This window comes from Hominimerdicola aceti (assembly GCF_025567495.1).
Classification (GTDB): domain Bacteria; phylum Bacillota; class Clostridia; order Oscillospirales; family Ruminococcaceae; genus Hominimerdicola; species Hominimerdicola aceti.
The window spans coordinates 1-57,082 of record NZ_JAOQJZ010000005.1; the positions used below are offsets into that span (position 1 = coordinate 1).

The window sequence follows — 57,082 nt, forward strand, 5'->3', positions numbered from 1 at the left end:
GCTGCACGTTTAAGTCGAACAAACAACCGTCCTATGCGTCCCCTCAAATGGTTTTCGCCTATCGAATTTCTTAATAATAGTGTCCAATATGATTGACAAACCTACAGGATCGTGGCTCTTGTGAGATGTGAGAAATAACAAAACCAGTGTAAGCCCACAGCAGGCTTTCACTGGTTTTGTTTATCATTTATAAAAAGTTTAACAATATTTTATACGCTGTTTTTATGTGCGAATTTTTTCTGCAATGTTCTGAAAAGCGTCAAAAATCTCTTCTCCCGAACGTCCCAAGGCTCTTATGGCTATGCCACGTTCCGTGTGGGTGGCGCAAAGCCGTGCGCTGTCAGGGTCGCCTGTGTAGTCGGCTTGGTAAATGCTTTCCGGCATTGTCTTGTCAGGGGTATAGATATACATAAATCCCGTGTGGGTGAAGCCCTCGAAAAAGCCTTTTTGTCGTATGGGCAGTGCAGAGGGGTCGATAAGAGTGTTGTCGATAAAATCCGCCCTGCCGTCAATTGCTATCTCGGTGCGTGAGCGAAAGCGCTTCAAGCCGAACTCCTCTCCCATTGCAGTTCTGCCACAGCAGTATATCTCAGAGAAAATAAGCTCAGAGCTTTCTGTGATGTTCACCTTGCCCATAGAGATATGCTCACAGCCTGTGAAGGTCATAATAGGGTGGGGCATATAGCAAAGCCTTGCGTTTTTGCGCACAACAAGCTTTATGCTCTGTTTTGATACGCCGCCGTTTGTGTTGAAAAGCTTTTGATAGCCCTGATCTGTGAAAATGACCTTGCAGTTTTCCCCTACAAAAAGCTTTATCTCGTTTTCGTCACCTGCCAATACTCCTGCTGAGCCGCACATTGAGATATATTTCGCCCAGCCTTTATGGTCATAAAATGGTGAATACACCTTGAAAGGGGGAGCGAAATATAAGTCCTCAGTAACGGTTTTTTGTCCGTCAAAGGCTGTTGACAGGCTTAGTCTGCCGTTCATTTCAGATCCTCAAAAAGCACTGATTTTTTTATCCAGTCTATGACCTGAGAAACGCCCTCACGGCTCATGAGATTTGTGAAAAGAAACGGTCTGTCGCCCCTCATGCGCTTTGAGTCGGAAGCCATTACTTCAAGGGAAGCTCCAACAAGTGGCGCAAGGTCTGTCTTGTTGATAACAAGCAGGTCGGAACGTGTCACGCCAGGACCGCCTTTTCTTGGTATCTTTTCACCCTGTGCAACGTCGATAACATAGATAGAAGCGTCTGCAAGGTCAGGGGAGAATGTGGCGGAAAGATTGTCGCCGCCGCTTTCAATGAAAACGATCTGCGTGTCAGGGTGCTTTTTCACCATTTCGTCAACGGCTTCCAGGTTCATTGAGCAGTCTTCTCTTATGGCAGTGTGAGGACAGCCGCCAGTTTCAACGCCAACTATCCTGTCAGCAGGCAGGCATGAGTTTTTTGTAAGAAATTCTGCGTCTTCTTTGGTGTAGATATCGTTTGTTACAACGCATATGGAATATTCTTTTGACATTTCTCTTGTAAGGCGTTCGATAAGTGCGGTTTTTCCCGATCCCACAGGTCCGCCTACGCCTATTTTTACATAGCTCATTTTTGGTACTCCTTATTATATTATATAAATCATAGCTTATGACATATACTGTCTTGAATACAGCCGTTCGTGCTGCATTGCACGCAGGTCAAAGCCTGCACCGCTTATGCCGATATCGTTTATATCAGTGAAAAGGGCTTTTTCTGAAGCGGAGGATATAAGCTCAAAGCTCTCTCCGAGAATTTTCTGCCCTGCAAGCTGACTAAGAGGTACAAGCTTCACGCAGTTTGTGACTATGGCGGAGCATATGGAATAGCCGTATACCGCAAGCCCCTCTGAAAGCTCGATGCCATTGTCACGCATATAAAGCCCATAGGCGATGCACTGATGACCCTTGCATATGCCCTGCTCCGTCAGGCTTTTATAAAGTCCTGTGAAGCTTTCCCGACCATTGTTGCATATTTTGAAAAAACGCCTTGTGACCTTTTCTGAGCCGCTTCGTATCTCAAATGGTGTTTTCGCCGCAGAGTATATCTCATCAAGACGGCAAAGCTCCTTTTCGTCAGCATTGTATGCCGCTGCCGCCGCACCAAGCTCATTGTAGGGCAGCACTGAGATGTAAGAATGGAGATATTCTTCAAGCCCTTTTGGCGAAGTGATGATATCATGCTGAACGTAGGTTTCAAGCCCGTTTGAAAGCGTGAACGCACCCACTGGGAAAAGGCTGTCGCATATTTGCAGAATGTGCATAAGTCCTGCGGTATCGGTCATTTTTTATCAGCTCCGTTTAGTGTGAATGTTCGTGGTGATGATGTTCCCCATGCTCGTGGGAGTGGCTGTGTGAGTGTCCGTGAGCTTTGCAGACGATAAAATCGTCAAATCTGCCTATGATGTTCTCACACTCAAAGCCGAGGTTTTTCAGGTGCTTTTCTGTAGGCTCGTCATGTGGGATAAGCACGTTGTCGTCAGATATTTTAAGTGACAAATGCCTGTTGCCTATCTCAAAGCAAAGCCTGCCCATTTCCTGCATAGTGTGAACGTTTATCTTGATAAGGGGACAGCTTGTGAGCTTCACTGCTACGCAAAGCTTATCGTCAAGATAGATGATATCCCCGTCCTTTAGGCTTTCGTCAATGGCAATGCCTATGTCACGTCCTCCTGCGGTGGTTTTTCTTATGCGCTTTTTCTCGGCTTCAAACCAATCAAGCTCAACTGTGTCTACTTCTACAGAGGGGGTGCTTTCAGAGAGATTGCCTAATATTTTTTCTGCTATCATTTTTGTTTCCTCGCTTTAGAACATAAAGTAACGCTGTGCCAATGCAAGCTCGTCAAAAGGCTCGCAGGTAATAACTTCGCCGTCAACTGTGACAGTGTAGGTCTCAGGGTCTACTCTTATATCACCGCAGACGTTGTTGTATACCATATCAGCCTTTGAGATGTTTCGGCAGTTTTTCACAGGAAGCACCTGCCTTTTAAGACAAAGCTTCTCTTTTATGCCGTCCTCGTAGGCGTATTTTGATACGAACGTGATACAGGTGCTTGAAAGGGCAAGCCCGTGACCACCGAACATTTCTGTGTAACACACAGGCTGAGGGGTAGGGATAGAAGCGTTTGCGTCGCCCATTTTTGATGCGAAAATAAATCCGCCCTTTATTATCATGTCAGGCTTTGCACCGAAAAATGCAGGATTCCAAAGAACAAGGTCTGCCACCTTGCCAACTTCCACTGAGCCTACATATTCTGATACGCCGTGGGTTATAGCAGGGCTGATAGTGTATTTTGAAATGTAGCGTTTTATTCTGAAATTGTCGTTTCGCTGGCTGTCCTCTGGGAGTGCGCCACGCTGTTTCTTCATTTTGTCAGCGGTCTGCCATGTTCGTGTGATAACTTCGCCTACACGTCCCATTGCCTGAGAGTCGGAACTCATCATTGAGAATATTCCCATATCGTGCAAAACGTCCTCTGCGGCGATAGTTTCAGGACGTATCCTTGAATCCGCAAAAGCAATGTCCTCCGGTACGTTCTTGTCAAGGTGATGACACACCATGAGCATATCCAGATGTTCGTCAAGAGTGTTTGCGGTGTAAGGCATTGTAGGGTTCGTTGAGGAAGGGAGAACATTCGGGAACGCTGCTGCTCTGATAATGTCAGGAGCGTGTCCGCCGCCTGCTCCCTCTGTGTGATAAGTGTGGATAGTCCTGCCCTTGAAAGCATTGACGGTATCTTCAACAAATCCGCCCTCGTTAAGAGTGTCGGTGTGGATAGCCGCCTGAACGTCATACATATCCGCAACAGTAAGTGCGTGGTCGATAACGTCAGGGGTAGAGCCCCAGTCCTCGTGTATCTTCAAGCCTATACAGCCTGCCTTTATCTGCTCCTCGAGAGTTGTGATGTCGCTTGAATTTCCCTTGCAGAGATAGCCGAAATTCATTGGCAGGTCTTCGGAAGCTTCCAACATTCTGTGGATATTGAACTCGCCAGGTGTACAGGTGGTGGCATTGGTGCCGTCGGCAGGACCTGTACCACCGCCTATCATGGTGGTGATTCCGCTGTAAAGGGCTGTTCTTACCTGAGTTGGAGAGATAAAATGAATGTGCGTGTCAAGTCCGCCAGCGGTGAGGATAAGTCCCTCGCCTGCGATAGCTTCCGTGGAAGCGCCTATTATCATGTTTTTGTCAACGCCATTCATGATGTCGGGGTTGCCTGCTTTGCCTATTCCTGCTATCCTGCCGTCCTTTATGCCAACGTCAGCCTTTATGATGCCTGTGCTGTCGATGATAAGAGCGTTTGTGATAACAGTGTCAAGGCACTCCTTGTTAGTGGCTTTGCAGGATTGCCCCATGCCGTCACGGAGAGATTTTCCTCCGCCGAACTTTGCTTCGTCACCATGAACTGTCAAATCTTTTTCCACTTCTGCAATAAGAGAAGTGTCGCCCAAGCGCACCCTGTCGCCAACTGTCGGACCATACATATCGCAGTAAGCTTTTCTCGATATCTCGATCATTTCCTACACCCCCTTGAAGCCAAGCTTTTTAGCCTTTTCAAAGGCTGCCTGCTTGATGTTTTCATCGTCCATTTTTCCGTTTACAAGACCATTCAGACCATAGCCTATGCGGTCGCCGCCGATAGGTATAAGACGGACGGTCTTTTTCTCTCCCGGCTCAAATCTTACCGCTGTGCCTGCGGGGATATCAAGCCGCATACCATAAGCCGCCTTGCGGTCAAACTCCAAAGCCTTGTTTACCTCAAAAAAGTGGAAGTGGGAGCCTGTCTGGATAGGTCTGTCCCCTGTGTTTGAAACTGTAAGCTCAATGCTTTCTGTTCCCTCGTTGAGCTTGACAGTGCCTTCCTCAACGATAAATTCCCCTGGGTGAAGCTTGCTTGCACCCTTTATAGGGTTGTGTACTGTCACAAGCTTTGTGCCGTCGGGCATTGTGGATTCTATTTGTATTTCGTGTATCATTTCAGGAACGCCGTCCATGACGTCATCAGCGGTAAGAAGCTTTGTGCCGTATTGCATAAGCTCAGCGGCTGACGCTCCTGCTCTTGCTTTTTCCATTACTTCCATGCTTATGTATGCCACAGCTTCAGGGTAGTTGAGCTTTAATCCCTGTGCCTTTCGGTCACGGGCAAGCATGCCCGCATAATGGAGCATAAGCTTATCCTGCTCTCTTGGAACAAGTCGCATTATTATTCCTCCTATTTATATAGTATAGTGTATCTACTGCTTTTTCTCTGTAAGGGCTTTTCTTACTACTCCCTCAGGGTCACTTATGAGCATAGTGCCGAGCCATACGACGGTGCCGAGTGCAACAACGCAGATTCCTAAAAAGCTGTCGTTTATCATGTCTGCGGTGGCAGGGGTGAAATATCCTGCGCCCTGCTCTTTGTATTCAAAAAGTGCGTCCACGAGCCACATTATAGATGCGCCCCAGTACATATAGCACATCAGCCCCACTTTAAGCTTTCTGGCTTTTGGTGATGTGTACCATACTATGGTAATGATAACGGCTGCTATGAGTGTGATAAGAAGCGTCATACGGCGTCACCGCCCAGCTTTGCAGTCTCTTTTGGCTTACGTTTCAGTATCTTGTCAGACACCACAGTCATCACAGCCCATACCGCTGTCACAAGAACAGCCATTGATGTTCCGACAGTCGCCATTTCGTGGAATGCTACTGCCATTTCCGAAGGGTCGTTAGCCGCTGTCAGGAATGGGAAGAACGGAGATATCTCGCCATGCCACAGATGCTCAAATGCCAAAAGTCCTGAGCCGCCCCACAGAAAGCCTGAGAGCCTTGTTATCTTTTTAGAAAGAGGAAGCTTGTCCTCCGAAAGAGCTTTGACCTTTGTCTGCTCCTCTGCCTTTGCCTCGTGAGACTTTACTGCCTTTGCCACAATAGTTGTAACGATCGCTTCTGTTGCTGGTACTAAAAAACAAGCCATAATAAAACTTCCTTTCAAAATTGTTTTCTGAGTTTAACATAGTGATAATAAAAAACAACGCCCTTATAAACCGACAGGCATTGCCGTATCGGTTATAAGAGCGTCATTGCTTTGATTATCAGTATAGCACAGAGCTTTTTATTTGGCAATAGTGTTAATGAAAAATTCTTATTTTATTCAGCTTTGAATAAAAAATAGATGTGAACAAAATGAAAGTCTGACATCTGAATGTTGCATTATTGTCATTTGTGGATTTGCACAAAGAAACCATTCAAAAATGAATAGTTTCGATTTTGATATGGGCGAAATGGCGTGAATACGCTGTATAAGTGATAACAAAGCTTATTCCAAAGTGAATAATTTTCAGAAAAATTGAAAAATAGCTCTTGACAACTTGCAGGAATGGTGATATAATTCTGCACATAGAGCAATTCAGAAATGACTTGAACGGTCATGCGGATATGTTTCTCAGTGATTTTGAAAGGAAAGTGACCTCAAATGATCAACAACAATTGTCAGCCACCGAGCGCCTCAGGCTCTCCTCGTTTTTGTAATATGGGTAATTTCATGAGGCTTCCTCACGCGACCTCAGCAGAGGGATTGGATTTCGCTATCGTTGGTATCCCGTTCGATACCGCCGCTTCTTTCAGAGCAGGCGCAAGATTTGGTCCTAACGGTGTAAGAAACATCTCGGCAATGATAAAGCCTAACAATGTTGCAATGGGCGTCAACATTATGGATTCACTCAAGGGTGCAGACCTTGGCGACGTTCCTGTGATCCCTGACTATATCCACGAAACATATGCGGCTATCGAGCAGACCTTGGACGGTGTTCTTGAATGCGGTGCAGTTCCAATAAGCATTGGCGGCGACCACGCTATCACCCTTGGCGAACTTAGAGCTATCGCAAAGAAGCATGGAAAGGTAAGCCTTGTGCATTTCGATTCACACCTTGACTTGTGCGATACGGTTTTCGGTCAGAAATACAATCACGGCACACCATTCAGAAGAGCAATGGAGGAGGGTCTTATTGATCCTGAGAAGTCGGTTCAGATCGGCATGAGAGGCTCTCTTTACGATCCTGACGATTTCAAGATCGCCGCAGACCTTGGCTTCACGGTTATCCCAGGGGACAAGCTCCACACATATTCTCCTGAAGATCTTCTCAAGGTCATAAAGGAAAAGGTTGGCGACAACAAGGTGTTCCTTACATTCGATATCGACTTTGTTGACCCGGCTTATGCACCAGGTACAGGTACTCCTGAGGTGGGCGGATTTACTTCCTTTGAAACACTTCAATATATAAGAGCGCTGAAAGACCTGAACTTCACAGGCTTTGATGTAGTAGAAGTTGCTCCTCCATATGACCACTCAGAGATAACAGCTTATATGGGCGCAAATATCATTTTTGAGTTCATGTCTATCCTTGCTTATCAGAAGAAGATCGGCAAGAGAAAATAAAGATAGAAAAATAATTCACTCTCCAATAAATATAATATCAAACGCAACGGAGCGTTGACGGCGGCACTAGGGTGTCCGGCTTGTCAGCGCTCCGAATTATTTAGAAAAGTAAGTGAAAGGTTGGAATCAGTTATGAAAAGCGGAAGAAGATTTGGAATGTTAAGAAAAGTTTGTGCAGTGGCAGTGGCTTCAGTGCTTGCGGCAGGATGTCTTACAGCCTGCGGAAGCAGCAAGAACACAGGTCCACTCACACTGGATCAGATCAAGGAAAACGGTAAGCTCACAGTTGCGACAGAAGCCGCTTATGAGCCTTTTGAATACATGGACGGCGATAAGATCATAGGCTACAACGCAGATCTGTTTGCTAAGATTTGCGACGATCTGGGGGTAGAGCTTGATTATATCGACCTGCCGTTCCAAGGAATACTTGCAGGACTTGAAGCAAAGAAATATGACGTTGTTGGAGCAACACTTGGCGTAACTGCTGAACGTGCAGGCAAGTACACGATGACTTATCCTATCCAGAACGGAACTACAGTTTTCGTAAAGAGAAAGGGCGATGACAGCATCAAGTCTATCGAAGATATGTCGGGCAAAAAGGTCGGCACACAGACTTCTTGCTACAATGAGGACGATACAAAGAAATTCAACGAGAAGCTAAAGTCGGAGGGCAAGGACGGCTATGCTGAACTGCTCAAATACGACTCATTCCCTGAGGCTTTTGCAGAGCTTAAGAACGGCAAGATAGACCTTGTTGCTCAGAACTATGCAAGCTGCGCCGCAGTTGTAATGAAGAATCCTGACGACTATGAGATAGTGGCTGACGAATCAGGCAAGGCTGAAATGGTCGGTACAGACACTTGGGTATCATGGGCTGTTCGTAAGGAAGACACAGAGCTTTCTGACTATATCAACTCTGAGATACACAAGTTCAAAGAGGACGGAACTCTTGCAGAGCTCCAGAAGAAATGGTTTGGTGAAGCCGTTGACCTGCCTGAGAGCGATTATATCCCTGCCGAGTAAAAAGCACCTTTGAAAGGAGGAAATGCTCCGTCGCAAACGGCGGAGCATTATATATCAATGGAGAATTTCAACATAGTATGGCATTATAAAGACCTGCTGCTGAAAGGTCTTGGCTATACAGTATTCGTATCCGTTGCAGCGATACTTATAGCGCTTTGCGTTGGTATGCTGCTTTCGGTGATGAGAATGGGCGGCGACTCGCTTCCTTCAAGGATACTGAAAAAGATAGTCGCAGTTTATATAAGCTTTGTCCGTGGCACGCCTGTGCTGGTGCAGATATACATTATATATCAGGCGCTTGCAGTAATGGGTCTGAACCTTTCAAACCTGGCGTCAGGCATAATCGCTCTTAGCCTTAACAGCGGCGGATTTATCGCAGAAATAATCCGTGGCGGACTTACGGCTGTGCCAAAAGGTCAGACGGAGGCGGCCAGAGCCTTGGGTATGAGCGAGCCAAAGATACTAATGAGGATAGTTTTCCCGCAGGTATTCAAGGTAGCTTTGCCGCAGCTGACAAGCGAGTTCATAAACGTTATAAAGGTTTCGCCGATGCTTTCTGTATTGGCAATCGTAGAGCTTACAAGAACGGCTCAGCGTCTTGTTACGCAGACATACATAAACCTGCCTTTCTATATTGCTATCGCAGTTATGTATTTTGTTATCTGCGCAGGACTTGAAGAACTTGTAAAGCTTCAGAAGAAAAGACTTGAAAGAAGATAAGGAGGCGCAATAATATGGACGAATTTATGCACGTTGCAGAAATAGCGCTTCCGCTGCTTTTGCAGGGTCTTGGAACAACGGCGGCAATATCGGTGCTGTCTATCCTTATTGCAATGGTGTTAGGCTCGGCGGTAGGTTATATGTGCCTTTCAAAAAACAAGGCTGTTGAGCTTATCGCAAGGGCGTTTATAAAGATATTCAGATGCACCCCTTTTATGGTGCAGGTATATCTCGCATATTACGGACTCCCTGCTCTTGGTCTGAACGTTTCAGCGTTCTCAACAGGCGTTATAATTCTTGGAATGTACACAGCGGCTTATACCGCAGTTATCCTTGAAAGCGGCGTCAGCGCTATCCCAAAGGGACAGTTTGAAGCTTCATATGCAATGGGAATGTCAAGATTTAAAACAATGGTGAGAATAATTTTCCCGCAGACTTTGAAAATAATCGTTCCGTCACTGACAGGACAGTTTGTTCAGACTGTTAAGGACTCATCTATCCTTTCTATCATCACAGTTGCAGAAATGACAATGATGACAAAAGAGGCTATCGGTATAACTTTCAGTCCTCTGATAGTTTATATCTGTGCAGGCGTTCTTTACTGGGCGCTGAACCTTGTTATCGAGTTCGCATCAAGATGTATAGAAAAGCACAACAACCGTGTTGCTATCTGACGAAAAAGGAGTGTAAAATACAATGGCTGAAAGCAGAAAGCCTGTTATATCGGTTCACGATCTGGCAAAGAATTACGGGGAGCTTAAGGTCCTCAGAAAAATAGATATGGATATTTACAAGGGCGAGGTGGTAAGCGTTATCGGCCCTAGCGGCTCTGGCAAAAGCACTTTTCTCAGATGCCTGAACTATCTCGAGGAGCTGACATCAGGCGAAATAGATATAGGCGGAGTTTCCCTGAAGGGCATCGACGAGGACAAGCACAACAAAAAGCTTAACGAAAAGGCTGCAAAGGTCATAAGAAAGAATGTTGGAATGGTGTTCCAGCAGTTCAACCTTTGGCCGCACAAAACAGTGCTTGAAAACGTCATGGAGTGTCCTGTTCAGGTTAAAAAGGCTAACAAGGAAGAAACAAAGAAGAAAGCCATGGAGCTTCTTGCGAGAGTTGGAATGGACGGCAAGGCAGACGCTTATCCTACTCAGCTTTCAGGCGGTCAGCAGCAGCGTGTGGCTATTGCGAGGACCCTTGCAATGGAGCCTGAGGTCATACTCTTTGACGAGCCGACTTCCGCCCTTGACCCTGAGTTCGTTGGCGAGGTTCTGGACGTTATGAAAGACCTGGCTAAGGCAGGAATGACAATGATAGTTGTCACACACGAAATGGGCTTTGCGGCAGAGGTGGCAAACAGAGTCTGCTTTATGGACGGCGGCTATGTTATCGAGGACGGCACCCCTGAGGAAGTGTTCAAGCACCCTAAGAGCGACCGTGCAAAGCAGTTCTTCTCAAAGATACTTAATGTGTAAACTATAAAGCCGCAGAAAGGAGTGCAGACAAATGGATTATGAGCAGCTAGGGCACATTCTCGAAAGTATCCACCCAGGAGTGACTATTGCCGACAGCAGCGGAGTGTTCAGATTTGTTTCAAACTCCTATCTCAGCGGCAGAAGCGTAAAAGGCTCTGACATAATAGGTAAATTCGCAGGCTCAGAGGAAATGATGAAGATGTTTTCCCCTTGCGTGACGCAAATGGTTTTTGAAAGCCACAAGCGTGTCACAACAGTGCAAAAAGGCGTTGACAATGACGAAACTTTCGTCACGGGAATACCGGTATTCAAGGACGGAGAGCTTGAGATGATAATAAGCTATTCCTCTTGGGAGATAACAGGCTTTGACGACCTGCGGGAGCGTTACAATGTTTTGCAGTATCAGAACAAAAAGCTTCTTGATGAAATAGAGCTTATGACAGGACGTGACGGTGGACAGCGTTATATCGCCCAAAGCAGCCGTTCAAGAGACGCAAGGCGGCTTGCAGGAGTTTTCTGTGACGCAGGCTGTCCGTGTTACATCTATGGTCCCACAGGAAGCGGCAAAAGCTATCTTGCTTCCACTATATACGGCAAAAAAGGAACGCTTTACACCTATGACTGCGCACCTGTCGGGGAAGAAGTCATAGAAAAGGAGCTTCTTGGAGAGGGGTCGATGATATCGCCGCTTTCGGGCATTTACGCTGTGATAATAAAGCATATAGACAGGCTGTCGCCTAGGCTTCAAAGGGCAGTCCTTGAAAAATGCGCAAAAGCAGGCATTGTGCCTGTGGGGCTTTCTGAACATTCGGTGGAGGAGCTTAAAGGTGCTGACAAGCTGTCGGAGGAGTTTATAAGCGAGTTCGAGCCTTATCAGGTGCAGATGTATTCTCTTGGCGAGCGTGCGGAGGATCTTAAAAGCTTTATCGACTATTATCTCGGCTCGGCAAACAAGAAATACTCACGGAGCGTTGAGTTCACGCCTCGTGCCATGGGCTGTTTGTTGGGATATGATTGGAAAGAAAATATCGACGAGGTGCACAGGACTATAGAGCGTATCGTCCTTACTACCGAAAAGAAAAAGGTGGACGTTTTCGACTTGCCTGACAGGATAACAGGCGGTTCGTCTGAGGTATTTGCACAGAATGCTTCCCTAAAGGATATGCTTGAATTTTACGAAAGCGGACTTGTGATGAGAGCCTATGAGAAATACAGAACATCTGTGGCTGTGGCACAGAAGCTTGGCATAAGTCAGGCGACGGCGGTGCGGAAGATACACAAATATGCAGGCAGGGACGTTGAATGAACGAGCGTTTTGATGTTATCGTTACGATACTTGAACTTATCGGCACTGCAGCGTTTGCGGCAAGCGGTGCGCTGACAGCGATAAAAAGGCGTTTTGACCTTTTCGGCGTTATAATAATAGGAGTGACAACGGCTGTGGGCGGTGGGATAATGCGTGATATCGTCATCGGAAGTCACCCTGTGGCGGCGTTTCGTGACCCCCTTGCAATGAGTGCGACGGCTTTGATATCGGTGCTTGTGTTTGCTGCCTTGGCTGTAAAAGGCGACCTAGGTGGCAAGGCGTTGAAGCTTTATGATACTGCAATGCTCATGCTCGATACTATAGGGCTTGGCATTTTCACTGTTACAGGTATAACAGCGGCAATGAGGAGCGGCGTGTCAGACAACACTTTTTTGCTTGTGTTTTCGGGAGTTATAACAGGCGTTGGGGGCGGAGTTCTCAGGGATATTTTCGTGAACAAGAAGCCTGAGATATTTGTGGGCAACATTTATGCCTGCGCTTCTGCCATAGGTGCAGCGGCTTTTCTGCTTTGCTATGGCATGATGTCGTTCATGCCTGCCTGCATGGTGAGCCTTGCGGTGACGTTTTCCCTAAGGCTTATGTCGGTGAAATTCGGTTGGAATTTGCCAAAGATCCAGATAAAAGCCAGACAGGAGCGGAGGATAGCCGCCACGAAAGAAAATCTCATAAATAAAAAAGGAGCATAGACTATGAAAAAGTTTATTATTACCATAAGCCGTGAGTTCGGCTGCAATGCAAGAGAGGTCGCAAGAAAGGCGGCGGCTGAGCTTGGCGTGGAGTTTTATGACAAGGACCTTGTAGATATGGCGGCAGAGCGTGCAGGCATAAGCCGTGACTCGTTTCTTGACAGTGAGGAAATGCTTGACAAGAACGCTGACCGCCTGCTGAAGTCATTTGGCTACGGCTCATCAACGCAGTTTTATTCCGACAAGGCTGTAAAAGCGCAGGTGGATATCATCAGAGATCTTGCAAACAAGCGTATATCCGCCATATTCTTCGGCAGGTGTGCAGACTATGTTCTCAGAGAATATCCGAACCACATGAACGTTTTTCTCTATGCGCCTTTGGAAGCAAGGATAAAGCATATGTGTGAAACTTATGACCTTTCATGGCCGGAGGCTGACAAGCTCATAAAACGTGTTGACCGCCAGCGCCACAACTATTATAAATACGTCACAGGCAAAAATCGTGGTGACCGTGACAACAAACATCTTATGATCGACGTAAGCGAATACGGCACTGATCTCACTGCCGAGATGATATGCTTCGCTGCAAGAAAGATGTTCGAGGACTAAGCTTTCTACTGATTACCAAATCTTCATTTGTGGGGTGCTTCTGCTTTGGAGCGCCCCTCTTTTTTTACATTTGTGAATATGAACAAAATGCAGGATATAAAACTTCTTTATTCATACAACATTTTATGTAAGCTTAAAAGACAGTTTGCGTTAATAAAAAGTTTATATATAAAATATAAAATGACTGATTTTTAGTATTGCAGTTGTAGTTGCTACAGGATATATCATAGGTATATCAAAAGGAAAGCTTCGTGGAGTAAATTATTTTCGTAAGGCGAAATGAAAGTTAGAAAAGAAAATCCTGCAAAGTGCAGCTGTAAATATAGGAGGAATGTAAAGTGAAAAGGTTCAGATTTATAATCAAACGGCTGCTTTCAATGATAGTCATAATGTTTTTGGTATCCTTTCTGGTGTTCGTTGTTCTGAGAATGTCAGACGCAGACCCTCTCACAGTAATGATAGGAAACAATCAATCCACTCCTGAACTCAGGCAGGCTCTTACAGAAAAATATCACCTTGACTACCCTGTGCATATACAGTATCTCAGGTGGATAAAGGGAGTTCTTTCAGGCGACTTCGGCACAGACTATGTTGACGGTCAGGACGTAAAAGGTCTTATAATGTCAAGGCTTCCAATAACATTCGGACTTGTGATAATGAGTTCCGTCATAGGCTCAGTGATAGCTGTTATAATGGGAGTTGCAGCGGCGCTGAGAAAAGGCAGACCCTCAGACGCAGCAATTTCAGGACTTATGCTTGTGCTTTCAGGTGCGCCGTCATTTTTGGTAAGCATACTGATACTTATTTTCATGACAAAGTACGTTCCTGGATATTCGTTTATCGGAACATATACAAATTTCGGAGAGTTCTTACAGCGTATAACGATACCGAGCCTGATAATGGCGCTGACGTTCGTTGCGATGCTTGGACGTATCACACGAAGCAACATGATAAATCAGCTTCAATCCCCTTATATCGCAACAGCGGCTGCAAAGGGATTAAAGCAAAGCAACATAACCTACAAGCACGCTTTTCACAACGCTGTTATTCCTGTTATAACAGTTGCAGGATATATGATAGCAGGCTCTATAGGCTCGACAGTAATAGTTGAGCAGGTCTTTTCTCTTCCCGGTATAGGCGGTCTGCTCATATCGGCGATAGAGGAAAACAATTTTCCTATAGTTCAGATACTTGTGCTTTTCATGCTTGGAGCTTATCTTGTAATGAGTTTTGTTATCGACATACTTTATACCGTTCTTGATCCGAGAGTTGATCTTAAATAAGGTGGGATTTTTAATGAAGAAGAAAAATAAAGCAGGAACGTTTTTCACACCTGTTGTGGCGGTGACGGGAATATTCCTTGCGGTAATAGTTTTCGTATCGCTCTTTGCAAGCGTTATCGCACCGTATGACCCTCTTGCCACAGACGTGAATGCCATATATGCACCCGCCTTTTCTGAGGGACACATTTTCGGAACTGACGGACTTGGCAGAGATCTTTTTTCAAGGCTCATATGCAGTGCAAGAACTTCCATTCTGAATGCCTTTCTTATAGTTGCCATAGAGGTAGTCATAGGTGTTCCTCTTGGGCTTATCTGCGGATACTACAGAGGTCCTCTTGACAGTATCGTAATGAGGGTGTGGGACGTTATAAGCGCAATACCGCCACTTCTTCTTTCCTTTATCCTTATTGCGGTAATGGGAAAGGGCATGATGACAGGTATCATCGCCATAGGCATTTCTTATATCCCTCTTACAACAAAGACCGCAAGATCAATGATAATGACAGAGAAAAAGGCGGTGTATGTTGAAGCCTGCAAATCAATGGGCTTTTCAGACGCAAGGATAATTTTCGTGCATATCCTGCCGAACATCATCACACCTATGATATCGCAGTTCACACTTGATATCGGTACAGCTATCACATCAATGGCTACTCTGAGCTTTCTGGGACTTGGCGTTCAGGCTCCGAATGCCGACTGGGGAACGCTTCTCCGTGACGGCATGGGCAACCTTTATAATAGTTCGGCACTGCTTTTTATACCTGCAATATGCGTAATACTTGTAACAGTATCCATAAACCTTTTCAGCGACGGTGTTCAGAACTATCTCGATCCGTCATCAAGAAAGCTTCCGTCATTCAAGAAATACGAAAAGAAACACAGAATAAAGAAGCTTTCAGCAGTTAAGGCAAACGGGGAGGCGTAAAAGATGAAAAAAGGAAACGTTCTTGAAATAAAAGACCTTTCTGTAGACTTTATGACAGTTAGAGGTATCGTATACGCCGTTCAGGGCGTTGACCTTGAAGTGAAGCAAGGGGAGATACATGGTATCGTAGGCGAGAGCGGCTGCGGAAAAAGCGTAACATCAAAGTCGGTCATAAGGCTCCATAACGAGGAGACCACCAGATATGCAGGGGATATCTACATAAGAGATGACAGCGGCGAGAAAGATGTTCTTGCAATGAGCAAAAAGCAGCTCCGTGATTTCAGGGGCAGCACAGCCGCAATGATATTCCAAGACCCTATGACTTCCCTTGACCCTATTATGAAAGCAGGCGAGCAGATAGCAGAAATGCTAAGGGCGAAGAAAAACTTAAATCGCCGTGAAGCAAGAGAAAAGGTCATCGAGATGTTTGAAAAGATAGGCATAACACCTGCTGAGAAAAGATACGAGCAGTATCCGTTTGAAATGAGCGGAGGAATGTTACAGAGAATAATGATAGCAATGGCTCTTATATGCGAGCCGAAGCTTCTTATTGCAGACGAACCTACCACGGCGCTTGATGTTACTATACAGGCGCAGATACTAAAGCTTATAAAAAAGCTCCAGCAGGAAAGCGGAACGTCGGTAATATTCATCACTCACAACCTTGGTGTTGTGGCTGAGATTTGCGACAGCGTAACTGTAATGTATGCAGGAAAGGCTGTTGAGACCGCAAGCGTTGTGGATATTTTCGACCACCCTGCTCACCCATACACAAAGGCGCTCCTTGAAAGCAATCCAAGAGAGAGCGACACAGAAAAAAGAATGAAAAGCATACCTGGCAGTCCTCCGCTTCTGTATGAAAAGTTCAAGGGCTGTGCCTTTGCACCAAGATGTAAGTATGCTGACGATAAATGCAGAAGCTGCGTGCCTGTTACAGAAAATGTGTCTGAGGGACACAGCACAGCTTGCTTCAAGTGGCGGGAGGTGACATCACAATGAGCAAAGAAAAAGACAGACAGCCTTTTATAAGCGTCAGAGATCTGAAAAAGTATTTCTGCCTTGACAATTACAAGCTTGCAAAGGCAAAGACGAGATATATCCATGCCGTTGATGATGTTAGCTTTGATATCTACAAAGGCGAGATATTCGGAATAATAGGCGAGAGCGGCTCGGGCAAATCAACCATAGGAAGATGCGTTCTGAAGCTTATCGACGTTGATTCAGGCGAGATATATTTTGACGGCAAAAACATAACTCATGTGAGCCGCAAGGAACAGCAGGAGCTGCGTTCAAGAATGCAAATGGTCTTTCAAAACCCTCTTGCTTCCTTTGACCCGAAAAAGACTATACGCTTTAGCCTTGAAGAATCTGCAAAGGTGCATAAGATAAAGCCTGAGGTCTACAAGGCGAGGATAAAACAGCTTATGGAGTATATAGCGCTTCCGGAGGATTTGCTCACAAGATATCCTAAAGACCTTTCGGGCGGTCAGCTCCAAAGGCTTGCAATAGCAAGGGCGCTTATGCTGGAGCCTGATTTTATTCTTGCAGACGAGCCTGTTTCGGCACTTGACGTTTCTGTGCAGGCGCAGATATTGAATCTTATGCTCGACCTGAAAGAGGATAAAGGGCAGACGATACTTTTTATCTCCCATGATCTGAACGTTGTCCGTCACGTTTGCGACAGGATAGCGGTGGTATATCTGGGAGCGGTAATGGAAATGGGTACGGTGGAGCAGGTATATAACAGCGTTGCTCACCCTTACACTCAGGCACTTATTTCAGCAAAGCCAAAGGAACACCCTCTTGAAAATAAGAAGCATATCCTGCTGGAGGGAGATATACCGAACGCAGTGGATATCCCCGAGGGCTGTCGCTTTGCAGGCAGGTGCAGATATTTCAAAGAGGGCTTGTGCGACAACCGCACGCCAAAGCTCAAAGACATTGGAAACGGGCATTACGTTGCCTGTCATTTCCCACTAGGCATTGACCGCAGCAAGACTGCTGCGGATATGTAATAAATCTTTTGAAGAAAGGAAAGTTATCATGAAAAAATTCTCACGCAAGATCGCGGCCGCTGCTGCATTGGCAATAACAGTTTCAAGCTGTATGACAGGCTGCTTCAACAACACAGGTTCCGGTTCAGGCTCAGGTTCTTCAGGAGGAAATTCAGAGACAGTTCTCAGAGTAGGCTATACTCAGGAGCCGTCATCATTTGACCCTGCCGACTTCACTATCGTGGCAGCAACTCTCACAGGTTATGACTGCTATGACACGCTTCTTAACTTCTCACATGACGGCACAACAGTTGAGCCTGCCCTTGCAGAATCTTGGGAGCAGGTTGACGATACTACATACACATACAAGATAAGACAGGGAGTAAAGTTCTCAGACGGCAATGAAATGACAATGGACGATGTGCTTTATTCTCTTAACAGAGTAACAGAAGACAACTATTATATGAGCTATCTTTTTGCAAACGTTGACAGCTTTGAAGCCGACAACGATACTTGGACGCTGACAGTTCATCTTAAGCAGCCTGACTCATCATGGCAGTATGTTCCTGCGACATCAGCCTGCACTATAGTCGAGAAGTCTGTAACAGAGGAGCAAGGCGACAAGTACGGCACTGCTGACGGAAAGACTGTCGGCACAGGTCCTTATAAGCTTTCTTCATGGTCATCAGGAAGCGAGATAGTTCTTGAAAAGAACGAAAACTGGTGGGGCGACCCTGATACTCTCGATATCGACAAGGTAGAATATTACGTTATCGAGGACGAAAGCGCATTAGCACTTGCGGCAAAGGGCGGACAGATAGACTTTGTCGAGGGTATGTCAAACAGCGTTATGTCTGTATATCAGAGCTGTCAGAACTTCAATATCCTCTCATGCGAGGGAACGACTTCAAACTATATCGCATTCAACACAGCTTCAAAGCCGTTTGATGACGAGTGGGCAAGAAAGGCTGTTGCATATTGTATCGACCGTTCACAGATAACAACAACTATCGGCGGCGATTATGCAAAGCAGTCGGCTGTTGTTCCAATGAGCGAATCCATGATGTATATGGATAAGGATAAGTGGGATTCAACTATCGCCGAAAGCGATGTTTATACTCAGGATTATGACAAGGTAAAGGAATGTCTTGCAAAGTCAAAGTATCCTGACGGCTTTGAGTTTGATTTCTATACAACTTCACAGACGCAGAAGCAGGCTGAGCTTCTCAAGTCAATGGTAGACGCAAGTGGCGCTATCACAATGAATCTTGTGGAAGTGCCTGACAGCGATATCTTCAGCTATATGTTCGGCTACAAGACAAAGGATAACGGCGAGAGATATTACAACGCAGTCGGCACATACATGATGTCAGACTTCCTTGACCCTATGGGAATGTTAAAGACATTATATGCAGGCTCTAACGCTTGCGAGGGCGGAACGAATGAAACACTTTGGACAAGCACAGAAGCAGACGGACTTCTTGACAAAGCGGCTCAGACAACAGACGACGCTGAGAAAATGGGTTACTATACTGACGCATATAAGATATTTGCTGATGAGTGCCCTTACCTTGGACTTTACACATCATCTGATGTTTACGCAGTAAGCGACAAGTTCACATATGACCCAAGCCCGATGTTCTGGTATAACTTCAGTTACGCAGACGTTCATGTGGCAAAATAAGAAATAATATGAAAAAGGAAGTGCGATAATGTATTCATCTCTGGATACCGTGTGGGTTCTTCTCTGCACAGCTTTGATATTCTTTATGCAGGCAGGCTTTGCAATGCTGGAAACAGGCTTCACCAGAGCAAAAAATGCAGGCAACATAATAATGAAAAACCTTATGGATTACTGCATAGGCTCTGTTCTTTTCTGGGTTATCGGCTTCAGCTTTTTGTATGGCGACTCCATAGGAGGATTTATCGGAACGCCAAGCCTGTTCGCAGCAGGAAAGTTTGCAGCTGCAGGAGATCTGCCTAAGCGAGTGTTCCTAATGTTCGCGACTGTCTTTTGTTCAACTGCCACCACTATAGTTTCAGGAGCAATGGCAGGCAGAACAAAGTTCAAGGCTTATCTTACATATTCGGCTGTTATGAGCGGAATAGTTTATCCTATAACAGGTCACTGGATATGGAACAGTGCAGGCTGGCTCAAAAGTATAGGTTTCCACGATTTCGCAGGCGGAACTGCCGTTCACGTTGTTGGCGGAACTACCGCACTTATAGGTGCGCTGCTTGTGGGAGCAAGGATAGGCAAGTTTGATAAAAACGGCAAGGCGAGAGCCATACCGGGACATAATCTCACTATCGGAGCTTTGGGCATATTCATTTTGTGGATAGGCTGGTTCGGATTTAATGGTGGCTCGCTTCTCACTGCTCAGGGCGACAATGCGGCGGCAAAGCTTGGGGATATCTTTTTTAACACAAACATATCTGCGGCGGCTTGCGCAATAGCTGCAATGTTCATCACATGGGTGCGCTACGGCAAGCCTGACGTGACAATGACCCTTAACGGAGCGCTTGCAGGACTTGTGGCTTCAACCGCAGGCTGTGACACAGTTTCGGCAGGAGGAGCATTCTTTATCGGCATAACAGCAGGCTTTGTAATGGTGTTTGGTGTTGAGCTTATAACAAAGCTAAAGGCTGACGACCCTGTGGGTGCGGTAAGTGTTCACGGTTTGTGTGGAGCATGGGGAACGCTTATGACGGGCGTTTTCGCAAAGAAAAGCGGTCTTATATATTCAGGAAGCCCGAAGGATCTGCTTATACAGCTTGCAGGCGTGCTTTCAGTGGCGGCATGGACAGCGCTTATTATGGTGATAGTGTTCACAGTGATAAAGAAAACAATGGGTCTGAGAGTTAGCGAGAACACAGAGATAGTTGGCCTTGACAAGTGCGAGCATGGACTTTCAAGCAGCTATGCGGATCTTCTCAACACTGCTCAGTTCATCACCGCTGCCGCTGACGAGCCTTCAAAGGTGAGGGCTATAGACGAAGCCTCAGAGCTTAACGCTTCTGACTACAAGGCGGACGGAAAGATGCACAAGGTGGTCGTTCTTATGAACGTCGCAAAGTTCGAGTTGCTGAAAAATGCTTTGGATAAGCTTGATATAACAGGTATGACAGTTACGCAGGTGAGCGGCTGTGGAATACAAAAAGGAAGCACTGAGCTTTACAGAGGCTCTGAGCTTGAATCAAGGCTTCTGCCTAAGATAAAGGTGGAGATAGTTATAAGCACTGTTCCTCTTGGACTTCTTATCGACACTATCAGAAAGGTGCTTTATACGGGCAAGATAGGCGACGGAAAGATATTTGTTTATGACGTTGCAAACGTTGTGAAGATAAGAACAGGGGCAGAGGACGAGCAGGCTCTTGAATAAGCTGTCATAATAATTGGAATGGGGGACAAGATATGACTGATGATATGAAATACACTGTGTTTTATACAGACGAAAACGGACAGCTTGTCCCGAATGGGGAAAAGCTTCTGAGCATAACCGAGATAGCAAAGTATCGAAACATACCTACCGAACGGCTTAGATATTACGATAAGATAGGGCTTTTAAGACCTGACTATGTTGACAAGCTTACAGGGCGGAGGTTTTATTCGGCACAGCAGTGTGAAAAGCTTGGCACTATAAAAGAGCTTCGCAGGCTGAACTTATCACTGAAAGAAATAGAGGACTATTTCAGCGACAGAAACCTTGAAAAGTCCGAGCGTGTTCTCAGACAGCGTTATGAGCTTTTACAGCAGGAGATAGCGGATAAGCTTGAAATAAGCCGTGTGCTGAAAGAAAAGCTTAAATTCATCAGAGAGCTTAACAACACAGATTTCAAGCTTGATGACCCTGTTATAAAGGAGCTTCCTGAACGATATGCCCTCAAAGGGGAGAGCAACAAGTTCAGAACAAATCTCACCGGTATAGAGTTTATGAAGCTTGAGGAGGCTATAGGCGGAACTTCGCCTGTGCTTGCCACTGATAAGGTGGCAATGACCATAAAAAACTCAGTTGACCCTGACGATATGGATTCCGAGGTTTGCCCTATGGTGTTCTGCTCGGCAGATCAGGCTGACAAGGAAAGCTTCACAACAGTGGCAGGAGGAAAATACGTTTGTGCTTTTCACAGGAATTGCTACAGCTATTTCGGTGAGCTTATAATGAAAATGCGCTGTCTTGCACAGGAGCATGGCTACACCCTTGGAAGCGTCGGGGTGATGATATACCGTATAGACATAACCCTTACGGACAACAGTGATGAAACTATTGCGGAGCTTCAGTTTCCGCTTATAAAAGAAAGCAGGGAGAAATGATCATGATAGACAGAAATGAACTGCACGCCATGAAGACGGCGGCAAGATTTGATGAATTTGGCAACACGAGATTTCCTACAATGGCAAAGAGAGCCGTTGAGCTTGGATTAGAGCCTGCGGACAGCATTAAGAGCGAGGGCATGAGCTGTTTTGCAAGAACAAATCTCGGCCCTACATACACAAGCCACGAAACTTTTCTCAGAAGTCCTTTCTGCGAGGATATCCATAAGGTGTCGGAATATGACGTTGCAGTGGTGGGTATCCCATATGACAGCGGAGCGTCAAACCGCTCAGGCACAAGACTTGGCCCTGCCGGCATAAGACACGCTTCTTCGCAGATATCCCCTTTCAACCCTGACTATGGCGTTGACCTATACGAAAACATAAAGCTTTGCGACGCAGGAGATATCTACACACTTCCTGCAAATGCCGAAAAGACTTTCGACCAGATAACAAAGGGCATAGGATATATATTCTCTCAGGGAGTAACGCCTATCGTTCTTGGGGGCGACCACTCTACCACTTTCCCTACGCTCAGGGGCATTTCAAAGTATATCGACGGCAATATCGGCGTTATCCATATCGACCGCCACAGCGATTGCGACGCTATCCAAATGGACGAAAAAATGCACGGCACAGAATGGTATCATTCCACTCACCTGCCTAACCTCAGCGCAAAAAATCTTGTGCAGATAGGCATAGGTGGAAACTGCTGCAAGTCATGGTCAAAATTCACCCGTGACAGCGGCTGTACTGCGATCTCAATGGAGGATATAGATAAGTATGGTATCGACAAGGTGGCAGAGCTTGCCCTCGATATCGCATGGAAGGGCTGTAAGGCAGTGTATGTGAGCCTTGATATAGACGTTCTGGAAGCTGCTTTCTGCCCGGGTACTGGCACACCTGATTTTGGCGGTATGCTCCCGAGAGAGCTTTTAAGGCTTCTCAAGCTCGTGACAGCTCCCGGTATCTGCGGAATGGACGTTGTGGAGGTATCTCCTCCGTTTGATGTGAGCGAGATAACTTCACTTGCGGCGTCAAGATGTATAATCAATGTGCTTTGCAATCTTGCACTGAACAAGTCGCTATATAAACACTGATAATATTTGTATCTGAAAGAGGCAGCTTATGAATGATCGACAGCTAAAGGAACTTATACTGGCGGCTAAGGGTAAGCTGCCTTTTGATATTTATTTTTACAACGCAAGAATAGTTGACGTTTACAGAGAACGGATAATAGACAGCGGCTCGGTGGGGATAAAAAACGGCATTATCGCCGCAGTTTGCCCTGACTTTGAGCCTAGAGCAACAGAGTTTATTGATTGCAGAGGAATGTATTTTGCGCCTTCTTTTATCGACGCTCATATGCACGTAGAGTCCTCAAAGCTCACGCCTTTTGCATACTGCGAGGGCGCAGTGCCACACGGAACGGGCTGTGTATTCTTTGACCCTATGCAGATGTCCAATACTCTTGGTCTTAAGGGCATAAAAGCTATAAGCGAAATGCTTGGGAAAATGCCCATAGAAAGCTTTTTGCAGCTTTCTTCGCAGTATCTTTCCACTCTGAAAACGCAAGACGATATCACCAATGTTATCAAAGAGTGCAGGGCGAAAACTGTGGGTGAGATAAGCGGTGCTGTGGTCGGGAATGAGGAGATAATAAAGCTTCTCGGTGCGGCAAAAAGGGCAGGTGTAAAGGTGAACGGTCACTGTCCGTCAATGGGATTTCGTGACGTTCAGCAGGCGGCTTGCGCCGGGCTTTGTGACGACCATGAGTGCGAAAGCATAAGCGACCTTGAGCAGCGGCTGGCCTGCGGAATGGCGGTGTTGGTAAGAGAGGGAACTATAGAGCCGAACTGCCGAACTCTTTGCCAGGGGATAGTAAAAAATCATATCCCTACGGACGATATAATGTTCTGCACTGATGACAAGTCTGCGGAGGATATAAAGGAAAACGGCTGTATAGATAAAGCTCTGCGCATTGCAGTGAAATGCGGTATTTCCCCTGTGTCAGCAATAAAAATGGCAACTCTCAACGTTGCAAGGCACTATGGTGTTGACGATATCATAGGCTCGGTCGCTCCCTCAAAAAAGGCGAATTTTCTGCTTATGGATAGCCTTGAAAATGTGACAGTGAAAAAGGTCTATCACCAGGGCAGGCTTGTGGCTGAAAACGGCGAGTTTCTTTGCGGGCATGAGTTTGATATAACTCGCTATCCTGAGCTTAAAAACACTGTGATATTGCCCAGAGGGCTTGACAGCCATTCTTTTGAGATAAAAGCAGGCTTTGAGAGGGGCTATGTTACTGCAAATGCAATTGAAATGCCCGAGGGTGGCATAGTCACAAGGCTTGTAAAAGGCAGGCTTGAAGTCAGCAACGGCATTGTATGCGGTGATACAAAAGCCAATATTCTGCCCATATTCGTTGTGGAGCGTTTCGGCAGGAGTGGTGAGATAGGCAGTGGCTTTATAAAAGGTCTTGGCATTAAAAGGGGAGCTGTTGCCGCAAGCTTTGCTCAGGAGAGCAATAATGTCGTTGTATCGGGCGTTGACCCTGCGGATATGCTTTGCGCTGTGAAAGCTGTTGAAGCCAACGGCGGCGGTGCGGCTATGGCTATTGACGGTAAGGTGGCAGGGCTTTACTCCCTTCCTGTGGCAGGCATACTAAGCGGTGAAAACATCACAGGCGAGATAAAGGCACAGAAAGCTTTCAGAGAAGCCCTTGCCCTCACAGGGGGAAACATACAGCGTATGACGGCGGTGCTTACAGTGTCGCTGTGTCAGACTATCCCAGAGGTGGGACTGACGGAAAAAGGGCTTTTTGACGTAAACCAGCAAAGATACATACCCACATTCACAGGCGGTGAAGAATTTGAAGAATAAGCCAGAAAATGTAATAATGACAGAGGGCGACCCTAAGAAAATAATATTCCGATTTGCACAGCCTCTTATATTTGCAAACCTTTTTCAGCAGCTTTACAACACCATGGACACCATAATAGTGGGCAAGATAAATGGTGACGAAGCTCTTGCGGCGGTGGGAGTTTCCTTTGCAGTGACAATGGTCATGATAGCCGTTGCAACTGGTACGGGCATAGGAACATCGGTGCTTATAGCGAAATACTGCGGTGCCGGGAACAAGTCAAAGGTCAAGACGGGCATTTCCACTGTGCTGATATTTTCACTTATGGTCGCAGCGTTGATAGCGGTTCTTGGGGTGGTGCTTAGTATGCCGCTTTTAAGACTTCTGAAAACGCCGCAGAATATCATAAATGACGCTGCAAACTATCTGCGGATATATTCCTTAGGTATGCCGTTTATGTTTCTTTACAACGTGCAAGCGTCGGTATTTAGTGCTCTTGGCAACTCAAAGACGCCTTTTCATCTGCTTGTGATGTCCTCTTTGCTGAACATAGGGCTTGACCTTTTGTTTGTAGGGGGATTTTCCATGGGCGTATCAGGTGCGGCATGGGCGACTTTCATTGCTCAGGGAGTATCGGCAGTGATATCGTTTCTGCTTCTTACTGACAAGGTATACATAAAAGACCATGAAAGAGCAGAGTTCAGCTTCTTTTCGGGGGCAGTGTTAAAAGAGATGTCGTCCTATGCGGCAGTATCGGTGATACAGCAGTCAGTGGTGTCGGTGGGAATGTTAATAGTGCAGTCTGCCGTCAATCCCTTTGGCTCGGACGTGCTTGCAGGGTACACGGCGGCTTCAAAGATAGACTCCTTTGCGATAATGCCGTTCATAGCCTGTGGAAATGCGGTATCCACCTACACAGCACAAAATCTTGGGGCAGGCAAAAAAGAGCGTATCAGAGAGGGCTACAAGGCGAGCGTGCTGTTATGCGCAGGCATAGCGGTGATAGAATTTGCAGTGATAATGCTTCTCAGGCGGCGATTCCTGGGCTTTTTTATGGACTTGTCAAGCTCTTCAGCTTCCGCTATAGAAACAGGCATGGGCTACATGACAGACCTTGCGTTTTGTTATATAATAATGGGAATAAATTCAAGCTTCAACGGAATGTTAAGGGGGCTTGGGTGTTTGAAGCTGTTTTTATCCGGAAGCATAATAAATCTCACGTTCCGAATTATTTTCACTTACGCTCTAGTATCGGTCATAGGCGTATCGGCAGTATGGCTGTCAATGCCGGCAGGCTGGGTTCTGAGTTTTATTTACGGGAGAGTGGGGTATAGGATCATGTGCAAGAAGAAAGATAGTGCAGGGATAAGCGATATATGATAGGTAAAGCATTAGCTTCCGAGCAGTTGTCAGCGGCTGTTCGGAAGCTGTTTTATTGTAAAACAAAAACTCGCAAACCCTCGTAAATAAAGGATTTGCAAGCTTTCTAACTTGGTGCGGCAAACGGGACTTGAACCCGTACGTCAAGGACACACGCCCCTCAAACGTGCCTGTCTGCCAATTCCAGCACTGCCGCATTTGCTATTCTTTTCGCTGAACTCTTTCGTTTTGTTTGTGTTCCGTGTCATTCAGCTTAATTATTATAGCATTTATTTTTTCTATTGTCAAGGCTTTTTTTTAAAAAATTTCGACTATTTATAAATATACATATCGCATACTTATTTGTATATGTTTAAGCTTCGCTATTGACAAATCAGTCAGGCGGTATAACAGTTCTGTTGGGCTAGATATTCTAAACCAAAGCATACCACACGGCACATCTACACAACCTTGTAAAAAATTCAAACCACTCCGCTGCCCAAGGTGGAACAGTTTCACTCATTATGAATTTTTTCAACAAAAAAAGGACTTCATTACGAAGTCCTTTAATTATTTGTGTAAACTCAGAATTACTTGAGCTCAACAGAAGCGCCAGCAGCCTCAAGCTTTGTCTTGATCTCCTCAGCGTCAGCCTTTGAAGCACCTTCCTTGATAGCCTTAGGAGCACTCTCAACGAGTTCCTTAGACTCCTTAAGACCAAGACCTGTGATCTCCTTAACAGCCTTGATAACAGCCATCTTAGCATCGCCGAATGAAGTCAGAACTACGTCGAACTCTGTCTTCTCCTCAGCAGCAGCGCCAGCAGCACCAGCAGCTGGAGCAGCAGCAACAGCTGCTGTTACACCGAATTCTTCCTGGATAGCGTCAACAAGCTCTGAAAGCTCGAGAACGGAAAGTTTCTTGATCTCTTCTACAAAATTCATAATCTTCTCTGAAGCCATGATAAAAATCTCCTTTTTATTAAATAATTTTTCGGGTCAAAGCCCATTCGTTAAGCGGCATATAAATTATGCAGCCTCGTTGTCCTTGTCCACAACAGCCTGAAGTGTTGCGGCAAGCTTCTGGATAGGACCCTGAAGGGAACCAACCAGCTGTGCGAGCAGAGTTTCTCTTGAAGGGATCTTCGAGAGAGCCTTAACGCCTGCCTCGTCATAAACGTCCTCACCAATGTAACCAGCCTTGAGGAAGAACTTTTCGTCCTTGCAGTCCTCAGCAAACTTACCGAGTATTCTTGCAGGAGCTGTCTGGTCGTCGTTAGAGATAGCGATAGCTGTTGTACCCTCGAGTACGTTTGTGATACCGTCAAGACCAGCTTCCTTAAGAGCAAATCTCAGGATAGTGTTCTTCTCAACGAAATAACTTACGCCAGCCTCTCTCAGCTCTTTTCTGAGCTTTGTATCCTCTTCAACAGTGATACCCTTGTAATCAACGAGTACGCCTGCAGCAGAGTTCTTGAGCATTTCAACGAGCTGTGCAACTCTTTCCTTCTTAGCGGACAATGTCTTTTCGCTTGGCATTTCAATTTCACCTCTTTGAACTAATTTACGCAAACCGTAAACTAACAAAAGAAAAATCCCTTTCGTCGCAAGACAAAAGAGATACAAAGTCATAATTACTTTGCTATTCCTTTCCTCGGCTGGACTTCCGCAGCTTCCTGCTGCCAACTGTCTTTAGATACGAATGCTCTAATATTATAACAGACCCTTGACCTTTTGTCAAGAGCCTGCTATGCTTTTAATGTAAACTTTTTGTGAACTTAAATATTTATCTTGTGCTTGTTATACTTGCTTGATATCTTAAGCCTTGCCACAGCCTTGTTAAGAGCCGCCTGCGTGTGATAATATTCTGAAATGCTCTGCTTCTGCCTGAGCTTCTCCTCAGCTCTCTCCTTGGCGGCTTCCGCACGCTTTTCGTCTATCTCCTCAGGGCGTTCCACAGTGTCCGCAAGAAGCGTCACATATGACGGCATTATCTCCACAAAACCGTCGCTTACCACCGCATAGTGCCACTGGTCGCCCGTTCTGTAACGCAGCTCACCTGCGTTAAGACAGGTTATCATGGGCTGGTGATTAGGCAGTATTCCGAAAGAGCCGTCCTGACCCGGGAATATAAGCTCGTCACATTCTCCCGAATAGAAAATGTGGTCGCTGGCAAGTATTTCAAGCTTGAATGTCTTTACCATTTCAGCTTCTCCTTTCGGTGAGGGTCATCACTCGTTTTCAAGCTGTTTAGCCTTTTCGATAACATCGTCGATAGTGCCTGCGTTAAGGAATGCAGCCTCTGGATATTCGTCCATTTCGCCGTCGATGATCTTCTTGAAGCCTCTGATCGTTTCTTTCAGAGGAACATATTTGCCCTCTATGCCTGTGAAGTTCTCTGCAACATGGAAAGGCTGTGAAAGGAATTTCTGTATCTTTCTTGCTCTGTAAACAGCCGTCTTGTCGGCGTCGTCAAGCTCCTCCATGCCCAGGATAGAAATGATATCCTGAAGTTCCTTGTACTTCTGCAAAAGCTCCTGAGTCTTTCTTGCAACTTCGTAATGCTCCTGACCTACTACGTCAGGCTCAAGTATTCTTGAAGTTGACTCCAGTGGGTCAACGGCAGGATAGATACCCTGTTCAACTATCTTTCTTGAAAGCACTGTTGTTGCGTCAAGATGTGAGAACGTGATAGCAGGGGCTGGGTCTGTCAGGTCGTCCGCAGGGACGTATACAGCCTGAACAGATGTGATAGAGCCTTGCTTTGTGGAAGCGATACGCTCCTGCAAAGCGCCCATTTCGTTTGCAAGGGTAGGCTGATAACCAACGGCTGACGGCATTCTGCCAAGGAGTGCCGATACCTCAGAGCCTGCCTGAACGAATCTGAATATGTTGTCTATGAAAAGCAGTACGTCCTGATGTTCCTTATCTCTGAAATATTCAGCCATTGTAAGTCCTGTCTGAGCAACTCTCATTCTTGATCCAGGAGGCTCGTTCATCTGACCGAACACTAGGGCTGTCTTTTTGATAACGCCTGAGTCTGTCATTTCGTGCCATAGGTCATTGCCCTCTCTTGAACGCTCTCCAACGCCTGTGAATATGGAATATCCGCCATGCTCTGTGGCAACGTTTGTGATAAGCTCCTGAATAAGCACAGTTTTACCAACGCCTGCACCGCCGAACAGACCTATTTTACCGCCCTTTGCATATGGTGCAAGAAGGTCTATTACCTTTATGCCTGTTTCAAGGATCTCTGTTGCAGGCTTCTGATCTTCAAATTTTGGCGGCTCTCTATGTATCTCCCAGTAGTCGTCAGCCTTAACAGGCTCGCCGCCGTCAATGCTCTCACCAAGGACATTGAACATTCTTCCAAGGGTAGCGTCGCCTACAGGAACTTTTATGCAAGCGCCTGTGGCAGTGACCTCCATATCCTTTTCAAGTCCGTCGCTTGAAGCAAGCATGATAGCTCTGACAGTGTTGTTGCCAAGCTGCTGAGCCACTTCCATGACCTTTGTCTTGCCGTCAAGCTGCACAGTAAGAGCGTCCTTTATCATAGGTAGCTTGCCGTTTTCAAATTCAACGTCAACGACAGGTCCCATTATTTCAACGATCTTTCCTTTTTCCATTTTAATCTCAACACCTTTCCCGAAAGCCTTAACTCTCGTCCTTTTGAGCATTTGCTCCGCTGACGATCTCGGTTATCTCTTGTGTGATAGCCGCCTGTCTTGCTCGGTTATACTGCAATGACAGTTCCTTTATCATCTCCGAAGCACTTGTGGTAGCACCGCTCATGGCGGTCATTCTGGCATTCTGCTCACTGGAGAACGCCTCTACCAAAACGCCGAATATAAGACCTTTCATGTAGTTCGGCACAAGATGATCCATTACCTTTTCAGGACTTGGTCTGAACGTCACGATATCGTGATCCTGCTTTTGCAGAGGGTGTTCAAAGTCCTCACGCTCCAGCGGAAAAAGCTTGAGCATCTCAGGCTCCATATCCATGGAATTTATCATCTTGGTGTAAATAACATAAACCTCGTCAAGATATTTTCTCTCAAAAAGATCTGTGACAGTTTCGGCGATCGCCCTCGCCCTGTAAAGGGTAGGATTTTGAGCCGTGTAAAGGAACTCAGCGTCGATGGTCACGTTCTTTCTTGAAAAATAATGTCTTCCGATCTGTCCCACAACGAAAAGGCAGGTGTTCTTGTGCTTAGCCATTTCCTGCTCTGCAAGCTTTAAAACGTTGTGGTTATAAGCTCCTGCCAGACCCTTGTCGGCTGTTACCACTATGTAGCCTATCATTTTGTCCTCAGGCTTTTTCTCCTCACGCTGGTCGAAATACTTGTGCTCGAACTCAGGTGTGTGGAGCAGTATGTGGTGAATGGTAGATTGGAGCTTTTCAAAGTAAGGCTCGGTGTTTTCAAGCCTTTTCTTGGCTTTTTTCAGATTTGAGGAAGAGATAAGGTACATAGCGTTTGTGATCTTCATGATCTCGCTTACGCTTGCGATCCTTTCTCTTATCTCTCTCATTCCTGCCATGCCTTATGCCTCCTTTCGGTGCAGAGCCTTTATCTGCCCTGCTTAAATTCCTTTGCGGCAGCAACTATCTTTGCGTCAAGCTCATCTGTCATGACCTTTTTGTCGTTTATCTCGGCAATTATATCGCTGTGATTTGCCTCAAAGTAGGAAAGCATATCGAGAGTGAATTTTCTTATCTCCTTAACAGGCACGTCAAGCAAAAGCTTGTGCTGTGCGCAACAGAGGATAATTACCTCCTCGTGCATTGAATAAGGGTGATAGAGCGGCTGTTTTAGTATCTCAACGAGCCTGTGACCATGGTCGAGAAGCTCCTGCGTTGTCTTATCAAGCTCAGAGCTGAACTGTGTGAACACTTCCATTTCTCTGAACTGGGCAAGGTCGATACGCAGATTGCCTGATACTTTCTTTACTATCTTGGTCTGTGCCGCACCGCCTACACGGGATACTGAAAGACCAACGTTTACAGCAGGTCTTACGCCTGAGAAGAACAGCTCTGTTTCAAGGAAGATCTGTCCGTCTGTGATAGAAATAACGTTTGTAGGGATATATGCGGAAACGTCGCCCGCCTGTGTTTCGATTATAGGCAGGGCAGTGATAGAACCGCCGCCGTGAGCGTCGTCAAGTCTGCATGAACGCTCCAGCAGTCTTGAATGAAGATAGAATACATCTCCAGGGTAAGCCTCACGTCCCGGAGAACGTTTCAGAAGCAGGCTCATTGCTCTGTATGCAACTGCGTGCTTTGAAAGGTCATCGTATACTATAAGAACGTCCTTGCCCTTATCCATGAAATATTCAGCCATTGCTGTGCCTGCGTATGGGCATATGTACTGCAAAGGCGCAAGGTCGCTGGCCATAGCTGTTACAACTATGGTGTAATCCATAGCACCATGCTTTTTAAGATCCTCAACGAACTTTGCAACTGTGGAAGCTTTTTGTCCGATAGCCACATATACGCATATCATATCCTTGCCCTTTTGGTTAAGAATGGTATCAAGAGCAATGGAAGTTTTACCTGTCTGACGGTCGCCTATGATAAGTTCACGCTGACCTCTGCCGATAGGGAACATTGAGTCGATAGAAAGTATACCTGTTTCCAGAGGCACTGTAACAGACTTTCTGTTGCAAACGCCTGCGGCTTCACGTTCGATAGGGTAATAATCGTCATACTCTATCTCGCCCATGCCGTCGATAGGAGCGCCCAGAGCGTCAACAACTCTGCCAAGAAGCTTTTCGCCAACGCCGACACCTGCCCTTTTCTTTGTTCTGACTACCTTTGAACCTTCTGTAAGGCCATGGTCAGAGCCAAGAAGAACGCAGCCGAGAGTTTTTCTCTCCACATTCTGAACTATTCCTTTAACGCCTGTTTCAAATTCAACAAGCTCACCATACATTGCATGATTAAGACCGTAAATATTTACGATACCGTCATTTATGGATATTATCCTGCCTGTTTCGTTGACCTGAGTTTTCGCCTCAAAGTCAGCTATCTCACTTTTAAGCACCGAGATAATATCGCTTCTGCTTGAACCTGCCAAGCCGTTCACCTCCCTGATATCCTGTTCTGCAAAGCTTTTATCATACCCTGAACGCTCTTGTCATACTCGACCCCGTTCACTTCAAGACGATAGCCGCCCATGAGGGCTTCGTCGGTATTCACTTCCAGCAGAACATCGCTCACGCCGTATTTCTTTTTCAGCGTTTCTTTTATTTTATCCGTCTGTGCCTTTTCAGGCGGGCAGACGCAGTAAAGCTCAGCTTTAAGTATATTTTTGCTTTTGAGGACTTCATCGTCATATGCGTCAAAAATGTCCATGATGTTATCCATGTGACCCCACTGACACATAACTTTCAGAAAGTTTCTCATGTCCTCAGGAAAAAGCCTGTCTATAACTTTCTCCTTTTCCTTTATTTCCACAGCAGGGCTTGCAAGAGCGTCCTTAAGCTCGTCACAGCTTTCAAAAAGCTCTCTTGAAGCCTTTACGCTCTCAGCCTTTGGCGAAAGCTCAAAAAGCACTCTGCCGCAGACTTCCTCGGGATAAAAGATCATTTGGCAGCACCTACCTCGGAGAGAAATTCATCAACAGTTTCTCTGTCGGAGTCGCCTCCCACATTTTTCTTAATGACCTTAGCAGCCGCCAGTATAGCAAGGTCTGCGATCTGGTATTTTGCGTCGTCCATAGCCTTTTCCTTTTCGTTTGCAATGGACTTTTCAGCTTCTTTCATTATCTTAGCAGACTCGGCTCTTGCATTTTCAAGCATAAGGTCGCATTCTCTGCCAGCCTGTGCTTTAGCCTTGTTTGTTATCTCAACAGCCTGACTGTGTGCGTCGGCTATCTCAGCTTCATAGTCAGCTTTTATTTTTTCAGCGTCCGCCTTAGCCTGTGCCGCACCGTCAAGGTCGCTTTGTATCTTTGCAGACCTCTCGTCCATCATTTTGCACACGGGCTTGAAAAGAAACTTTTTAAGGAGCAGATACAGTACCAGCAGATTTATTATTACCCATACCAAACTTATATCAAGACTTATCATAGCTATGCTCCTTTCATAAAGATGTTTTGTTTTATTACTTCAGGAAGAAGATGATAAGGATAGCTACGATAAGACCGTAAATAGCGGTCGCCTCTGCAAGTGCGCAGCCGAGAAGCAGCGAGCTTCTTATATCCTTTTTAGCTTCAGGCTGTCTTGCGATAGACTCTGTTGCCTTTCCTGTTGCAAGACCTATTCCGATACCTGCGCCTATACCTGTAATAACGGCTACAGCCGCACCAATTGCTACTAACATGATATATACCTCCGTTTTTATTCTTTTACTTTCTACGCTTATTCTCTTACTTCAGGAAGAAGATGATAAGGATAGCTACGATAAGGCCGTAGATAGCTGTTGCCTCTGCAAGTGCGCAGCCGAGAAGCAGCGAGCTTCTTATATCCTTTTTAGCCTCAGGCTGTCTTGCGATAGACTCTGTTGCCTTTCCTGTTGCGATACCTATTCCGATACCTGCTCCTATTCCTGTAATAACGGCTACAGCCGCACCGATTGCTACTAACATAGATCATACCTCCGAATTTCTGTTATCTTAGTCGTCGTCCTCTATTGCTTCATTTATGAACAGGGACGTGAGGAACACGAAAACATATGCCTGAATGAAGCCGTCGAAAATATCAAAGTATGCCGAGAATGCCAGCGGTATCACTATCGGGCAAACGGCGTCGATAAGCTCCATGATGATATAAGACGCAAGCACGTTTCCGAAAAGTCGCATACAAAGCGACAGCGGTCTGATAACAAGCTCCATTACATTCAGCGGAGCGATTATCGCCACAGGTTTGGCAAAGCTTTTCAGCCAGCCCTTTGTTCCTTTTGCTCTTATTCCTGCAACCTCCACAAGCACAATGCTCATGATCGCAAGTCCTGCGGTAACATTCAAGTCTTTTGTAGGCGGTGTAAAGCCCAGCAGACCGATGATGTTCGCAAAGCCTATGTAGATAATGACAGTTGCAAGGAACGGAAAATACGCCATACCCTTTTCTCCAAGCTGTTCTCTGAAGAAATCTCTGAGAAAGCCTACGAATGATTCAAGCATCATCTGTTTCCTGTCAGGGATAAGTTTAAGGTTTCTTGTGAGAAGTATTGAAGCTATCACAAGTATCGCCATTATTATCCATGTTACCACGCAGGACACAGGAACGGGTATGCCTCCGAAAATCGGTATCCTGAAAGCTACTTTGTTTTGCATAGCCTCGGAAAGATTTTCGGAAATTCTCTCCAGCATTTTATCACCTCCAAAAAAATAAAACCAATAAGAATGCCAGCCTCATAAGAGTATAATAAGGTCCACACCGTTTACCCCCTCAGCGGTCGAATGCAATCGTCATTGATTTTATCATGATAAAACATTTTTTGTATGCGTCCCCCTATGGGCGCAGTGATGTAAGACTTGCTTTTTGTCTACGAATATATTATAATACAATCATAAGTATATGTCAAATAGATATTTTCTATTGTAAACATACTCATAACGTATGGATAGAGAGGAGAGGAACGGTTTATGAGAGAGATAAATTTCGAGCATTATAAGATATTCTATTATGTGGCAAAGTTCCAGAACATAACAATGGCGGCGAACTATCTGTTTTTGTCCCAGCCTAGCATAAGCCGATGCGTAAAAAATCTTGAGGACGAGCTTGGGTGCAAGCTTTTTGTGCGGTCAAAAAAAGGTGTAGAGCTGACAACGGGCGGAGAGATGCTCTTTAAGCATATATCCATAGCCTGCAAGCATATATTCTCGGCAGAGGAGGAGCTTGCGCTGATAAGCGAGCGTGACAGGGCGATAGTAAGGCTTGGAGGAAGCGAGGTGGCACTGCAAAGCTTTCTTATCGACCGAATAGTAGAGTTTCACAGAGAACACCCGAAGATACAGATAAAGATAGACAGTATGTCCACCCCTGACGCTATAGAAGCGTTGAGGGCAAATCTAATAGACGTGGCGGTAGTTACCTCGCCGTTTGCAGACAAAACGGGGCTTAACATAAATGTGATAAAGAAGCTTCAGGATATCGTTGCCGCAGGAAACGGTTTTTCCTATCTTAAAGACAAGGAGATATCCCTGCATGAACTTGTGAAATATCCTCTTATCTGTCTTAAAAACACCACCACCACCCGAAACTATCTTGACCATATATTCAGACAGCACAATCTGCTTTTGCGACCTGATATTGAGCTTACCTCCATAAACTTTGTAATGCCAATGGTAAAGAACAATCTTGGCATAGGCTTCATGCAGTATGCGACCACCAAGGCGGAGATAGAGGCAGGGAACATTTTCAGAGTGAACACAAAAGAGCAGATACCGCCAAGGAGCATCTGTGCGGTGACGGCTTCCCAGTATGAAACTCCGGAGCCTGTTCAGAGGTTTATAGACAGCCTGCTTGAAAAGGAAAGCGTGAATATATAAAAGCAATTTGGGGCGTTGGTGACAGCGTCCTTTTTGTGGTTTACGCACAACGTTTGGCACATTGTTTCAAACACTATACGGCACGTCTACACAAATTCGTGATAAAACCAAACCTTGGCGCCCTCAGAGCGGGCTGCCGAGGGCGCCAGCCCCTACATTTATACCTGCTGTTTCTACTGCCGCAAAATCGCTGTTGCCCATTGCGGGGGTTACTTTGTATAAGGATATAGAAAAAGCGGTGCAGAGTTTTACGCTCCGACACCGCTTTGTTTTGCTTTTTACAGCTCCATTATATATTTTTCCGCAGAAGAAAGTGCGTTTGCACCGTCTGCCGCTGCTGTTATTACCTGCCTGAGAGGTGTAGTACGGACATCTCCTGCCACAAAAAGACCCTTTGCAGTGGTGATCCCGTCCTCGCCAGCTTTCACATATCCGCTTTCGTCAAGCTCGCAAACGCCCTCTAAAGCTTGTGTATTCGGCACGCTTCCGATTGCGCAGAACACTCCGTCCACGGCAATGTTCTTTTCCTCGCCGTTTTGCGTATAGGTAACGCCCTCTGCATTATCGCCGCCTGTTACCTCTTTTATAACTGCACTCATAACAGGCACGATATTATCTGTTTCAGCGACCTTTTTCTGCAAAGCTTTATTTGCTCTGAACTCGTCACGTCTGTGGATAAGGTAAACAGTTTTTGCAAGCTTTGAAAGATAAAGTGCGTCACCAAGTGCAGTATCTCCTCCGCCCACAACAGCCACAACTTTATCCTTATAGAAGAAGCCGTCGCACACTGCGCAGTAAGAAATGCGCTGTTTCTCACTGCCTGCCACGTCAAGATGACGATATGAAGTGCCTGCGGTGTAAATAACAGTTTTTCCTTCTTTTACAGAGCCGTCCTTGAATATGACCTTCCAGCCCTCGGCTGTTTTCTCAAAGCTCTCAGCCTCACCCTCATAAAACTCAGCTCCAAGAGTTTCAGCCTGCTCTCTGAACTTTTCTCCAAGGTCATAGCCGTTTATGCCGTAAAGACCCGGGTAGTTCTCAACTCTGTCTGTAACAGATATCTGACCTGTACCCATGTAGTCCTTTTCGCACACCAGTGCGGAAAGCATTGCTCTGCCTGCATATATCGCCGCAGTAAGCCCCGCAGGACCACTGCCTATTATTATAACGTCATACATAAAAACACATCCTTTATATATAGTATACACTCTCTGTCCCTAATTATAAAATGAAAACCGACTTTTGTCAATCAGATATAATACATAGGCTCTGAAACGTTCTCTGCTGACTCTTTATTATAGAAGTCAACGAGCTGTCTGAGGGTGATAGACTCAGTGTAGCTTTTCAGCTTGTTCTCTAATCTCAGCCATATATAATCGTCAAGCACCTGTGCGAATTCTGTGTTTTCGTCATTTACTACCGCAACATCGCTTCCAAGCACCGATGGGTCGAGAGCGTCGATTATTTCTTTGAGTGTTATCTTCTCTGGCTTTTTGTTGAGTATATATCCGCCCCTAGAGCCTTTTATGCCTTTTATGAGCCTTGCCTGCCTCAGAGAAGTAAGCACCTGCTCAAGATATTTTCCTGAAAGTCCACGTCTTTCTGCCACGCTGTATACTGTCACTGTTTCGCCGTTTTCTGAGTTCATTGCAATGTCTGCAATGGCAATTATGCCACATTCTACTTTTGTTGAAATTTTCATTTTCGCACCTCCCTTAGCAAACAAATATTGTCTGCTCTCATGCTTTTTATACTTGTCCTGTTATTCATAGTAATCCTATCAATATAATATATTTTATACTTTTTTGAGCAAACTGTCAAGAGTTTTCATAAAAATAAGGGCATAATTTAAAAGAAATGTTAAATCTATAGTAATCCTATTGACTTCATATGATTTATGTTGTATAATATCTACAGTAACAAAGAACATCGCACCTTGACTGGTATGCGGTGATAGCTATATAATAAGAAAACAGGGGGCGTTTCCTTTGAAATTCAATACAAAATTGCTCCATGGCGGATTTGGACCTGAGAAAACAACAGGCTCAACGCTCACTCCCATATATCAGGTGAGTGCCTTTGCGCAGGAGTCGGCTGAGCAGCTTGAAAAAGTATTCAATAATAAAGCACCGGGATATGCTTACACAAGAATAAGCAACCCGACAGTAGCGGCTTTTGAGAACCGAATGAATACACTTGAAAAAGGTGTTGGCGCAGTGGCGTGTTCATCAGGCATGGCGGCTGTTACAATGTCGCTTCTGAACATTCTTGAAGCAGGGGACGAGATAATATGCAGTGCAGGCCTTTTCGGCGGCACTATCGACCTTTTCGGCGACCTTGCCGCATTCGGTATCAAGACCAAGTTCGTAAAGCACGTTACAAAAGAGGAAATAGCCCCTATTATAAATAGTAAGACCAAAGCGGTCTTTGCCGAGCTTATCGGAAATCCTAATCTTGAAATAGTTGATATAAAGTCTGTGGCTGACCTTGCCCATGAAAACGGTGCAGTGTTTATTCTTGACAGCACAACGGCTACACCTTATCTTATAAATCCATTTGACTACGGTGCTGATATCGTGGTACATTCCACGTCAAAGTATATAAACGGCGGAGGAAATTCCATAAGCGGCGTTATAATCGACAGCGGAAACTTCAAATGGGATTATGACAAATTCAAGGGTCTGGCAGAATATAAGAAATTCGGGAAGTTTGCTTATATCGCAAAGCTGAGAAACGGCATATGGAGAAACGTGGGCGGCTGTCTTGCTCCAATGAACGCATTTATGAACAGCGTGGGACTTGAAACACTGGGTCTTAGAATGGAGCGATGTTGCCACAACGCTTTGAAGCTTGCGGAGTTCTTTGAAAGCTGTGAGGGCATTGAAGTGAACTATCCTGCACTGAAAGCCAGCCCGTTCTATGACCTTTGTCAGAAAGAACTTGGCGGCAAGGGCGGTGCTATACTCACCATAAGAGCAGGCTCAAAGGAAAGAGCCTTCAAGCTTATAAACGGCTTGAAGCTTGCAACAAATGCAACTAATATCGGAGATACAAGAACGCTGGTCATACACCCTGCAAGCACTATCTACGCTCACGGAAGCGAGGAGCAGAAGATAAACGCAGGCGTGTTCGGCGACACAATCAGGATAAGCGTCGGAATAGAGGACGCATCGGATCTGATCGAGGACTTTAAACAGTCCATAGAAAAACTTTAGGAGGAATTTACTATGGCAGTTGACTACGCAACACTTAAAAAAGGCGGTTTCATGCGCCAGAAGCAGAAGAATAATTTTTCACTTAGACTTAGAGTTGTGGGCGGAAACCTTACGGCAAAACAGCTTGCAACGATAGCAGAGGTGTCTGATAAATACGGCGAGGGCTATGTTCATCTTACATCACGTCAGAGCGTTGAGATACCTTTTATAAAGCTTGACGATATCGACGAGGTAAAGGCGGCTCTTGCAAAGGGCGACGCAGAGCCGGGCGTGTGCGGACCGAGAGTAAGAACTATCACAGCCTGTCAGGGAGCTGCGGTCTGTCCAAGCGGCTGTATAGATACATACGCTCTTGCAAAGGAGCTTGACGAAAGATATTTCGCAAGAGAGCTTCCTCACAAGTTCAAGTTCGGCATCACAGGCTGTCAGAACAACTGCCTTAAAGCGGAAGAAAATGACGTTGGTATCAAGGGCGGCATAAAGGTCGAGTGGCGTGAAGCTGATTGTATCGGCTGTGGCGTGTGCGTAAAGGCTTGCCGTCAGGGTGCGCTTACAATGGAGGACGGAAAGATAGTCCTTGACAAAGAGAAGTGCAATTTCTGCGGACGCTGTTTTAAGGCTTGTCCTACAGAAGCGTGGGATACTATCCACGGCTATATAGTTTCATTCGGCGGACTTTTCGGCAACCATATCAACAAGGGCGAAACTGTTATCCCATTTATCGAGGATAAAGAAACTCTTATGAAGATTTGCGATACCGCTATACGGTTCTTTGACGATAACGCAAAAGCTGGCGAAAGATTCAAGTTCACTATCGACAGAGTGGGCAGAGAGAAATTTACAAATACTATACTGGAGGTTTATAACAATGGCTGATTTTAAAATAGACGATACAGTGGACATCACCACAGTGGTTTGCCCGACAACATTCGTTAAGGCAAAGGTAGCTCTTGAGGAGCTTGACGACGGACAGATACTTTCCATAAGAATGAATGACGGCGAGCCTGTTCAGAACGTTCCAAGAAGCATTAAAGAAGAGGGTCACAAGATATTGAAACTCATTGACAATGAGGACGGCACTTATGACCTTATCGTACAAAAGGTGGGAGATTAATGTCAGTAAGAGCAAATAAGGATACTTTCGAGAGCGAGATAAACGAGGCAGGAAAGCTTGTTATCGCAGATTTCTATTCAGATTCCTGCGTTCCGTGTAAGCGAATGTCACCGCTTCTTGCGGAAACCGAGGAGGAGAACCCTGAGGGCATAAAGCTTGTGAAGCTCAATATCACCTTTGACGGGGAAACCGCTCAGAAGTATAATGTCACAAGCGTTCCGACACTTGTGTTCTTCAAGGACGGAGCAGAAAAAGCAAGACTTACGGGAGCTGTAAAGAAAGCACAGCTTGCCGAAACAATAAATTCTATAGATTAAGGAGAAATGTATCATGACTATAACAGTAGCAGGCAATAAAAAGGACGTTGCAGAGGGACTTACAGTGGCACAGCTCGTTATCGACGAGAACGTTGAAACACCACAGTACGTTACAGTAACTATCAATGACGAATTTGTAGAGAGCGGTGCTTTTGAAAGCACAGTTCTTAAAGACGGCGACGTTGTAGAATTTCTTTACTTCATGGGAGGCGGACAGTAATGGCATTTACAGACGAACAGCTCGAGCGTTACTCACGCCACATCATTCTTAAAGAAGTTGGCGCAAAGGGACAGAAAAAGCTTCTTAACGCAAAAGTTCTTATAATAGGCGCAGGCGGACTTGGCGCACCTGCCGCTATGTATCTTGCCGCAGCAGGCGTTGGCACTATCGGCATTGCAGACGCAGACGAGGTAGATCTCTCAAATCTGCAAAGACAGATCATCCACACAACTCAGGACGTTGGCAAGGCAAAGGTCCTTTCCGCAAAGGAAACAATGGAAGCTATCAACCCTGACGTCAAGGTGAATACATACCGCACCTTTATCGACAGCGAGAACATCATGGATATAATCAAGGACTATGATTTCGTTATCGACGGCACTGACAATTTCCCTGCAAAGTTTCTTATTAATGACGCCTGCGTAATGGCTAAAAAGCCGTTTTCACACGCTGGTATCATCAGATTTAAGGGTCAGCTCATGACTTATGTTCCAGGTCAGGGACCATGCTATAGATGTGTGTTCAAGAACCCACCTCCGAAGGACGCTGTTCCTACTTGCAAGCAGGCAGGCGTTATCGGCGCAATGGGCGGCGTTATCGGAAGTTTGCAGGCAATGGAAGCTATCAAGTATATCCTTGGTGTAGGCGACCTTCTCACAGGCTATCTGCTTACTTATGACGCACTTAAAATGGAGTTCAGAAAGGTAAAGCTCCCTCAGGATACAAAGGGCTGTGCAGTATGCGGCGAACACCCTACTATCACAGAGCTTATCGACTATGAACAGGCAGAATGTGACGGTGTACATCTATGATAAAACTAAGCAAAAGCGATTATGAAAAGATACTGCACCACGCTGAAAGCGAGCTTCCAAACGAAGCCTGCGGTCTTATCGGCGGAGTAAAAGAGGGCAGTGACAAGATAATAAAAAAGGTCTATTTTCTCACGAACATAGACCACTCAAACGAGCATTTTTCTCTTGACCCTAAGGAGCAGCTTGCTGCTATCAAGGACATGAGAGCAGAGGGACTTGTTCCTATGGGCAACTGGCACTCACACCCTGAGTCACCTTCTCGTCCCTCTGATGAGGATAAAAGGCTTGCTTATGACAAGACAGCAAGCTATATGATACTCTCACTTATGAACAAAGATGAGCCTGTGCTCAATTCTTTCCATATCGAGGGAGCGGATTCTACAAAAGAGGAACTTGTAATAGAATAGCAAAAAGTAGGGGCGAACAGCGTTCGCCCGCAATTCGTCCCCCTCTCGTTTCGTAAGACACAAACAAAAAGCAGTACCCATGAAAAGGTACTGCTTTTATTATTTCATCATGCAGATCAAACGGGCGAACGCTGTTCGCCCCTACAAATGTATCAGCATATTTGCGTGTGAAAAACTTATGACGCCTTTGCACTCTTTCTGACTTCTGTGTAGCCTGCCGGTGACGGGATCTCATAATCGTCTGTGGAGTTTATGGCTCTCATCATGCCTGCGATAAGGTCAGGCTGTGTGATAGTGTAGTCAAATCTGTTTATGATGCCAAAGCCCTTGTTGCCGTTGTAGCCGTTGTCCCAGTATACACAAACAACGCCGTTTTTCTTTGCTGCCTTGATAAGATATTCAGACCAGTAGCGTCTGAACTCATTGTAGTCTGCAAACTTTTCTGTCTTGTCCTGTGCGCCAAATTCGCCGATAACAACAGGATAACCTTGACTTACAAACTTCTCGTTAAGAAGTGCCATTTGGCTGTCAACATAATCCTCCTGACCCCAGTTGTCATAATTCTTTACCGCATATTTGCCCCACTGAGTTTTTGCGGTCTTGTTCTCGTCAATAGTGAAATTGAATGGGTCGTAGTAGTGAACTGATATCATGATACGCTTGCCGTCGGCCTTGCAGCCGTTGTCGGTCGGTATCTTGAAATTGTATTCATCATTTGCTGTGTATTCGATATTTGTGTTCCAGCCAGGGAGAAGCAGCCAGCGTTTTTCATTGTTTGAACCTGTTGCTCTTACTGAGTCAACAAATATCTGATTGTATGCGTTGATGTTATCATATGCTTTTTCGTCAGGCTTGCCGTAATCGTTGTTGAATTCCTCATTCATGGACTCGAAGATAAGGTGCTGGTCATAGTCCTTGAAACGGTCTGCTATCTGAGTCCAAACCTTGCCGTACTTGTCTTTTATCTCGGTCTGCTTGTCATCGTCTTCAGCACAAAGCAACCAACTGTGGTCAACAGTGTAATATCCGTCGCCGTGCATATTCACTATAGCGAACATATCGTTGTCAACAACATAGTCAACGACTTCCTGAACTCTGTCCAGCCAGTCAGTGTCTATCTTGTAGTCAGGACCGTCTCCTATCATGTCAAGATAAGAAACAGGTATTCTTACTGTCTTAAAGCCCTGCGCCTTTATAGTGTCGATAAGCTCTTTGGTTATCTCAGGGTTGCCCCAGCAAGTTTCGCTGGGAAGTCCGCCGCTGGAAGCTTCAAGCTGATTGCCTAAGTTCCAGCCAAGCCCCATGGCTTCTGTTATCTGTGTCTGGTCAAGCTCAGTCCATTTTTTTGCTGTGTCTTTTGCCTCGCTGCCGGAGTTTTTTCCGCAGCCTGCCACAGCCGCTGTCATAACTCCTGCCAGCAGCAGAGCCGCAGCTCTCGATATGAATTTTCTCATTTTTATATAACCTCTTTCCTTTTTGCGTATGTAAACGATTAACGCTAATGACTATTATAGCACACTGCACAAATTTTTTCAATAGTGAAAAGAAAATTTTATTATGTGGTTGAGATGAGTAATAAGTGGCTGCATATTGCCTGCTGCGGCGAATATCCATATAAATAAGCATTTGCACTTGATTTTGTAATATTATGTGTTATAATAGTAGATAAACTTATAAGTTTACTTTGGTAAACAAAAGGGGATATTCATATGGCAGCACTTCTTATAAGATTATTCATAAAAGACAGAGATAACGTGAAAGATAAAAACGTCCGAAAAAAATATGGCTACCTAGGCTCATGTACTGGTATAGTCCTTAATATCATGCTTTTCCTCGGTAAGCTTATTGCAGGATTTGTGTCAGGGGCTGTGTCCGTTATGGCGGACGCTTTTAACAACCTTTCTGACGCAGGCTCGTCTATAATGTCACTGGTTGGCTTTAAAATGGCAGCCAAAGCCGCAGACGAAGATCACCCTTTCGGTCATGGCAGAATGGAGTATATCTCAGGTCTTGTCATTTCGTTTATTATAATGATGATGAGCATTGAGCTTGGAAAATCTTCTTTTTCAAAGATCTTTGCCCATGATAAGCTTGCTTTCTCGGTAATGACCTTTGTGATACTTGCCTGCTCTGTGGCTGTCAAGCTTTGGATGTGGTATTTCTATAGAAAGCTTGGAAAAAAGATAAACTCTACCTCGCTTTTCGCCTCTGCCGCTGACAGTCTTTCCGATTGCGCCGCAACAGGAGCTGTTATGCTTGCAATGGTATTCTCTGCGTTCACAGGCATAAACATAGACGGCTATATGGGCGTTCTCGTTGCTCTCTTTATCTTCCGCTCAGGCTTTATGACCTGCAAGGACAGCGTTTCGCCGCTTCTCGGCTCAAAGCCCGATAAGGAGTTCGTTCAGGATATTGTTGATACCGCAATGAGCTTTCCTGAGATAATCGGTATCCATGATCTGCTCATACATGATTATGGCGTAGGGAATACCGTTATCTCCTTTCATGCTGAAGTGCCATGCGAAATGGACTTTATGGCGGCTCATGAGCTTATAGACGATCTTGAGGATAGCATGAAAGAAAAATATCACTGCGCAGTGTCTATACATATGGATCCGGTGGCAGATCATGACGAGCAAACTATCGAAACTAAAAAGATAGTAACAGACGTTGTGAAGTCTATTGATCAGTGCTTGTCAATACATGATTTCAGAATGACAAAGGGAGAAAACCGTGAAAATCTTATCTTTGACGTGGTAGTGCCTTTTGATTTCAGACTTTCAGACAGCGAGGTAAAAGCAAAAATATCAAAACGGCTCACAGAATTTGACGGAAGATATAACGCTGTTATAAATGTTGATAAGGGCGATACATTATAATAAAAAGGGCTATAATAAAAAAGGGCTTGCTTTTTTTCGCAGGATTGGTTATAATATAGGTATAACGCAAAGCGTTTGCGGTGCGTGGTCTATCATGATAGGAGGAATATAAAATGGCATTCACAGTTACAAAGGATACTATTATAGGCGATATAATGGACGCTGATGAAAATACAGCACCATACTTTATGGAAATGGGTATGCACTGTCTGTTCTGCCCAGCGTCAAGAGGCGAAACTCTTGAAGAGGCTTGTGCTGTTCATGGCGTTCCTGTTGAGGAAATGCTCGAAAAGCTCAACAAGCACTTTGCAGAATAAGCGTTTGGAACTACTTTCGCCGCCCAGCCGCCTTTTCAGGGGGCGAGCGGCGATTTTTTTCTTTGGAGGAAAGCTTTGGATAAAAGACTTGTGACCTGTGCAAAGCTTTGTACGGGAGATTTTGTATGCGACGTGGGGACAGATCATGGCTATCTGCCCTGCTTTATGATAAAGGAAAATATGTGCAAAAAAGCTCTCGCCTGTGATGTTGCACCAATGCCGCTAAAGTCGGCTGAGGAGCATATCAATCGTGAGGGGCTTTCAGACCGCATTGGAACGGTGCTTTCAGACGGGCTTGACAATGTTCCACCAGAGGGCATAACAGACGTTGTTATGGCAGGCATGGGCGGTGAGCTTATTGCAAGGCTTCTTGAAAAATGTCCGTGGGTGAAAAACAGCGTAAACCTCGTTTTACAGCCTATGACAAAGTGGGACGTGCTTAGAAAGTGGCTTTATGACAACGGCTTTGAGGTAAAAAAAGAGCTTGCCTGCACAGAGGGTCAGTTTGCATATTCTGTCATGCAGGCGGTGTATACAGGCAAAACTCCGTCCTATGATTGCGATGACAGATATTTGCAGTTCGGCTTTGTTAAGCCTGAGGGCGAGGGGAAAGAGTATATCGCAAGGCAGGCAAAAAGAATTTTTGTTGCAGGCAGCGGAATGATGAAGTCTGAGGACAAAAAGGAGCTGGGAGAAAGGCTTGTTAAGCTTGCACAGAGCGAGCTTGACAGACTTTGACATACACAAAGGAGCTGATAAAAATGACGACAGTTTATGATATTTATAGTTTTATAGAGGATTTAGCCCCATACCGCTTGCAGGAGGGCTATGACAACAGCGGCCTTAACGTGGGGGAAATGTCCGCTGAGGTAAGGAGCGTGCTTGTGGCGCTGGATTGCACCGCTGAGGTGGCAAGAGAGGCCTGTCAGCGTGACTTTGACCTTGTTCTCACCCACCACCCTGTTATTTTCAGAGGACTAAAGACCCTCGTGCCGAACGACCCTGCTGTGATACTTGCGGCAGGGGGAAAGAACGCTCTTTCCATGCACACAAATTTCGACTCCGCAGAGGGCGGAATGAATGACGTGCTTTGCAAAATGCTTGGTCTTGAACCTGAGAGCGCTTTGCATGAAGAGCATGGCATGGGTTGTGGATATGTCTGCGAGTGTGACGGCATGAACGTCCGTGAACTTGCACAGAGAGCAAAGGACGTTCTCGGCTGTAGAGTAGTCCGTTTCAGCGGCGGCGAGCGTGAGATAAGGCGTGTGGGAGTATGCTCAGGTTCAGGCGGTTCGTTCCTTGCTGACGCCGCAGAAAAAGGCTGTCAGGTGCTTTTGACAGGTGACGTGAAGCATGACGTTTTTATAGACGGCGGGAATATGGGCGTTTCTGTTATAGACGCAGGTCATTTCTATACGGAAAATATCTTCTGCGAGTTTATCGCTAGTGAGCTGAAAAACAAGTTCAGCGGTCTGAGAGTAGAGATAGCCGTAAGCAACAGGGATATAGTTGAAGTAATATAAAAAGCAGGTAAGTAAAATGGCATTGGACGGAATTTATCTGAGCTTGCTCAGAAAAGAATTTGACCCTCTTATTGACGGCAGGGTGGATAAGATACACCAGCCTTCACGAGAGGAGCTTATAATGACTATCCGCACTAAAGAGGGTGCGCAGAAGCTTATGTTCAGCACAGGTGCAGGCTCGGCAAGGGTCCATATAACAACGACGGATATAGAAAATCCGAAAACACCGCCTATGTTCTGTATGCTCATGAGAAAGCATCTTGCAGGAGGCAGACTCACTGCCATTAGGCAGGACGGCTTTGAGCGTATACTTTTCTTTGACTTTGAAGCCACCAACGAAATGGGCGACAGGGTGAATCTCACACTTGCGGCGGAGATAATGGGCAGGCATTCAAATCTTATCCTCTATCGTGAGGACGGCAGGATAATAGACAGCATAAAGCGTGTGGGACAGGAAATGTCATCAGTGAGAATGGTTCTTCCCGGTGCGCAGTATACTTTGCCCTCAAGAGAGCAAAGGCTGAATCTTCTTGACTGCACAAAGGAAGAGCTTTTGGCAAAGATAGCCGAAAACCCCACGGCGGAGCTTTCAAAGGCAATAATGAAAACGCTTGAGGGCATTTCGCCAGTGTTCGCACGGGAAGCTGTGTTCTTTGCGGCAAGGGGTGCTGAGATAACAGCCCAACAGCTAAGCGGAGACACTGCGGACAGGCTGTGGTTTTATTTCTCGAAAGTCCGTGACAGCATAAATGACGGCACTAACGTCTACACAGTGCTGAAAACAAAAGAGGGCAATCTGAAAGATTTCTGCTTCTGCGATATCACGCAGTATGGTGCGCTCATGGTGACAAAAAGCTTCGAGTCACCAAGTGTTCTTCTGGACTATTTCTATGCGGAGAGGGACTCCCTTTCAAGAATAAAGCAGAAAGCCAACGACCTTTTCAAGCTTCTTATAAACACCTCCGAGAGAACTCAAAGGCGTGTGCAAAATCAGCGTGAGGAGCTTAAAGAGTGCAAGGACAGGGAAAAATACCGCATTTACGGTGACCTTATCACTTCAAATCTCTATGCGCTCCAAAAGGGCATGGCATATGCTGAGGTGCAGGACTTTTATGACGAGAACTGCCCTACAGTGAAGATACCACTTGACAAAAGGCTTACGCCAACACAGAACGCTCAGAAGTATTATAAGGAGTACAGAAAGCTCGACACCGCAGAGAAAAAGCTCACTGTGCTTATTGCAGAGGGCGAGCAGGAGGTCAAGTATCTGGATTCTGTTTTCGATTCTCTAACGAGGGCACAGACGGAGGGAGATATAGCCGAGCTTCGTGAGGAGCTTTTTCAGGAGGGCTATGTAAAGCGCTCAAAGTTCAAGGGCAAGCCTCCAAAGGCTCTGCCGCCTATAAAATACCGTTCTTCTGACGGATATGAAATAAGGGTAGGCAGGAACAATAAACAGAACGACCGCCTCACCTGCAAGGAAGCAGAGAAAACTGACCTTTGGCTCCACGTCAAGGATATCACAGGAAGCCACGTTATCGTCACCTGCGACGGAGAAATGCCACCTGACAGGACAATAGAGGAAGCGGCAATAATCGCCGCCTGCAACTCAAAGGGAAGAAATTCCTCCAGGGTGGACGTTGACTACACTTTCATAAGAAACGTGAAAAAGCCAAACGGCTCAAAGCCGGGCATGGTTATTTTTACAAACAACTACACTATCACTGTCAAGCCTGACACGGAGCTGGAGGAGAAACTGAGGGTATAGTCTGAAACTATATCAAACAAAGTTTCAGTCTATGAGTTTATGAAAATGCCACAAAAACGGCGTTGTATCGGACTTATTAGTGGTGTAAAAAGGTTATTGAATAATCCATAGCGATATGGTATAATTATCATGATGTGAATATTAAGAAAGCACAGTTTGAAAAGTTGTTAGCTGAGTAGAGCGTGTCAGGGCAAAAGCCTTGCCGTCAGGGAAGCAGGTCCAAATCCTGCACAACCGCCATTACTGTGTTTGACAGGCTTTTTGTGTGCTGTCATAAGTCAGGTATCTGCTGTGTTTTCGTTGACTATTTCTGTCTTGGGCGATGAAGATGACGGTCTGCTTTATCGCTGTGCAGGCAGTAAAGCGGATAGGATGCTTTTTCGTTTCGGCGGAAAGGCATTTTTTTGCTGTGGTCGGGGTGTTCATAAAAAGTGCATTGACGGCGGAACAGTGTGTATCAACGAAAGGACAGAAAAGAATGAAGAAGAAAATTTTGAGAACAGCCAGCTTCGCTCTTGCGACTGCTCTTAGTCTGAGCGTGTGTGTAAGCGCATTTGTTTCAGACGGAACAAACAACAACGTAACAACATCAGTCCTCCCTGACAGTGCGGATAACGCAGTGCTTAACTGGGCAACTAAGGTAGGAAAAAGCTGGAACGATGGTCCGTCGCCTGTGGCTATCGTTGGAGATAATATCGTTTATACATCCGGCGACAAGCTCATGAGAATGAACAAGGAAACGGGCGTTGTGGATTCAGTAGTTGGACAGCGAGCAGGCACAAACAGCTACGCTATCCAGCCTGTTACTTATGCAGACGGCATGATATTCTCAGCCTTTAACGGCGGCATTCAGGCATTTGACGCTGACACCCTCGAGTCGCTGTGGGTATACAAGGACAGCGTGGGGGGTCAGTCTGTAAGCCCTATCTACTATAATGACGGCTGTATCTACACAGGCTTCTGCAACTATGGTTCAGGAAAAAACGATCAGTATGTTTGCATAGACGTTAAGGACGAAGATCCTGACACAACAGATGAAGAGAAGTCACCAAAGTGGATATTCACAAACAAAAGCGGTTTCTATTGGGCAGGCGCATATGCAACTGATGATTTTGTCGTTCTCGGCATGGAAAATGCAAAGGCAAACACTACCGACCCTGCAAGAGTAGTTACTCTTGACAAAAACTCAGGAAGCGTTATAGATACTGAGTATACAGTAGGCGGAGGAGTAAGAAGCACTATTTCTTACGATAAGGATACAGACGCTTATTATTTCACATCTAACGGCGGCTATTTCTATAAGGCAACAATAGACGATGAGGGTAATTTCACAAAGCTTGACAGCATTGCACTTGGCGGCGCAAGCACATCAACTCCTACAGTTCTTAACGGAAGAGCTTATGTTGGCGTAAACGGCTCAGGCTGGGGCGACTATAAGGGCAGTGTTATTGCAGTTATCGACCTTGACAGCTTTAAGATAGCATACAAGGCAGAAACAAAGGGCTATCCACAGACCTCAGGTCTTGGCGTTGTGAATGAGAACGGCTATAATTATGTTTACTTCTCAGAGAACGCATCAGCAGGCGCTATCCGCTATGTAAAGGATAAAAAGGGCGTAACAGAAGTTCTTGACGCTCAGATAGTAAACGGAAAGAAAACAGCTCCGTCACTTTTCACACCAACGGGTGCTCAGGCACAGTACGCTATAGCTGACCTTGTTGCAGACGAAAACGGCACTATCTACTTCAAGAACGATTCAGGCTACGTAATGGCTGTCGGCTCAGAGGTGGAAAAGCTTGTGACCGAGAATGCTAAGACAGTATGCAAAGAGGGCGAAGCTTATGACGCTTCCGACTTGAAGGTTTACGCAGTTCTCAAAAACGGTGTGAAGAAAGACGTTACAGATTATGTGACTATCGACGATACTGCTCTTACAGCAGACGATGATTTCGTTACTGTTACATACAAGTATGGGATGTACAGAGATAAGACAAACGATGGTGCTGCAAACACAACCGGCATTGCCGTTTCACCTGTTGAAGCGACTATCGACGTAACAGTTCTTGCAGCAGAGGATTATGACAGCGTAAAGGCTGTTGAGAAGCTTATCAGTGACCTTGGCGAGATAACACTTGACAGCGAGAATGACATCAAGGCAGCAAGAGTCGCTTATGACGCTCTTGGCGACCTTAAGGAATATGTAGGCAATGTTGACGCTCTTACGGCCGCAGAGGAAAAGCTTGAAGAACTCAAGACACCAAGCTCTTCCTCAGAAGCAGAAAGCTCTGTAAGCTCATCTGACGTATCTTCCGAAAGCACAGTATCTTCTGCAAACTCTGAGGATACATCTTCTGCCACTTCATCAGCCACAGAGTCAGTAAGCAGTGCTGACACATCAAAGGCGGCTGACAGCTCATCAAAGACAGCAAATAACGCAGGTGCGGCTAACCCTAACACAGGTGCGACAGCAGGCGTTTGCGTAGCAGGTCTTGCACTTCTTATCAGCGGAGCTCTTACAGTTTCAAGAAAGAGAAAGTAAAAAAATTAAGACAATTAAGATATAAGTTATTTTGCAGGATACTCGCCCTCTATTTTCAGGGGGCGGGCATTTTCTGTGATATGAAAAGTGAGAATATTATGAAAAAGCATACACAAAAAAACAGGCAAATAATAATGCTGTCAGCAGCGGCGTTTTTTATCGCAGCGGCTTTTTTGTGTATGCGTTTTTATAATATGAGCAGTTATAAGAACCCTGAAAATCCGTTTTCAGCACTGTCTGAAAGCCTTGCGGAGGAGGACGGACAGGGCGGAGAGGGCTATGAAACAAGCTCTCAGCCAAAGGACGAAAGCTCAGATATGGACAGCTCACAGGCAGATGACAGTGATAACACTGATAGTAGCGACAGCAATACAGATACAACAGAAAGCTCTCCGCAGGCTGACAAAAGCGACGGAAATTCCCCGACAGTAAATGGCGGGAACACAAATGTTACCATAAATGTCCAAGGTGAAAGTAAGTCTGACGAGGTAAAGAAAAAGCCTGATAGCAAGACCGAAACTGTCACAAAGAACACCGACACAGAATATTTCACCACCTCTATAAAAGAGGGCGAGCGTGTAAAAAAGCCACTCTATGAGTTCACAATAACACATAAAAACAAGGCTCTCACAGTGCAAAAAGTTCAGGTCACTGTGAACGGCAGCGTTGTAAATCAGTTTTCGGGCAGCGTTACCCTTCACGCAGGAAAAAACACTATCCGTGTTGCCTGCACTTATACTGACAAAAGCGGTCAGGTGAAAAGGGCTTATAAGGACTATACAGTTTATTTTGACAAAAAGGAGATAACCTTTGACATCGACCTTGCGGATAAGGATACTGACACAGAAAGCATAACATTTTCAGCCACAGCTTTTTACGGCAGTGATAAAATACCTTTGACGGTTAAAGTCAACGGTGAAAAGCTTTCCGGTGGTGAAACTTTTACCGCACAGCTTTCTGAGGGCGAAAATACTATAACTCTCTCTGCGGAAAAGGACGGCTCAAAGGCTGAAAAAAGCTTTAAGATAAAATACACTCCTGCGGAGTTTTCGGTTGATACCGACCTTTATGACCGCACTGTAAATGACGCCGATTTTAGCTTCTATGCAAGAATGAAAGGTCAAAGCGGTAGTGCAAAGCTAAGCGTTATTCTAAACGGCAAAAAGCTTTCGGGCAGAGATAATTATACCTGCACCCTCCAAAGCGGTGATAACCGTATAAGGCTTTATGCAAAAGACGGTGACAAAATAATAGACAGATATTTCACTGTCACCTATGTACCCATTGCTGACGATACCACAAGACCTGAGATAACGTATATAAACGTCACAAACGGACAGACAGTGAAAGGTTCGGGCTTCACCCTCAGATTTAACGCACAGGACTATCAGGGCGGAAGAATATATGCCGACAAGACCGAGGTCTGGCTCAATGGACTTTCTGTTGAGTGTATTGCACAGGACAGGAACTCAGCCTATTATCTCCAGCTTTCGGGCGGGGCAAATCTTCTTGAAATAAGGGTGTATGACCCAGAGGGCAGATATGCGGATCATGCCTATACCATAAATTCTGTCAGCGCACAAAAGGGCGAGCAGACAGGCGTTATAACAATGAGCTTTGACGCCGATACCATAGGGCTTGGACAGCTTGCCGCAGGCTCAGAGGTGGCAATATACGAGGGGGACACAGGCGTTGACGTTATAGAACGTTTTCTCCAGCAAAACGGCTTCACAGGTGACTTTACAGGCAAGGGCGATCAGAGATATCTAAGCCGAATACACAAAAGCGGTGCGTTTTCAGGTGGAGCAGTAAACAGCGAGCTTGCGGAGCTTATAAAAAATGATGGCATTGCAGACAGTGGCACACAGTATGCCGACAGCCTTGGAGAATTCGACTACACCTACGGCTCAGGCTGGGTGTACACTGTAAACGGCAATATGCCTGCATACGGCATGGGCAAGGTGAACTTTACCGACGGCGACACTGTTAGGCTTGCGTTCACAGTTGCCTACGGCAGAGATATAACAGGTTCACAGGATAGCTATGACAAAACATGGTAGGAGGATATTGTTGAAAACGAGAGGTTTTCTTGGCAGATCAGTGGCGGTGTTTGCAGGGACAGTAATGCTTCTGACAAATGTTCCTGCGGTGAATGCAGATAACGCAGATAAAAGGGACAGGATAACTGAAAGCGCAGAAAAGGTCTGTCAGTGGCAGCGTGACAAAATGGGCATTTCTCAGGACGAGAGCATTTTTTCGGGGGATTTTCTGCAAAACGCAGGCATAGGAAGCTCCGATTGGCTTGCCATAGGCATTTCACGCTTTGGTTTTGAGGAGGACTATGAGGCTTATCTCACTGCGCTTTCTCAGCGTGTGAAAGCTCTTTCAGATACCGACAACGCTACCGAGTGGCAGAGGTGCGCTATAACAGCCTCCGCAATGGGAGGCGACCCTGCCGACCTTGGGGGCATAGACCTTGTAAAAGGCGGTGTTTACGGCAGAGATGAAAATAATTCCGTAGGCAAACAGGGCCTTAACGGCTGGATATTTGCACTTTTGACCCTTGATACAATGGGCTACAAGACCTCAGAGGGTGCAGAGTTTGACAGAGAGCGTATACTTGACGAGATAGTTTCTTCGCAGAATACCGATGGTGGCTTTTCGCTGTCAAAAGGTGAAAGCGATATCGACATCACCGCAATGGCTTTGCAGGCGATCGCCCCATATTACAATGATTTTTCCCGTGACGATGTTAGAAAAAGCGTTGACAAAGCGGTGGAGTATCTAAGCGGCAAGCAGGACAGCTCAGGAACGTTCGGAAGTGCAGAAGCTGATTCGCAGGTAGTAATAGCACTTTGTTCACTTGGTATAGACCCTGAAGCTGACAGCCGTTTTGTGAAAAATGCCGACCTTTTGACCGCCCTGCTTTCCTATCAGAACAGCGACGGTGGATTTTCACATGAAAAGGGCGGCGATTCTGACGAGCTTGCCACAGGGCAGGCACTTTGCGCACTTGCGGCACAAAAGCGTTTTGAACTTACGATGCGACGTATTTACGATATGAGAGAGGAGCTTTCAGTTCTACAGCGTGAAAAGCTTGACGGCATAAACGGCAGGCTTTCGGATATCTCAGACGAGGAGAGCGCAGAAAAAGCCTTGAAGCTTTTCAATGACCTTGATTGTGATGAACGCACATATGTGAGATACGGTGCAGAGCTTGAAAATGCGGCAGAAAAATACAGCCTGACCTTGAGCGACAGGGCTTTCACAGTGGAGCTTGCACAGACAGACCATGGAAACGGCTGTGTATACAGTATCGAGAAAACGGAAATATATAAGGGCAAGAAAGGCTTTACAAAAAGCGACAGGAACAAGCTTGAAGCCCTGAGAAAAAACGGTGTTACTTCGGGGGACTGCACTGCTACGGCTGTGCTTTTAGTCCATGCAAAGGCTGACGAGAGCCTTTCCGACAGGGATAAGATAATATCAGAGCTTGAAGAAATGAACGCCAAAGCGAACGAGCTTTACAGTGAGATATCAGACCTTAACAGTATCATAAGCTGTGAGCTTTATCCTGTTGATAGTGTTGGAAAAGACAAAAAGGAGCTTTTGGAAAAGACCGCAGAGAGGATAAAAAAGCTTCCTGAAGGCGAGCGGAAAAAGGTCACTTCTGCTGATGAGATAATAAAAGAGGCAGAGGATAAAAACGTGACAGTGTATGTGATATCTGCGGCAGCGGTGCTGTGTGCAGTGGGAGTTTTCACAGTGGTAAGAAAGAAGGGTAAAAAATGCGTGAGATAACAGATGAAGTGAAAAAGGTCATAATCGGCAAGGACGAAGTGGTGGATATGGTGTTCGCCGCAATTTTGGCGCAGGGTCATGTGCTTATGGAGGACGTTCCGGGCGTGGGAAAAACTACTCTTGCGGTAGCGTTTTCAAAGGCTTTGGGGCTTGAAACGAAGAGGATACAGTTCACCCCTGATACTGTGGCTTCCGACATCACAGGCTATACGGCTTTTGACAGACAGGCGCAGGGCTTTACTTTTCACAGCGGTGCGGCAATGACGAATATACTTCTTGCAGACGAAATAAACAGAACCTCAGGCAAGACGCAATCTGCCCTTTTGGAGGTCATGGAGGAGCGGGCCTGCACAGTTGACGGCAGAACATATCCTCTGCCTGAGCCTTTTGCAGTGATAGCAACACAAAATCCTACAGGCACAGTTGGCACGGCGGCACTGCCTGTTTCACAGCTTGACAGATTTATGATAAAGCTTTCAATGGGCTATCCTGACAAGGCGGCAATGCGAAGCATAATGTCAGACCGAAGCAGTTCAGATCCACTGGTAGATGTGAAAGCCGTCTGCACCGCTGAAAAGCTTATAGAAATGCAGAAAAAGGCAAAGGCTGTTTTTGTTGACGACAGCGTTTATGACTACATCTCAGACCTTTGCGACGCCACAAGGCATAATGAAAATATTTCTCTGGGCGTATCCCCAAGAGGTGCGTTGGCACTTTGCAGGATAGCAAAGGCGTGGGCGTGCTATAAGGGCAGAGAATATGTCGTTCCCCAGGACGTAAGAGATTTTTTTGCCCATGTTTGCAGCCACAGGATATCACTTTCTGCAAAGGGCAGGCTTTCAGGACTTGCGGCAGAAAGTGTGCTTGACGAGATACTTGGCAGCGTAAAATGCCCTGAGAATGAGGAAAAACGCAGATGAAGAGGCTATGCTTCTGCCTTTGCACAGCTTTGGGCATACTGCTTTTTGTGCTGAAAAAGCCCATTGGCATATCGGTGCTTGGGCTGTGCGCAGTGCTTTTTGTATTGTCAGTATGTATAAATATATTCTCGAAGAAAAAGCTGTCAGCAACACTGGTAAGCGACGGCACAGGCTTGAAAAATAAGGACATGAGCCTAAAATTTATCTTCACAGGAACTTGCGGCGAATACAGCAGTAAACTGCGGCTTAGAAATATGCTCACAGGACAGTGTGAGGATATAAAGGTGCATTTTATCATCAGCAGAGAGCCTGCTCAGGTGGATATCACTGTAAAAAGCGACACCTGCGGAAAGATAAAAGCAGAGTTTCTGACACTTAGAGCCTTTGACTTTACAGGGCTAACATGGAAAAAGGCACAGTGCGAAATAAAGGGCAGTGTGAACATAATGCCTGATGCAGCAGAGATAGATGAGAGCGAGGAAGCAAAGCTCAAGGAAGCCCTTGAAAGCGACTTTTTCAGCAATGAAAACGAGGGCTTTGACCACAGTGAGCCTATTGGAATAAGAGAATATCGTCAGGGGGACAGCTATAAATCGGTGCACTGGAAGCTGTCTTTCAGACTTGGCGATATCTACGTCCGTGAATATGGCGAGCCTGTTACTGACAGCCTTTGTATCTACGTTGAAACAGGCGGAAATGTCCCCGCAACGGATTATGACTGCATTGCCGCAAAGGCACTGAGCCTTTCAATGTATCTTTCAGACGGTGGTATAGGGCATTACATGGCGTTTTACAGCTTTTCTCAGCAGAGAAAAGTTTTCGAGCATATCGACAGCGCAGACAGCTTCACTGTCGCTCTGGACAGCCTTCTTTCTTCACAGCCTGAGCAGGGAAAAGAGCGACTGACGGAGTTTTCAGAGCTGTTTGAAAGAAGCGGCATAAGCCGTGTTATCGAGATAAAATAGTAAAAGAGGTGACAATTTTGACAGCAAGTATTTGCTATGTGGAAAAGCACTTTTCAAAGGGTGTTTATATCATGCAGAGCCTTTTTGGTGCAGTGACAATGCTCCTGCTGTCATTGTCGCTTGGTATGGGCTGGCGAGCCTTTGTCCTGATAGGTGTGTGCATATTGACAGCCCTTGCAGGGGTATCAAAAAAGACTTTGCCTATACCATTTTTCACCGCACTATTGTCGGCGGTGATATTCCACAAGAAGTTTTTAACAAGCCTTGCAGGGCTTTTGAACTGCGTCTTGATCGCCCACGGTAAAAGCGCAGGAGTAGTGGAAATGCTTGTGGAAAAAAGCTCAGACCCTTGGCTTGCTCTTTGCGTGGGTGCAGTGATAGTTTCCACAGTGCAGAGTATTTTCAGCCGTCTTGACAGCAGAGTTTTTACAGTGGCAATGCTTGCGCTGTTTTTGTGCGCAGGTATCTTTATTGATATCCCTCTGTACTATGCCACTGCAGAAGTTGCGTTAGGTATCCTTGCATTGACGTTTTCCGGCAGCATAAAAGGCGATTTGAAGCCCTTTGTGCTTATACTTACAGCATTTTGCGCAGTGCTTATAGCCTGCCTGACAGGGCTTTTTGATAAGCTTTCCAACTTTGCCTTTGCCGATCGCTTTAATACGAAAAGTGAGTACGAGATCATAATGGAGCACCCACAGCCATTGTATCTTCTGGAGAGCCGTTTTGAGAAAGAAACTAACGGCGTGTGGGGGGAGCTTAGCGGTGAG

General features: G+C 45.8%; 60 protein-coding genes, 1 tRNA gene and 1 other annotated feature (1 of these 62 cut by a window edge). Of the genes, 38 read left to right on the forward strand and 23 right to left on the reverse strand.

All coding sequences use genetic code 11. From position 1 onward, the window contains the following. Positions 1–222: 222 nt before the first annotated feature. The 8 genes from OCV57_RS06045 to OCV57_RS06080 are packed head-to-tail and all read right to left on the reverse strand — an operon-like array spanning position 223 to position 5,984. The gene (locus OCV57_RS06045; protein ID WP_267300810.1) at positions 223–990 is read right to left on the reverse strand and encodes an urease accessory protein UreD; all 768 of its coding nucleotides are present in this window, start codon (positions 988–990) and stop codon (positions 223–225) included. Then, positions 987–1,598, reverse strand: a complete 612-nt coding sequence (gene ureG, locus OCV57_RS06050) for an urease accessory protein UreG (RefSeq protein WP_002851818.1) — start codon at positions 1,596–1,598, stop codon at positions 987–989. The genes OCV57_RS06045 and ureG overlap by 4 nt, the downstream gene beginning before the upstream one ends. Positions 1,599–1,634: 36 nt before the next feature. Next, the gene (locus OCV57_RS06055) at positions 1,635–2,309 is read right to left on the reverse strand and encodes an urease accessory protein UreF (protein ID WP_267300814.1); all 675 of its coding nucleotides are present in this window, start codon (positions 2,307–2,309) and stop codon (positions 1,635–1,637) included. A gap of 16 nt (positions 2,310–2,325) precedes the next feature. Beyond that, a complete protein-coding gene (locus tag OCV57_RS06060) occupies positions 2,326–2,814 on the reverse strand; it encodes an urease accessory protein UreE (RefSeq protein WP_022286955.1) in 489 nt (162 codons plus the stop codon). Positions 2,815–2,829: 15 nt separating this feature from the next. Then, positions 2,830–4,542: an urease subunit alpha gene (gene ureC, locus OCV57_RS06065; protein WP_267300816.1), complete on the reverse strand. Its 1,713-nt coding sequence runs from the start codon at positions 4,540–4,542 to the stop codon at positions 2,830–2,832. A 3-nt stretch (positions 4,543–4,545) separates the two neighbouring features. After that, positions 4,546–5,226 carry an urease subunit gamma gene (ureA, locus tag OCV57_RS06070; protein WP_002851772.1) on the reverse strand — a complete coding sequence of 227 codons (681 nt, stop codon included), beginning with the start codon at positions 5,224–5,226 and terminating at the stop codon, positions 4,546–4,548. A 33-nt stretch (positions 5,227–5,259) separates the two neighbouring features. Continuing rightward, positions 5,260–5,577, reverse strand: a complete 318-nt coding sequence (locus OCV57_RS06075; RefSeq protein WP_038672606.1) for a hypothetical protein — start codon at positions 5,575–5,577, stop codon at positions 5,260–5,262. Continuing rightward, the gene (locus tag OCV57_RS06080) at positions 5,574–5,984 is read right to left on the reverse strand and encodes a hypothetical protein (protein WP_038672604.1); all 411 of its coding nucleotides are present in this window, start codon (positions 5,982–5,984) and stop codon (positions 5,574–5,576) included. The genes OCV57_RS06075 and OCV57_RS06080 overlap by 4 nt, the downstream gene beginning before the upstream one ends. 498 nt (positions 5,985–6,482) lie before the next feature. Here OCV57_RS06080 and speB (OCV57_RS06085) point away from each other — a divergent pair, with 498 nt between their 5' ends. The 18 genes from speB (OCV57_RS06085) (at position 6,483) to OCV57_RS06170 (ending at position 26,046) form a co-directional block, all read left to right on the forward strand. Beyond that, on the forward strand, positions 6,483–7,445 hold the full coding sequence (gene speB / locus OCV57_RS06085) for an agmatinase (RefSeq protein WP_022286952.1): 963 nt from the start codon (positions 6,483–6,485) through the stop codon (positions 7,443–7,445). Between the two features lie 156 nt (positions 7,446–7,601). Next, entirely contained in the window at positions 7,602–8,468 is an 867-nt protein-coding gene (locus OCV57_RS06090) for a transporter substrate-binding domain-containing protein (RefSeq protein ID WP_267300817.1), read from the forward strand. 57 nt (positions 8,469–8,525) lie between these two features. Then, entirely contained in the window at positions 8,526–9,188 is a 663-nt protein-coding gene (locus OCV57_RS06095) for an amino acid ABC transporter permease (RefSeq protein ID WP_022286950.1), read from the forward strand. Positions 9,189–9,202: 14 nt separating this feature from the next. Next, positions 9,203–9,862 carry an amino acid ABC transporter permease gene (locus OCV57_RS06100; RefSeq protein WP_117858878.1) on the forward strand — a complete coding sequence of 220 codons (660 nt, stop codon included), beginning with the start codon at positions 9,203–9,205 and terminating at the stop codon, positions 9,860–9,862. A gap of 22 nt (positions 9,863–9,884) precedes the next feature. Beyond that, on the forward strand, positions 9,885–10,664 hold the full coding sequence (locus OCV57_RS06105) for an amino acid ABC transporter ATP-binding protein (RefSeq protein WP_117858880.1): 780 nt from the start codon (positions 9,885–9,887) through the stop codon (positions 10,662–10,664). Between the two features lie 31 nt (positions 10,665–10,695). After that, a complete protein-coding gene (locus OCV57_RS06110) occupies positions 10,696–11,970 on the forward strand; it encodes an AAA-type ATPase lid domain-containing protein (protein WP_038672602.1) in 1,275 nt (424 codons plus the stop codon). After that, entirely contained in the window at positions 11,967–12,677 is a 711-nt protein-coding gene (locus OCV57_RS06115) for a trimeric intracellular cation channel family protein (RefSeq protein ID WP_267300822.1), read from the forward strand. The genes OCV57_RS06110 and OCV57_RS06115 overlap by 4 nt, the downstream gene beginning before the upstream one ends. A 3-nt stretch (positions 12,678–12,680) precedes the next feature. Then, positions 12,681–13,286 carry a cytidylate kinase-like family protein gene (locus tag OCV57_RS06120; RefSeq protein WP_022286945.1) on the forward strand — a complete coding sequence of 202 codons (606 nt, stop codon included), beginning with the start codon at positions 12,681–12,683 and terminating at the stop codon, positions 13,284–13,286. 338 nt (positions 13,287–13,624) lie between these two features. After that, a complete protein-coding gene (locus tag OCV57_RS06125) occupies positions 13,625–14,569 on the forward strand; it encodes an ABC transporter permease (protein ID WP_267300825.1) in 945 nt (314 codons plus the stop codon). Positions 14,570–14,582: 13 nt separating this feature from the next. Beyond that, positions 14,583–15,494, forward strand: a complete 912-nt coding sequence (locus OCV57_RS06130; RefSeq protein WP_117957519.1) for an ABC transporter permease — start codon at positions 14,583–14,585, stop codon at positions 15,492–15,494. A gap of 3 nt (positions 15,495–15,497) precedes the next feature. Further along, a complete protein-coding gene (locus tag OCV57_RS06135) occupies positions 15,498–16,493 on the forward strand; it encodes an ABC transporter ATP-binding protein (RefSeq protein WP_022286942.1) in 996 nt (331 codons plus the stop codon). After that, entirely contained in the window at positions 16,490–17,509 is a 1,020-nt protein-coding gene (locus OCV57_RS06140; RefSeq protein WP_117923538.1) for an ABC transporter ATP-binding protein, read from the forward strand. Before OCV57_RS06135 ends, OCV57_RS06140 begins: the two co-directional genes overlap by 4 nt. A gap of 28 nt (positions 17,510–17,537) precedes the next feature. Beyond that, entirely contained in the window at positions 17,538–19,172 is a 1,635-nt protein-coding gene (locus OCV57_RS06145) for an ABC transporter substrate-binding protein (RefSeq protein ID WP_195220762.1), read from the forward strand. Positions 19,173–19,200: 28 nt separating this feature from the next. Then, positions 19,201–20,871: an ammonium transporter gene (locus OCV57_RS06150; RefSeq protein ID WP_117957525.1), complete on the forward strand. Its 1,671-nt coding sequence runs from the start codon at positions 19,201–19,203 to the stop codon at positions 20,869–20,871. 32 nt (positions 20,872–20,903) lie between these two features. Beyond that, positions 20,904–21,803, forward strand: coding sequence for a MerR family transcriptional regulator (locus OCV57_RS06155; protein WP_038672593.1), 900 nt, complete (start codon positions 20,904–20,906; stop codon positions 21,801–21,803). Between the two features lie 2 nt (positions 21,804–21,805). Continuing rightward, on the forward strand, positions 21,806–22,903 hold the full coding sequence (gene speB / locus OCV57_RS06160) for an agmatinase (RefSeq protein ID WP_051706745.1): 1,098 nt from the start codon (positions 21,806–21,808) through the stop codon (positions 22,901–22,903). 28 nt (positions 22,904–22,931) lie between these two features. Next, a complete protein-coding gene (locus OCV57_RS06165) occupies positions 22,932–24,686 on the forward strand; it encodes an adenine deaminase C-terminal domain-containing protein (protein ID WP_267300829.1) in 1,755 nt (584 codons plus the stop codon). Next, the gene (locus OCV57_RS06170) at positions 24,676–26,046 is read left to right on the forward strand and encodes an MATE family efflux transporter (RefSeq protein WP_195246788.1); all 1,371 of its coding nucleotides are present in this window, start codon (positions 24,676–24,678) and stop codon (positions 26,044–26,046) included. The genes OCV57_RS06165 and OCV57_RS06170 overlap by 11 nt, the downstream gene beginning before the upstream one ends. 112 nt (positions 26,047–26,158) lie before the next feature. Here the strand turns inward: OCV57_RS06170 and OCV57_RS06175 are convergent. From OCV57_RS06175 to OCV57_RS06230, 12 genes are all read right to left on the reverse strand, one after another. Continuing rightward, positions 26,159–26,242: transfer RNA gene (locus tag OCV57_RS06175), tRNA-Leu, on the reverse strand. 373 nt (positions 26,243–26,615) lie between these two features. After that, positions 26,616–26,987 (reverse strand): 50S ribosomal protein L7/L12, encoded by a 372-nt coding sequence (rplL, locus tag OCV57_RS06180; RefSeq protein ID WP_022288201.1) that lies wholly within the window; start codon positions 26,985–26,987, stop codon positions 26,616–26,618. 66 nt (positions 26,988–27,053) lie between these two features. After that, positions 27,054–27,563 (reverse strand): 50S ribosomal protein L10, encoded by a 510-nt coding sequence (gene rplJ / locus OCV57_RS06185; protein ID WP_022288200.1) that lies wholly within the window; start codon positions 27,561–27,563, stop codon positions 27,054–27,056. Positions 27,564–27,604: 41 nt separating this feature from the next. Further along, positions 27,605–27,738, reverse strand: a sequence feature (ribosomal protein L10 leader region). 64 nt (positions 27,739–27,802) lie between these two features. Then, positions 27,803–28,228 (reverse strand): F0F1 ATP synthase subunit epsilon, encoded by a 426-nt coding sequence (locus OCV57_RS06190; RefSeq protein WP_022288199.1) that lies wholly within the window; start codon positions 28,226–28,228, stop codon positions 27,803–27,805. A gap of 27 nt (positions 28,229–28,255) precedes the next feature. Continuing rightward, positions 28,256–29,650: a F0F1 ATP synthase subunit beta gene (gene atpD, locus OCV57_RS06195; RefSeq protein ID WP_022288198.1), complete on the reverse strand. Its 1,395-nt coding sequence runs from the start codon at positions 29,648–29,650 to the stop codon at positions 28,256–28,258. A 28-nt stretch (positions 29,651–29,678) separates the two neighbouring features. After that, positions 29,679–30,563: an ATP synthase F1 subunit gamma gene (atpG, locus tag OCV57_RS06200; protein WP_038672510.1), complete on the reverse strand. Its 885-nt coding sequence runs from the start codon at positions 30,561–30,563 to the stop codon at positions 29,679–29,681. Positions 30,564–30,592: 29 nt separating this feature from the next. Then, a complete protein-coding gene (gene atpA, locus OCV57_RS06205; protein WP_038672507.1) occupies positions 30,593–32,098 on the reverse strand; it encodes a F0F1 ATP synthase subunit alpha in 1,506 nt (501 codons plus the stop codon). A 5-nt stretch (positions 32,099–32,103) separates the two neighbouring features. Continuing rightward, entirely contained in the window at positions 32,104–32,610 is a 507-nt protein-coding gene (gene atpH / locus OCV57_RS06210; RefSeq protein WP_038672505.1) for an ATP synthase F1 subunit delta, read from the reverse strand. Then, complete coding sequence (gene atpF / locus OCV57_RS06215; RefSeq protein WP_046441676.1) at positions 32,607–33,092, reverse strand: F0F1 ATP synthase subunit B; 486 nt, start codon at positions 33,090–33,092, stop codon at positions 32,607–32,609. The genes atpH and atpF overlap by 4 nt, the downstream gene beginning before the upstream one ends. A gap of 34 nt (positions 33,093–33,126) precedes the next feature. Further along, positions 33,127–33,345: an ATP synthase F0 subunit C gene (gene atpE, locus OCV57_RS06220; RefSeq protein WP_022288193.1), complete on the reverse strand. Its 219-nt coding sequence runs from the start codon at positions 33,343–33,345 to the stop codon at positions 33,127–33,129. 46 nt (positions 33,346–33,391) lie between these two features. Then, on the reverse strand, positions 33,392–33,610 hold the full coding sequence (gene atpE / locus OCV57_RS06225; protein WP_022288192.1) for an ATP synthase F0 subunit C: 219 nt from the start codon (positions 33,608–33,610) through the stop codon (positions 33,392–33,394). A 27-nt stretch (positions 33,611–33,637) separates the two neighbouring features. Further along, positions 33,638–34,333 carry a F0F1 ATP synthase subunit A gene (locus tag OCV57_RS06230; protein ID WP_022288191.1) on the reverse strand — a complete coding sequence of 232 codons (696 nt, stop codon included), beginning with the start codon at positions 34,331–34,333 and terminating at the stop codon, positions 33,638–33,640. Between the two features lie 276 nt (positions 34,334–34,609). Here OCV57_RS06230 and OCV57_RS06235 point away from each other — a divergent pair, with 276 nt between their 5' ends. Further along, positions 34,610–35,515, forward strand: coding sequence for a LysR family transcriptional regulator (locus tag OCV57_RS06235; RefSeq protein ID WP_022288190.1), 906 nt, complete (start codon positions 34,610–34,612; stop codon positions 35,513–35,515). Positions 35,516–35,793: 278 nt separating this feature from the next. On the opposite strand, the gene OCV57_RS06240 is transcribed toward OCV57_RS06235, so the two are convergent. Then, on the reverse strand, positions 35,794–36,693 hold the full coding sequence (locus tag OCV57_RS06240) for an NAD(P)/FAD-dependent oxidoreductase (protein WP_267300837.1): 900 nt from the start codon (positions 36,691–36,693) through the stop codon (positions 35,794–35,796). Positions 36,694–36,764: 71 nt separating this feature from the next. Then, positions 36,765–37,217, reverse strand: coding sequence for an Rrf2 family transcriptional regulator (locus OCV57_RS06245; protein ID WP_117865194.1), 453 nt, complete (start codon positions 37,215–37,217; stop codon positions 36,765–36,767). Positions 37,218–37,503: 286 nt separating this feature from the next. Between OCV57_RS06245 and OCV57_RS06250 the strand changes: the two genes are divergently transcribed. Genes OCV57_RS06250 through OCV57_RS06280 form a run of 7 tightly spaced genes read left to right on the forward strand, consistent with a single transcriptional unit; the run spans position 37,504 to position 41,600 of the window. Next, a complete protein-coding gene (locus OCV57_RS06250; protein ID WP_267300839.1) occupies positions 37,504–38,730 on the forward strand; it encodes an O-acetylhomoserine aminocarboxypropyltransferase/cysteine synthase family protein in 1,227 nt (408 codons plus the stop codon). A gap of 12 nt (positions 38,731–38,742) precedes the next feature. Further along, on the forward strand, positions 38,743–39,606 hold the full coding sequence (locus OCV57_RS06255) for a 4Fe-4S binding protein (protein WP_267300841.1): 864 nt from the start codon (positions 38,743–38,745) through the stop codon (positions 39,604–39,606). Continuing rightward, on the forward strand, positions 39,599–39,844 hold the full coding sequence (locus OCV57_RS06260) for a sulfurtransferase TusA family protein (protein WP_117876933.1): 246 nt from the start codon (positions 39,599–39,601) through the stop codon (positions 39,842–39,844). The genes OCV57_RS06255 and OCV57_RS06260 overlap by 8 nt, the downstream gene beginning before the upstream one ends. Further along, positions 39,844–40,161, forward strand: a complete 318-nt coding sequence (locus OCV57_RS06265; RefSeq protein ID WP_267300842.1) for a thioredoxin family protein — start codon at positions 39,844–39,846, stop codon at positions 40,159–40,161. The genes OCV57_RS06260 and OCV57_RS06265 overlap by 1 nt, the downstream gene beginning before the upstream one ends. A gap of 13 nt (positions 40,162–40,174) precedes the next feature. Further along, positions 40,175–40,381, forward strand: a complete 207-nt coding sequence (thiS, locus tag OCV57_RS06270; RefSeq protein ID WP_022288183.1) for a sulfur carrier protein ThiS — start codon at positions 40,175–40,177, stop codon at positions 40,379–40,381. Continuing rightward, a complete protein-coding gene (gene thiF, locus OCV57_RS06275; RefSeq protein ID WP_038672492.1) occupies positions 40,381–41,193 on the forward strand; it encodes a thiazole biosynthesis adenylyltransferase ThiF in 813 nt (270 codons plus the stop codon). The genes thiS and thiF overlap by 1 nt, the downstream gene beginning before the upstream one ends. Then, entirely contained in the window at positions 41,190–41,600 is a 411-nt protein-coding gene (locus tag OCV57_RS06280; protein WP_267300843.1) for a M67 family metallopeptidase, read from the forward strand. Before thiF ends, OCV57_RS06280 begins: the two co-directional genes overlap by 4 nt. A gap of 176 nt (positions 41,601–41,776) precedes the next feature. On the opposite strand, the gene OCV57_RS06285 is transcribed toward OCV57_RS06280, so the two are convergent. Continuing rightward, entirely contained in the window at positions 41,777–43,054 is a 1,278-nt protein-coding gene (locus OCV57_RS06285; RefSeq protein ID WP_267300844.1) for a glycoside hydrolase family 5 protein, read from the reverse strand. A 255-nt stretch (positions 43,055–43,309) separates the two neighbouring features. Here OCV57_RS06285 and OCV57_RS06290 point away from each other — a divergent pair, with 255 nt between their 5' ends. The 12 genes from OCV57_RS06290 to OCV57_RS06345 form a co-directional block, all read left to right on the forward strand. After that, positions 43,310–44,479 carry a cation diffusion facilitator family transporter gene (locus OCV57_RS06290; protein ID WP_267300846.1) on the forward strand — a complete coding sequence of 390 codons (1,170 nt, stop codon included), beginning with the start codon at positions 43,310–43,312 and terminating at the stop codon, positions 44,477–44,479. Positions 44,480–44,592: 113 nt separating this feature from the next. Beyond that, positions 44,593–44,796, forward strand: a complete 204-nt coding sequence (locus OCV57_RS06295; protein WP_022288179.1) for a DUF1858 domain-containing protein — start codon at positions 44,593–44,595, stop codon at positions 44,794–44,796. Positions 44,797–44,871: 75 nt separating this feature from the next. Then, on the forward strand, positions 44,872–45,534 hold the full coding sequence (locus OCV57_RS06300; RefSeq protein ID WP_117924482.1) for a class I SAM-dependent methyltransferase: 663 nt from the start codon (positions 44,872–44,874) through the stop codon (positions 45,532–45,534). Positions 45,535–45,557: 23 nt separating this feature from the next. Then, positions 45,558–46,319: a Nif3-like dinuclear metal center hexameric protein gene (locus OCV57_RS06305; protein WP_267300850.1), complete on the forward strand. Its 762-nt coding sequence runs from the start codon at positions 45,558–45,560 to the stop codon at positions 46,317–46,319. Between the two features lie 16 nt (positions 46,320–46,335). Then, positions 46,336–48,087 (forward strand): Rqc2 family fibronectin-binding protein, encoded by a 1,752-nt coding sequence (locus OCV57_RS06310; RefSeq protein WP_267300851.1) that lies wholly within the window; start codon positions 46,336–46,338, stop codon positions 48,085–48,087. Between the two features lie 300 nt (positions 48,088–48,387). Continuing rightward, the gene (locus OCV57_RS06315) at positions 48,388–48,618 is read left to right on the forward strand and encodes a hypothetical protein (protein ID WP_267300852.1); all 231 of its coding nucleotides are present in this window, start codon (positions 48,388–48,390) and stop codon (positions 48,616–48,618) included. Further along, positions 48,566–50,626: an NPXTG-anchored protein gene (locus tag OCV57_RS06320; RefSeq protein WP_267300853.1), complete on the forward strand. Its 2,061-nt coding sequence runs from the start codon at positions 48,566–48,568 to the stop codon at positions 50,624–50,626. The genes OCV57_RS06315 and OCV57_RS06320 overlap by 53 nt, the downstream gene beginning before the upstream one ends. Before the next feature lie 80 nt (positions 50,627–50,706). Further along, positions 50,707–52,686 carry a DUF4430 domain-containing protein gene (locus OCV57_RS06325; protein ID WP_267300854.1) on the forward strand — a complete coding sequence of 660 codons (1,980 nt, stop codon included), beginning with the start codon at positions 50,707–50,709 and terminating at the stop codon, positions 52,684–52,686. A gap of 10 nt (positions 52,687–52,696) precedes the next feature. Then, on the forward strand, positions 52,697–54,427 hold the full coding sequence (locus OCV57_RS06330; protein WP_267300855.1) for a prenyltransferase/squalene oxidase repeat-containing protein: 1,731 nt from the start codon (positions 52,697–52,699) through the stop codon (positions 54,425–54,427). Then, positions 54,415–55,347, forward strand: a complete 933-nt coding sequence (locus OCV57_RS06335) for an AAA family ATPase (RefSeq protein WP_267300856.1) — start codon at positions 54,415–54,417, stop codon at positions 55,345–55,347. The genes OCV57_RS06330 and OCV57_RS06335 overlap by 13 nt, the downstream gene beginning before the upstream one ends. Continuing rightward, positions 55,344–56,312 carry a DUF58 domain-containing protein gene (locus OCV57_RS06340; RefSeq protein ID WP_267300857.1) on the forward strand — a complete coding sequence of 323 codons (969 nt, stop codon included), beginning with the start codon at positions 55,344–55,346 and terminating at the stop codon, positions 56,310–56,312. The genes OCV57_RS06335 and OCV57_RS06340 overlap by 4 nt, the downstream gene beginning before the upstream one ends. 17 nt (positions 56,313–56,329) lie before the next feature. Next, on the forward strand, positions 56,330–57,082 hold the 5' portion of the coding sequence (locus tag OCV57_RS06345; RefSeq protein ID WP_267300858.1) for a transglutaminase-like domain-containing protein. 1,269 nt of this gene lie beyond the right edge of the window; the window shows 753 of its 2,022 coding nt (coding positions 1–753); its start codon is at positions 56,330–56,332; the stop codon falls past the right edge of the window.

Excerpts from the sequence above, each read along its gene's own strand:
- OCV57_RS06045 (WP_267300810.1), bottom strand. The coding sequence starts at position 990 with ATGAACGGCAGACTAAGCCTGTCAACAGCCTTTGACGGACAAAAAACC.
- ureG (WP_002851818.1), bottom strand. The coding sequence starts at position 1,598 with ATGAGCTATGTAAAAATAGGCGTAGGCGGACCTGTGGGATCGGGAAAA.
- OCV57_RS06055 (WP_267300814.1), bottom strand. The coding sequence starts at position 2,309 with ATGACCGATACCGCAGGACTTATGCACATTCTGCAAATATGCGACAGC.
- OCV57_RS06060 (WP_022286955.1), bottom strand. The coding sequence starts at position 2,814 with ATGATAGCAGAAAAAATATTAGGCAATCTCTCTGAAAGCACCCCCTCT.
- ureC (WP_267300816.1), bottom strand. The coding sequence starts at position 4,542 with ATGATCGAGATATCGAGAAAAGCTTACTGCGATATGTATGGTCCGACA.
- ureA (WP_002851772.1), bottom strand. The coding sequence starts at position 5,226 with ATGCGACTTGTTCCAAGAGAGCAGGATAAGCTTATGCTCCATTATGCG.
- OCV57_RS06075 (WP_038672606.1), bottom strand. The coding sequence starts at position 5,577 with ATGACGCTTCTTATCACACTCATAGCAGCCGTTATCATTACCATAGTA.
- OCV57_RS06080 (WP_038672604.1), bottom strand. The coding sequence starts at position 5,984 with ATGGCTTGTTTTTTAGTACCAGCAACAGAAGCGATCGTTACAACTATT.
- speB (WP_022286952.1), top strand. The coding sequence starts at position 6,483 with ATGATCAACAACAATTGTCAGCCACCGAGCGCCTCAGGCTCTCCTCGT.
- OCV57_RS06090 (WP_267300817.1), top strand. The coding sequence starts at position 7,602 with ATGTTAAGAAAAGTTTGTGCAGTGGCAGTGGCTTCAGTGCTTGCGGCA.
- OCV57_RS06095 (WP_022286950.1), top strand. The coding sequence starts at position 8,526 with ATGGAGAATTTCAACATAGTATGGCATTATAAAGACCTGCTGCTGAAA.
- OCV57_RS06100 (WP_117858878.1), top strand. The coding sequence starts at position 9,203 with ATGGACGAATTTATGCACGTTGCAGAAATAGCGCTTCCGCTGCTTTTG.
- OCV57_RS06105 (WP_117858880.1), top strand. The coding sequence starts at position 9,885 with ATGGCTGAAAGCAGAAAGCCTGTTATATCGGTTCACGATCTGGCAAAG.
- OCV57_RS06110 (WP_038672602.1), top strand. The coding sequence starts at position 10,696 with ATGGATTATGAGCAGCTAGGGCACATTCTCGAAAGTATCCACCCAGGA.
- OCV57_RS06115 (WP_267300822.1), top strand. The coding sequence starts at position 11,967 with ATGAACGAGCGTTTTGATGTTATCGTTACGATACTTGAACTTATCGGC.
- OCV57_RS06120 (WP_022286945.1), top strand. The coding sequence starts at position 12,681 with ATGAAAAAGTTTATTATTACCATAAGCCGTGAGTTCGGCTGCAATGCA.
- OCV57_RS06130 (WP_117957519.1), top strand. The coding sequence starts at position 14,583 with ATGAAGAAGAAAAATAAAGCAGGAACGTTTTTCACACCTGTTGTGGCG.
- OCV57_RS06135 (WP_022286942.1), top strand. The coding sequence starts at position 15,498 with ATGAAAAAAGGAAACGTTCTTGAAATAAAAGACCTTTCTGTAGACTTT.
- OCV57_RS06140 (WP_117923538.1), top strand. The coding sequence starts at position 16,490 with ATGAGCAAAGAAAAAGACAGACAGCCTTTTATAAGCGTCAGAGATCTG.
- OCV57_RS06145 (WP_195220762.1), top strand. The coding sequence starts at position 17,538 with ATGAAAAAATTCTCACGCAAGATCGCGGCCGCTGCTGCATTGGCAATA.
- OCV57_RS06150 (WP_117957525.1), top strand. The coding sequence starts at position 19,201 with ATGTATTCATCTCTGGATACCGTGTGGGTTCTTCTCTGCACAGCTTTG.
- OCV57_RS06155 (WP_038672593.1), top strand. The coding sequence starts at position 20,904 with ATGACTGATGATATGAAATACACTGTGTTTTATACAGACGAAAACGGA.
- speB (WP_051706745.1), top strand. The coding sequence starts at position 21,806 with ATGATAGACAGAAATGAACTGCACGCCATGAAGACGGCGGCAAGATTT.
- OCV57_RS06165 (WP_267300829.1), top strand. The coding sequence starts at position 22,932 with ATGAATGATCGACAGCTAAAGGAACTTATACTGGCGGCTAAGGGTAAG.
- rplL (WP_022288201.1), bottom strand. The coding sequence starts at position 26,987 with ATGGCTTCAGAGAAGATTATGAATTTTGTAGAAGAGATCAAGAAACTT.
- rplJ (WP_022288200.1), bottom strand. The coding sequence starts at position 27,563 with ATGCCAAGCGAAAAGACATTGTCCGCTAAGAAGGAAAGAGTTGCACAG.
- OCV57_RS06190 (WP_022288199.1), bottom strand. The coding sequence starts at position 28,228 with ATGGTAAAGACATTCAAGCTTGAAATACTTGCCAGCGACCACATTTTC.
- atpD (WP_022288198.1), bottom strand. The coding sequence starts at position 29,650 with ATGGAAAAAGGAAAGATCGTTGAAATAATGGGACCTGTCGTTGACGTT.
- atpG (WP_038672510.1), bottom strand. The coding sequence starts at position 30,563 with ATGGCAGGAATGAGAGAGATAAGAGAAAGGATCGCAAGCGTAAGCGAG.
- atpH (WP_038672505.1), bottom strand. The coding sequence starts at position 32,610 with ATGATCTTTTATCCCGAGGAAGTCTGCGGCAGAGTGCTTTTTGAGCTT.
- atpF (WP_046441676.1), bottom strand. The coding sequence starts at position 33,092 with ATGATAAGTCTTGATATAAGTTTGGTATGGGTAATAATAAATCTGCTG.
- atpE (WP_022288193.1), bottom strand. The coding sequence starts at position 33,345 with ATGTTAGTAGCAATTGGTGCGGCTGTAGCCGTTATTACAGGTATAGGC.
- atpE (WP_022288192.1), bottom strand. The coding sequence starts at position 33,610 with ATGTTAGTAGCAATCGGTGCGGCTGTAGCCGTTATTACAGGAATAGGA.
- OCV57_RS06230 (WP_022288191.1), bottom strand. The coding sequence starts at position 34,333 with ATGCTGGAGAGAATTTCCGAAAATCTTTCCGAGGCTATGCAAAACAAA.
- OCV57_RS06235 (WP_022288190.1), top strand. The coding sequence starts at position 34,610 with ATGAGAGAGATAAATTTCGAGCATTATAAGATATTCTATTATGTGGCA.
- OCV57_RS06240 (WP_267300837.1), bottom strand. The coding sequence starts at position 36,693 with ATGTATGACGTTATAATAATAGGCAGTGGTCCTGCGGGGCTTACTGCG.
- OCV57_RS06245 (WP_117865194.1), bottom strand. The coding sequence starts at position 37,217 with ATGAAAATTTCAACAAAAGTAGAATGTGGCATAATTGCCATTGCAGAC.
- OCV57_RS06255 (WP_267300841.1), top strand. The coding sequence starts at position 38,743 with ATGGCAGTTGACTACGCAACACTTAAAAAAGGCGGTTTCATGCGCCAG.
- OCV57_RS06260 (WP_117876933.1), top strand. The coding sequence starts at position 39,599 with ATGGCTGATTTTAAAATAGACGATACAGTGGACATCACCACAGTGGTT.
- OCV57_RS06265 (WP_267300842.1), top strand. The coding sequence starts at position 39,844 with ATGTCAGTAAGAGCAAATAAGGATACTTTCGAGAGCGAGATAAACGAG.
- thiS (WP_022288183.1), top strand. The coding sequence starts at position 40,175 with ATGACTATAACAGTAGCAGGCAATAAAAAGGACGTTGCAGAGGGACTT.
- thiF (WP_038672492.1), top strand. The coding sequence starts at position 40,381 with ATGGCATTTACAGACGAACAGCTCGAGCGTTACTCACGCCACATCATT.
- OCV57_RS06280 (WP_267300843.1), top strand. The coding sequence starts at position 41,190 with ATGATAAAACTAAGCAAAAGCGATTATGAAAAGATACTGCACCACGCT.
- OCV57_RS06285 (WP_267300844.1), bottom strand. The coding sequence starts at position 43,054 with ATGAGAAAATTCATATCGAGAGCTGCGGCTCTGCTGCTGGCAGGAGTT.
- OCV57_RS06290 (WP_267300846.1), top strand. The coding sequence starts at position 43,310 with ATGGCAGCACTTCTTATAAGATTATTCATAAAAGACAGAGATAACGTG.
- OCV57_RS06295 (WP_022288179.1), top strand. The coding sequence starts at position 44,593 with ATGGCATTCACAGTTACAAAGGATACTATTATAGGCGATATAATGGAC.
- OCV57_RS06305 (WP_267300850.1), top strand. The coding sequence starts at position 45,558 with ATGACGACAGTTTATGATATTTATAGTTTTATAGAGGATTTAGCCCCA.
- OCV57_RS06310 (WP_267300851.1), top strand. The coding sequence starts at position 46,336 with ATGGCATTGGACGGAATTTATCTGAGCTTGCTCAGAAAAGAATTTGAC.
- OCV57_RS06320 (WP_267300853.1), top strand. The coding sequence starts at position 48,566 with ATGAAGAAGAAAATTTTGAGAACAGCCAGCTTCGCTCTTGCGACTGCT.
- OCV57_RS06325 (WP_267300854.1), top strand. The coding sequence starts at position 50,707 with ATGAAAAGTGAGAATATTATGAAAAAGCATACACAAAAAAACAGGCAA.
- OCV57_RS06335 (WP_267300856.1), top strand. The coding sequence starts at position 54,415 with ATGCGTGAGATAACAGATGAAGTGAAAAAGGTCATAATCGGCAAGGAC.
- OCV57_RS06340 (WP_267300857.1), top strand. The coding sequence starts at position 55,344 with ATGAAGAGGCTATGCTTCTGCCTTTGCACAGCTTTGGGCATACTGCTT.